Source organism: Arcticibacterium sp. (assembly GCF_055134445.1).
Window position 1 is genome coordinate 57,672 of record NZ_JBSRVI010000035.1, and the last position, 57,671, is coordinate 115,342.

Below are 57,671 nucleotides of genomic sequence, written 5' to 3' on the forward strand. Positions count from 1 at the left end.
CCTGAACATCAGTATTGTTCATTAATTCTGTAAACGAAACATTTGGGTTTTCCGTTCTAAACTTGTCAATGATTCTCCAACCAAGCCATTGGGCTATTCTGCCTGGGCAGCTAGAACCTATTTCTGGAACTATTGGTCTCTCGCTCAAATACTTTTGTTTTACCTTTTGGTTTTGCTCATGAAGCAGCCCTTTGTCTATAAAGTGGGCCCAAATGATATCCTGAGCATACCAGTTGCCGGCTAAAGAGCTGTCTGGCATACCTATAATTAGGGAATCCGGCAGTACTGGTAACATGGTTTTGGTGAATTCAAAAGATTTCCCAAAAAAGATCATGTCATTAAGCATATCTCCTTCTGACGTAGATTTAATAAAAGATTGAGACAATAAACGAACTATGGAAGGGGCGATATAAGGTTTTTGAAATCTGTTAAGAATATAAGCCGGCTGGTCTGGTCTATACATCGCTTTAGGCCCAACGAACGCTTCAAGTGATATTATTACGATAGAATCTGAAACAAAAATATCATTTTCTAAACCTGTAAAAGTCGCATATACTTTGGGTGCGACAAACGATGGATAGCTTGCTTTTATATTGTTGAAAGCAACAGATAACTCTCCTTTAAGATCCGTTAATTCACCAAAAGTGCTGTCTACTTCATTAAAAAATTGACGCGTTCCTGGATGCGAAATGATGTAATATAAATGACTGACAAAAGCGGTATCATCTGGAAAAACGCGATAAAGGTTTTTAGAATACCAAGGGTTTTTATTGAGAAAGTCTTGAAGCTCTTCTTTAGAATCCATAGACATAAGTTCTCTATCAAATCGCTCAATTTCTAACGAGCTCAAGTCTTTTTCTTCAGTAGACTGACAAGAACTCAATAAGGAAATAACACAAATCAAATATATCCAAACTGCTGTTTTCATAAATTTTATCTCTTATAAAAGGCAAAGCTAGGAAATTAATGACGCCCGCTTAAGTCTCCTTGTAAAAAAACGCTTTCGTAATAAAAATAGAATTCTCTTTGAAATATTGAACAGTGTTCATTTTATTTGTAGTGTTAATAATAAGTACATTGTTTAATGAGTATTTCAGATAGAAAGGAAAGGGATAAGGAGGAAATGAAGCTTAAGATTCTAGAAGCGGCTAAAAAGCTTTTTCTAGAGAAGGGCTTTGAGAAGACAAGCATTCGGAATATTGCAGATTTAATAGAATACAGCCCAGGAACTATCTACTTATATTTTAAAGACAAAAATGACCTTCTTTTTAACCTGCACCAAATGGCTTTCAAAGGTTTAATGGAAGCCCTTATGGATCCTAATCCAAAGGAGGATGCTATGGAAAGACTTTATGATATGGGTAAGCGATATATAAAGTTTGCTTATGAAAACCCCGAAATGTATGATCTTATGTTTGTGATGGATGCTCCAATGGAGAGCTTGGAATGTAGTGACGACGTTTGGGATGATGGAATGAAAGCTTTTGAGCTCTTAAAGTATTTGGTTTCTGATTGTCAATCCGGAGGTTATTTAAACCAATACGATCTAGAAGATGCATCCCTTATGATTTGGAGTTTTGTACATGGTTTAGTGACGCTTAAGGGTAGAAAGAGGTTACAAATGTTTGGAGATAATGAAGAGGCATCATTGCAAAGGATGATGAGATCTTTGGAAGTATTTTTAGAAACATTAAAGTTGTCAAAAAAGTAAGTCACAGATATAGGATATGAAAGAGCTTTTGAGGTTAGAAGAAATGGGTCAGTTGGCTTTGGGTATTTTCTTGTTTAACCAGCTGGATTATGCCTGGTGGTATTTTTTGGTCTTCATACTGGTGCCCGATTTAAGCATGATTGGTTATGTGGTAAATCATAAAATAGGGGCATGGACTTATAACTTTTTTCACCATAAAGCTTTAGGCGTTTTGGTGCTTATCATAGGCTTTCTCTTCCATATTAACTGGATTTGTTTGGCAGGTGTTATTCTTTTTTCACACGCTGTCATGGACAGGATTTTTGGTTATGGATTAAAATACGAATCGGGTTTCAAATACACTCATCTAGGAGTCATCGGTAAATAAGGTTTATAATGAAAAATGTAAATGTTTTTGAAGGATTAATTGGCCAAGAGGCCAAAGACACAAGTCCATCTCCCTACGGAAGATGGTTAAATGGAAAATTATTGGAAGGAAAGGAGGGCTTTCTAAAAGCTTCCTTTAAAGTGAGAGAGGAGTTTACAAATCCCGCAGGTATAATGCATGGCGGGGTATTGGCCGGAATTATGGATGAGATTATGGGAATGGCAACTCATTCGCTTGGTCAGGATGGTTTTTACGTTGCAGCAAACCTTAATGTTGATTTTTTAAGACCAGCTAATGTTGACGAAGTTTTAATCGCCACGGCTGAAGTGATAAGATCTGGTAGAACAATGGCTCACTTGGAATGTAGAATCACATCAGAAAGTACCGGGAAGCTGATTGCAAAATCTACTTCTAATTTGATCAAAACCGTCTTAAAGCAATGAAGATAAGGCTTATTACCCTATTGACCATTTTATCTTTCAAGCTACAAGCTCAAAGCCCCATTTTGAAAGCTTACGTAGAGGAGGGTTTGGAATCAAACTTTGCCTTAAAGCAGCAAAACCTTGAAATTGAAAAATCGATCAAGGCTATTGACATTGCCAGATCAAATATTTTCCCTAAGATTACTTTTAATCCAACCTATACGGTAGCCACGGGAGGTAGAAGTATTGAGTTTCCTATTGGTGATTTACTAAATCCCGTTTATGGCACTTTAAATCAACTAACGCAAGGAGAAGATTTTCCAACCTTAGAAAATCAGACGATTCTTTTCGCTCCAAATAATTTTCATGAGACAAAGTTTACGTTTGAATTACCGCTGTTCAATACCGACATAAAATACAATATCCTCTTGCAAAAGGACTTGGTTCAAACGCAAGAAGCTAAGAAAAGGGCTTTGAGTTATGAATTGAAATATAATATTGAGGCGGCGTATTTTCAATACCTGCAAAGTTTAGAAGCATTGAAGGTTTATAGGCAATCAGGACAGTTTTTGAATGAATTCCTTGAATTTAATGAGCGTCTAGTTGCAAATGGCTTAGCCCTTAAAGATGTTTTGTTTTCGGCAAAGTATGAAATTAGCAAGTTAAATGGACAAAAGGCAGAGGCAGAAAAGAACGTTAAAAAGGCGAAAGCGTATTTTAATTTTCTGCTGAATAAAGGTCATAATGAGCTGGTGGAGAAAGACACCGCCAACTTTTCTTCGGAACCCATAGTGCAAGAATTATCTCAGCTAGTGGCTTCAGCCATAATCAGCAGACCAGAATTTGATCAGTTGAGAACAGGTCTAAATGCAAATAACACGCTGCTTCTACTACAAGAAAAGAATGCTCTATTGCCAAGCGTCTATTTTGGCGGTAGCACGGGATTTCAGGGTTATGGTTATTCATTTAACAAACAGGTATTTGCCATTGGGCAGCTCGGATTAAAATGGGACTTATACCATGGTAAGGAGAAAAAATATAAGATTCAGCAAACAGAAATTCAGAGCAAGATTTTAGATTCAAAAATAGAAGAAGCGAAGCAACAGATTGAAATGCAGGTGGTCCAAGCCTACTTTGATTATGAAGCATCTTTAAAGATCTTAGAATCTTCAAGGATTGGTGAGCAAAACACAAGCTTACTTTTAGACATGGTGCAGAAAAGGTATAAAAACAATGACGCCCTATATATAGAGGTTATAAAGGCTCAAAACGACAAAATGATGGCGGAGCTTCAAGGCTCTTTGGCACAATTTAATATTTGGCTTCAAAAATCGCACTTAGACAAAGTGAGTGCACAGTAGTTTGATAAAGATTTAAAGATATAAAAATGAATAAAATTGTCTACTTATTAAGCCTAGGAGCCATTTTATGGTCTTGCGGTGGCAAAGAAGATTCTTCTAAAACGGTTGTAAAAGAAGAATTAGAATCTGTCAGCACCGTACTTCCTTTTCAAAAGACATTTCAACAGGAGATTTTGGCTAGTGGTGTTTTGTCCTCAAAAGCAGAATTGAAGTTAGCTTTTAAGACAGGGGGTATGATAAAGAAAATGTATGTCAAAGAAGGGCAATACGTTAAAGCAGGGCAATTGCTGGCGGAGTTAGATATGTCGGAAATAGACGCCTCTGTTAACCAAGCCAAACTTGGACTTCAAAAAGCGGAAAGGGATGTGTCAAGGGTGAAGAAAATGCTAGAGGATGAGGTAGCCACGACGAATAACTTAGAAGATGCCACCACAGCTTATAAATTGGCACAGGAAACAATGCAGTCTGCCAATTTCAATCAAAAGTTATCGAAAATTTATGCACCCCAAGCAGGGAATATCTTAATGAAAATTGCTGATCAAGGGGAGTTGATTACACCTTTTGCTCCTGCTTTGATTTTAGGAACGGGAGGTTCTTCATTTAACGTAAAAGTAGGTTTATCGGACAGGGATATCGTGAAAGTTAGAATAGGAGATGCCGCGGAGGTTAGGTTGGATGCTTATGTTGGAGAAGTTTTTAAAGCTAAAGTTTCAGAGATTGCCCAAATTGTAAACCCTGCAACTGGAACCTACGAAGTGGAGTTGTCTCTTAATTCTAACGGTAAAAAATTGATTTCTGGATTCGTGGCAAAAGCGAGTGTTTTTCCTAGAGGAGAAAAAAGTGCCCTTTTAATTCCAGCTATATGTCTTTTGGAAGCCGAGGGAGAAAACGCTTCTGTTTTTATATATAATGGAGCGGGAGTAGAAAAACGTAAAATAAAGATAGGCTCCATATTTCCAGACGCAGTGGAGGTTTTAAGTGGCCTCACTGTTACAGACGAAGTGGTCAGTCTTGGTGCCAATTTCTTAAGCCCTGGTCAAAAAGTTAATGTCAAAAACCTTTAAGCCAGATAAATGAAAATAGCAGAATTTTCGGTTAAAAACTATCAGTTTACTATCATCATTTTTGTGATGATAGTGGCTTTAGGTATTAGTTCTTTATTGACCATGCCCAAAGCCGAGGACCCCGTTCTTAAGGCTACATTTAACACAGTGGTGGTCATTTACCCCGGAACGAGTCCTAAAGACATGGAAAAACTGATAGTGGATCCAATAGAAGAACGTCTTAACGGATTAGATGATATTAAGAACATATTTTCAGTGGCTGGAGATGGTGTGGCAAATATCACGGTAGAGTTTATGCATCATGTAGATGGTGACGAAAAGTACGGGGAAACACTTAGAGAACTCAATGCCATAAGAAGTAAGCTCCCAGAAGATATCTATAGTCTTGATGTGTTTAAGTATACGCCAGAATCGGTGAATATTATTCAATGTGCCGTCATGTCTGAAACGGCTCCGTTCTCAGATATGAAAGGGAAGGCGGAAGAACTTAAGGAGGCTTTAGAAAAGATTAAAGATATTAAAGGGGCGGAAGTGCATGGATTCCCAAATAGGGAGGTAAATGTTTCCCTTAATACGGACAGAATGGCTCAATACCAAATACCCATAAATAGGGTTATGGGATTAATTCAGGCGGAAAATAAAGATATACCAGCAGGATCTATTGAGATTGGGAACAGAAGGTTAAATGTGAAAACCTCTGGTTCTTACCAGTCTCTTGCAGAAATTGAAAATACAGTGGTAAGTACCTCTGGAACGCAAGTAACCTATTTAAAGAACATTGCAGAAGTATCATTTGGGTATGAAGAGCAAACCTATAACACCAGATTAAATGGGAAAAGGGCGGTTTTTGTAACCGCAACTCAAAAGAGCAACACTAATATTTTTGATGTCAAGAAAGAAATGACACCGATTATTAAACAGTTTGAGGCGAGCCTTCCTTCCAATTATACTTTTGAAAAAAGCTTCGACCAAGCAGATTCTGTTTCAAAACGCTTATTGGGTTTGGCTCGTGATTTTGGAATCGCTATTTTATTGGTTTTAATCACGCTAATTCCATTAGGTTTTAGGGCGGCATTAATCGTAATGGTTTCCATTCCTTTATCCTTAGCCATTGGTTTGGCTGGATTAGATGTGATGGGTTTCGGAATAAACCAATTATCCGTCGTAGGCCTAGTGATCGCTTTGGGTTTAGTGGTAGACGATTCCATAGTGGTTGTTGAAAACATTGCACGTTTTTTAAGGGAAGGTCATAGTAGGCGTGACGCCGCCATTTTAGCGACTAAGCAGATTGGTCTGGCCGTGGTCGGTTGCACGGCCACTCTTCTGTTTGCCTTTTTACCGCTGGTGTTTTTGCCAGAATCTTCGGGTGAGTTTATAAGAAGTTTACCCATGGCTGTTATTGCCACTGTATTGGCATCGCTTTTTGTTTCTATCACGATAGTGCCGTTTTTAGCGAGTATGCTGATGCCCAAAAATAGCAGTGAAGAAGGAAACATTGTGTTGCAGTATATGAAGAAGGGTATTGAAGGTTCTTACCGAAAAATTTTGCATTGGTCACTCGGAAATCCGCTTATCACCCTTTTAATAGCAGTTTTAATTTTTGCCGGAAGCCTAGCTCTTATACCCGTTATAGGTATCAGTGTTTTTCCAAAATCTGAAAAGCCCCAATTGTTGATTGATATCAACACACCTTCCGGTACTAACCTTGCCACCACAGACGAGGTCGTAAGATTTGTAGAAAAAACGCTAGCAGAAGAACCATTAGTGAGAAACTATGCAGCTAACATTGGAAAAGACAATCCAAGAATTTATTATAATCTGCTTCCTAGAGGTGGTGCAAGCTCTGAATTTGCCCAGCTTTTCGTTCAACTTCAAGAAGAAACAGAACGTACGGTTTTGGTGAATAAATTAAGGGGAAAGTTCATCGATTATCCAGGAGCTAAAATTGTTGTGAAGGAATTCGAGCAAGGTCCGCCAATTGCTGCCCCTTTGGCTATTAGAATTTTTGGCGAAAACATAGATTCCTTGAGGAACATCTCTTTAAAAGTAGAGAAGGCTTATCAAGAAACTCAGGGTACTATTTATATCAACAATCCGTCTACTGTGGTCAATACGGATTTAAGGGTTAAGATTAATAAGGACAAAGCGGGGATGTTAGGTATTCCTACTTCAGAGATAGATAAATCAATCAGAATGGCCATTGCAGGTTTGAATATCGGACAATATAGAGATGAAGCAGGGGAGGAATATGCTATTACTGTTGGTTTGGAAAATAAAGAGAAACCAGGTTTAGAGGTTTTTGATAAAATATATGTCGCTGCCGCAAATGGAGCACAAGTTCCACTTAAAGCCTTGGCAACGTTACAGTTTGAAAGCTCTCCTAATAATATCAATCACTACGACAAAGAGCGTTATGTTTTAGTTTCTTCTTTTGTGGCAGACGGTTATTTGACACCATCTGTAAATGAGGCCTTTTTGGAGCGATTAGAAAAGATTAAAATGCCAGAGGGCTATCATTATAAAATCTCAGGAGAGGTCGAACGTCAAAATGAAACTTTTGGCGGTCTTGGCAACATAATTATCATTACGATTTTTGGAATATTGGCTATTCTGATTTTGGAGTTCAAAACATTTAAAAGCTCTTTTATTGTACTATCCGTAATTCCGTTGGGTATCATCGGAGCGGTAGGTATTCTGTTTATAACTGGTAATTCGCTTTCATTTACCGCCACTATTGGTATCATTGCTTTGGCAGGAATTGAGATAAAAAACTCCATTTTATTGGTAGACTATACCAATTATCTACGTTCTGACGAGGGCTTGAGTATAGACGAGGCGATTGAAAAAGCCGGAGAAACAAGATTTATTCCTATTGTTTTGACTACTTTAACAGCCATTGGAGGGCTTACTCCTCTAGTTTTGGAGCATTCTCCCCTGTATTCGCCACTGGCCTTGGTGATTATTGGTGGTCTTATTTCCTCGCTTATTTTAACAAGGATTGTGACGCCAGTGATGTACAAATTACTTCCGCCAAGGGTTTAGCCTTGGTGAAGGTTTCATAATTCTGGTGCCAGCCACTCTTTAAGCTTTTCATGGTAAAGCTCAAAACGGTATAAGCCTTTATGACCTCCCGGAAGTGATAGTAATATGGAATCTGAGGAAATGCCTATTTTCTCTGCCAATTTTAGACTCGATTTATATGGAATGAGTTGGTCTTCTGTCCCGTGAATGAGAAACGTCGGGCACTTTACTTTGGCTATTCTCAGGTCTGTTCTAAAAGGGTGTTTGATTAACAGATCGTAAGGGAAAAACGGAAAATGAAGTTTGCCAACATCTGCCATATTGTAATAGGGACTTTCTAGAATGAGCATTTTGGGCGAATGCTCGGCGGCTAGTTTTGTGGCCACACCTGTTCCTAACGATCTGCCATATATGACAATGCTATCTTCGCTGTATTTTAATAACATTTGTTCGTAAAGAAATTCCGAATCGTCAAATAGATTTTGTTCCGTTGGTGTACCTTTAGTTTTACCAAAACCTCTGTAATCATATAAAAATACATCGTAACCAAGACTGGTGAACTGCTTCGCAGACCAACCCCATCTTGATAAATTTCTCTGGTTTCCGTGGTTATTGAAGACTAAACCTTTACTCGTTCCTTCCGCTGGAAAGAATAAAGTATTGATTTTGATACCATCAGGACTGGTATAAAATTTTTCAGTGAAGGGTTCATCAAATTGAAATTTGTAATCCGCTGGTAAGGAGTTTGCTCTAAATATGACCCAGTCTTGAACGAGATAAAGTATGATTAGTAGGATAACATAAGTTAAAGCGAACCATTTGAAAAACTTCATGAATGCATAGGTTTTAAGTGTTAAATCCAATATCTCCTAAAATTTGTTTGTCAAACTCATCAAATTGTTCCAATAGTATATCTCTAAGAACACGATGATATTCTGGAAATGAAGGGAGGTTATTATGTCTGCCACCATAAATGGGAGCCAGATGAGTATTAAGAGGTACTACTTTAGAGAGTCTAACACTACTACTAAAAGGAATTAGTAGGTCTTTGGTGCCATGAATAATATAAATAGGACATCTGCAGTATTTGAGCCATTCGTCTGTTCTTATTTTGAAGCGGAGGATGATACTTAGTGGCAGAAATGGAAGAAAACGATTGGTTAGATTTGAAAAGCTATAATAAGGTGCGTCAAGAATCAACATTTTGGGCTTATTGCTCGAGGCTAGTTTAGCTGCGAACCCTGATCCTAAAGAGCGTCCATAAATGACTATATCACTTTCTGGAACATCATAGTCGTATTTCAAACGGTTGTAAACATGTTGGGCATCTTCTTTCATGGCTTTTTCCGATCTTTTTCCTCGGCTTTTCCCAAACCCACGGTAGTCTATCATCAAAACATCGTAGCCATGCACTGTAAAGTCTCTGGAATATTTGGCCCAACCCTTTATACTCCTAGAATTGCCATGGAAGTATAGAACAATACCTTTTCTGTCTTTTTCTTCTGTAAAAAAACGGAGACCATTGATTTTTACTTTGTCGGAAACCGTAAAATTTAATTCTTCAAAAGGATAATCATATTTGAATTCGAAGTCGTCGGAAAGCGTTTCCGGTTTGAAAATGAAGAAATCTTGAATAAAGTAGGCCAAGACACTAAGTGTGATATAGGAGCCTAGAAGCCAATAAAAAATATTCCAAGACATAAATGAGCTGTTCTTTTCTGAAATCTAATAAAAAGACGTCAGACTAAAAATAAAGCTTAATCTGGTTTATGTTACTTTTTAGTTTTAGTCAGGAATATCTAGGGCTTAAAATAGGATTGTTCTAGTTCTGAATTCTATTTTTGTCGAATGATAAGATTTGAAAACGTTTTTATAAAGAAAGGAGAGAATGTTGTATTAAACGAGGTCTCTGTTGAATTACAGGAAGGCGTTAATTACGGCATTGTAGGAGCAAATGGGAGTGGTAAAAGCACGTTTTTGGATGCTATTTCTGGAAAAATATTTCCATGGAAGGGAAAGTTAATTAAGCCACACTTTTCTGAGATTGAGCTTGTCCCTCGCGATTATGGATTTCATCGTTTGGTAGGTGCTGCTTATCAATATTACCAACAGAGGTATCATGCTCACGATTCCGAAATAGGACCTTCAGTTTGGGAAGTTATACAAAATCAAATCTTACCAGTAGGAACGGTAGACATTAAATCTGTCGATTTGCCAGAATTAAGATATTCGGAAGCGAAGGTTAAGGATGTAGCTATCAAGATGAATATTTTTCACCTTTTGGAAAGAAAGGTTACCTCCCTTTCTAATGGCGAAACTCGTCGTACACTTATTGCTTTGTCTTTGCTTAAGAGTCCTAAAGTACTTTTGCTAGACAATCCATTTGTTGGACTAGATGTCAAAAGCAAAGAAAGTCTTAAAGAGCTTTTGAATGTACTGGATGTTCAATTGATTATGGTCGCAGGTATAAAGGATATGCCCGCTTGTATAACAAAAGTCATAGATTTCAATTCAGGTTGTATTTCAGGACAATTTAATAGGCCATTTCCTGAGATGAAAAGGGAAGTTGCAAAAATTGAATTTAAAGAAGAATTGTTGGCCTATTTCACAACCAATAATGACGCTAGTAAAGGTTCCGTAATTAAGTTGGTCAACGGGAGGGTTGTTTATAGCGGGACGGCGGTTTTAGATGGCATAGATTGGGAAGTAAAAACTGGAGAAAGATGGGCTCTTTCAGGCCCAAATGGCTCAGGTAAGAGTACGCTTTTAAGTCTTTTGATAGGAGATAATCCACAGGCCTATCAAAATGAGCTTTACCTTTTTGGTAAAAGAAGAGGAACAGGGGAGAGTATCTGGGATATAAAAAAGAGAATAGGCTACTTGTCTCCTGAAATGCACATTTTCTTCCCTAAGAATATGGAAGTGTGGAAAGTGATTGCTTCTGGACTTTTTGATACGATTGGCTTGTTTAAAAAGCTCAATGATATAGAAAAGAAGGACTTGAAGAAAATTATTGAACTTTTAGACCTAAATACTATTGAAAACAGGTTGTTAAGCGAGCTTTCGACCGGTGAACAAAGGATTGTGCTTTTGGCAAGGGCATTAATCAAGAATCCAGAACTTTTACTGCTAGATGAGGCCTGTCAAAATTTGGATTATAACCATATGGTTTATATTAGAGACTTGATAAACGAACTGGTACAAAAGTTAAATAAAACCTTGGTTTATGTCACACATAATATGGAGGAGATTCCTGCCATAGTGGATAAAAAAATTCTTTTAGAAAACGGGAAGAGGCTTAAAGAAAGACCCGAATCAAATTCTGTAACTTTACATCAAACTTAAAACAAACGATATGTCGGAAATCAAGGATATTCCATTGCATGCTTTACATGTGGAGCTGGGAGGTAAAATAGTGCCATTTGCTGGATTTAATATGCCCGTTCGCTATTCATCAGATATAGAAGAGCACATGGCGGTTAGAGAGGCTGTAGGTGTATTTGATGTAAGCCATATGGGGGAGTTTTATTTGAAGGGAGCTGGAGCTTTGGAGTTAATTCAAAAGGTTTCTGCCAATGACGCTTCTTTACTTTATAATGGAAAAGCCCAATACAGTTATTTGCCGAATGAAACGGGAGGGGTGGTAGATGATCTATTGGTTTATAGAATTGATGAAGATGAATACATGTTGGTGGTCAACGCTTCAAACATAGAAAAAGATTGGAACCATATTCAGAAGTTTAAGAATGATAATGTAGAGATGGTCAACTGGTCAGACGACCTATGTCTTTTTGCAGTTCAAGGACCAAAAGCGATAGATACTTTACAGAAGTTAACACATATTCCTTTGAAAGACATTGAGTATTATAGTTTTACTAGAGGCACTTTTGGAGATGTAAAGGATGTCATTCTTTCGGCTACGGGTTATACTGGGGCAGGAGGGTTTGAACTTTATGTGCCTAAAGAAAACGCCTTGGAACTATGGAACAAGATTTTTGTGGCCGGAAAGGAATTTGATATTAAGCCTATAGGTTTGGGTGCAAGAGATACCTTGAGGTTAGAAATGGGTTATTGCCTTTACGGAAATGATTTATCGGATGACATTTCACCATTGGAAGGTGGATTGGGTTGGGTAACTAAGTTTTCAAAGGATTTTGTGAATTCTGAAAACCTATTGAAGGAGAAGGAAGCAGGTTTGAAGCGGAAGTTAGTAGGAATTGAGTTGACGGAGAAAGGTATTCCAAGAGCTCATTATGAAATCTGTAACGCAGAGAATGAGGTTGTAGGAGAAATCACTTCAGGGACCTTGTCGCCTTTGCTTAAAAAGGGTATTGCACTGGGTTATGTTGATAAAGCCTATGCTAAAAAAGATACGGAGCTTTTTATTAAAGTAAGAAACAAAATGCTCCATGCCAAAGTGGTTAGACCACCATTTGTTAAACCAGGGGTAAATTGATATGATGAGATTAGAAGACAAAGTGGCTATTATTACTGGCGGAGCCAGAGGAATAGGGAAGGCTACCGTAGAACTTTTTATTAAGGAAGGAGCTAAGGTAGTTATTTGGGATATTTTGGAGGAAGGGAAGCAAACAGCCGATTTGATGGATACATCAGGGGATATATGTTTCTTTCAAAAAGTAAATGTAAAAAACATAGAGGAGTGTCATTTGGCAGCTAAAAGTGTCTTTGAAAAATATGGTCGAATTGATATCCTTATTAATAATGCGGGTATTCTAAGAGACAAAAGTTTCTTAAAGATGAGTACGGAGGAATGGCAATCTGTCATTGACATTAACCTTACCGGGGTTTTTAACTGTACCAAGGCCGTAATTCCTTTGATGATTGAAAACCGATATGGAAGGGTTATTTGTACTTCTTCTGTAGTAGGAATAACAGGTGGTTTTGGTCAAACTAACTATGTGGCCTCTAAAGCCGCGATTATTGGTATGGTCAAAACATGGGCCAAGGAGTTTGGTAAGTATAACATTACCGCAAATGCGGTGGCTCCAGGGTTTATAAAAACGGAAATGACCGATAGCATCCCCGAGGAAATCAGAAATGGTTTTATTGCTGATATTCCTGTAAAAAGGCTTGGGGAGCCAGAGGATATAGCCAATGCTTATTTGTTTTTGGCCACGGAAGAAGCTTCTTATATAAATGGACATACACTTTCTGTAAACGGAGGAGTAGCGTAATAGACTGCGAGTTATTTATTGGTTTGAAAATAATAGTATGCTTGCATACCATTATTTAAGATCTTAAATTTGGTTCTAACTTCAAACACAGAAACCAATGCAAGGAATAAATTTCGATTTATCAGAAGAACAATTAGCGGTTAAAGAGGCTGCACGTGATTTTGCTGAGAAAGAATTACTTCATGATGCCATAGAAAGAGATACCCACTCAAAATTTCCTGTGAAGCAGGTCAAAATGATGGGAGAACTGGGTTTTCTGGGTATGATGGTAGATCCAGAGTATGGTGGAGGTGGAATGGACAGCATTAGCTATGTCTTGGCAATGGAAGAAATCGCTAAAGTGGATGCTTCTGCTGCCGTCGTTATGTCGGTAAACAATTCTTTGGTTTGCTGGGGTTTAGAAAAATACGGTACCAAAGAACAAAAGGAGAAATATTTGACGGCATTGGCCACAGGAGAGAAGCTAGGTTGTTTTTGCCTTTCGGAGCCGGAAGCTGGTTCTGATGCCACATCTCAAAGAACCACGGCCGTAGATGCTGGTGATCATTATGTGGTCAACGGAACGAAAAATTGGATAACCAATGGAGGTACATCTGATATTGCCCTTGTGATTGCTCAAACCGATGTAGATAAAGGTCATAGAGGTATCAATGCTTTAATTATAGAGAAAGGTACCGAGGGTTTTGTGGTTGGTAAAAAAGAAGACAAAATGGGCATTCGTTCTTCAGATACACATTCACTCATGTTTTCTGATGTCAAGGTGCCTAAAGAAAATCGAATAGGAGAGGATGGGCACGGGTTCAAATTTGCAATGGGAACATTGGATGGTGGAAGAATTGGAATTGCAGCACAAGCTTTAGGAATTGCTGGAGGTGCTTATGAAAGGGCTTTGAAATATTCACAAGAAAGAAAGGCTTTTGGTAAGGAGATTTCTAAACACCAAGCCATTCAATTTAAGCTGGCAGATATGCACACCAGAATAGAAGCAGCAAGGCTTTTAATTTATAAAGCTGCTTGGGAAAAGGACCAAGGGAGAAATTATTCGGAGTCTGCGGCAATGGCAAAAGTATATGCCTCTGAGGTAGCTATGTGGGTTACTACTCAGGCGGTTCAGGTTCATGGTGGATATGGTTATGTAAAGGAGTATCATGTGGAAAGAATGATGCGAGATGCCAAGATTACAGAAATTTACGAAGGTACTTCTGAGATTCAAAGACTGGTAATTGCGAGATCGATATTGCAGTAAATTAACATACTATTGTACTTTAAAGGGCTTCTTTGAAGCTCTTTTTTTATGCTCTTTTGAAAAACTTCTATGTTTTTTACCAATTATTATTAAACAAAAAAACGGCTTCAGATGCTATAAAATTATACTTTTTCGTGAAATGACTCGGTTTTCTGTGCCATTTGTATGAATAATTAAACATTAGAATTTTACAAGACTTTTGACTCTTAAGAATAAATTATTAGTTTTGTACAACATTATTATTCCTGAAGAGGAACGAATACACTGGTAATTTGTTAAGAAAAAAGAAATACTAATTATGGAAGATTATAATAAAATCATTGAATCACTCGGCGTAAAATTTGCCAAAGCCAGGCATATTAATGTGCTGCAGCCAATAGTAATTAAGAATTTTTATGATGTGGAAAACACATTATTAATTCTTTACGATGGCAATGTTAAATTAGAAGGTATTGAAGAGAAGATAGAGCCAGGGGATATGCTTTTTATCCCTGGAGGCAAGTCTTCAAACATTAACTTCGGTACTGGAGAGCCAAAAAATATCAGTTATGAAGAGTTCATGACTAGAAGAGAGCACTACTGGGATGCCATGACTATTCCTCATGAAATAGGTAAGGTACGTAACTCTTTTGGCTTAATTGCTTTTGAAGCTAAAGTTTTTGACTCTGTTAACTTTTTCACCTCTTTAGATATTCCTCCTTTCTTCATCAAGAATGATAGCAAATTGGCGGGATTGATAAAGGATATTTTGGTGGAAGACTTTACAGACGAAGCGGGTAGAGGTCGTGTGATAATGAATAAAACCGAGGAGGTTGTTATTGAAATCATTCGCTTTATCCTAAGAAACAAAATGTTTGTGGAACAGCTAGCCACAAACAGTACGTATTTCAAAGATCCTCGTTTGATTGATATCTTCGCTTATATTAAGGAAAACCTAGAAGGCGATTTGTCTAATAAGCAGTTGGCCAATGTTGCCAATGTTTCTGAAGATTATGTAGGTCAATACTTCAAAATGTTGACAGGTATCAATCCTCAGGATTATATAGAATATCAAAGAATGGAAGCTGCGGTAACGCTTCTAAGAACTTCTAAGAAAAGCATTCGTGCCATTGGTGCTGAGGTTGGTTATAAAGATACAGCATATTTTTGCCGTAGATTTAAAATGATGTTCGGAATACCAGCGGGTAAAATGAGGCGTAGAGAGAGTTTAATGATAGGTTAATACGCTGTCACTATATATTATTTTGAAGGGCAAGCAGTTTTCTGTTTGCCCTTTTTATTTGGCAATAACTTTTTCTTTTTATCAAGATTGTTTTGGTGATAACTTAGTGGTAGGCTTAATTTCATTTAAAAGTTGAATAAATAGCGGCCTATCTTTTTTATGAATATCTTTTGAATCAATTTTGGTACTACCTTTTTTAGTAATTATTTGAACGTCAGAATTACTCCATTTAATTTCTATGATTTGAGAGTTCAATATCTTCTTTTTGTAAAAGATATTTTTTCTAAATTCAATACATTCGTTTCGAAAAAGCACTCTCGGTTTAATTATCTTAAAAGCAATATCAAGGAAGAAATATAAAATGGTTAAGAGGTATAAAAAGACAAATAGATGATCTCTATCTTCCGTGACTCTTTTATATATTGGGAAAATAAATAATAGTATCCCTATAATAGAGCCGAGTAAGCTGGCAAAACTGTTTCTAAATTTATGTTCTTTCACTAGTAATATGTTTTGTAGAGCTATTCCCTTTATCTACACGGGCTTAAGTTTAGCTATTAAAGTGTTAAACAACATTAATAAATGAAAAAAACACTAGTTATTATTGTTATTGGTGTATCCTTTCTCATTTACGGCTATCAAAGGATTAAGAAGGATGTCTATGCTCATGCTAATGAAGTATCGAAGGAAGAAAAAGCATTAATTGGCTGCTTAAAAGCAAACGTTAAATTAATAGAACGTAGACTTCAATGCGAGAATGATAGTATTTTGCCATATAAAATGTCTAGTAATATTGAATTTATAAAAAACTATCAGGACAATATCCAAGACTTCGCACTTTGTGATAAAGTTTTTGAAATCGATTCAATGCTTACTACGGCTAAAGAATTTGATTCCAAAACAAAGAATCTCTTGATTGTTAATCATTGTAAAAAGGAGATTTCCACGTATAATAATTCCTTAAAAAGTTTTTTCAACTCAAGCATATGGATTCGAAATAGATTAATACGAAAAGGAGAGATTGAAGATAGAGAATACTTTGAATATTTAGAATTTAAATTGGATGCTGACAAACCGAGTAAAAAAAGAGAGAAATTAAATGCGGAATTAGACTCCTTACTGCTTGAGGGTTTAAAGAAGTAAAAAATGATTCCGTTTACCTTTTCATTCAGGCGAATAAACCCGATCAGCACTTTTCAATACCTCAGCCTTATCCAAAGTCATCTTCTTGGTCTTTTGATTTACGAACATTTCCATTTGGTCGGCATAGTGTGGATTTTTTGGATGGCTAGAAGCACCATAATTAATGACAGATTCTATTTTCGGCAATTCACCTTTTTTGAATCGAACGAGCTGTATATAAGATTCTCCTGCCACTCCCTTTCTCATTCCATTTTTATGTGCAGCCGTGTACATGGCTGCCAAAACATCTGGGAGGCCTGGTAGATTTATTTTGTTGGGCCCACGTACAAGCTTTTGAACTTGGCCTAAAGGTACATCCGTCTTTCCAAAGCCTTGAATCAATTCATTCTTGGTCTCTTCTATAAGGAGAACAGCTTCTTTTTCCGTAAGAATTGCATCCGTTTTATACTTGGTATAATAATCATTTATCTTATATATCAGTATAGCAAAAAATCCGGCTCCTGTATTTTCAATATTTGATTTCCTATTCCATTGTTGTAGCAGCTCTATTTCTTTCGCAATTTGTGTGTAATTAGATGATTTAAGATTCCTGATGATATTGATGTCAATGGGGAAATGAAAAGTAGTAGGGTACTGACCATCATATTTAATGGTTTTGAAATCTTCATAACTCGCTTTGGGATACTGCCCTATTAATTCTTCAAACCTTTTGCTCCTATTATTGTCTTTGAGTGGATATCCCATGGTCTGGTCAAGATCATCAGCATTTATATTGTCTTCCTTGCCAGTTGCATGAATTACGGTATTGTTGGTATTGTACAAATAGCCAGACTTCGGATTGAGATACTGTGGTAAAGACTCGAAGGGATGAAAATCTGTCCAAAGTGTTTCTGAAGTATTTCCTGGAAGTACGCCAGACCAATTATACTTAGGGTTCCTTATCGGAATTTTACCATTTGACACATAAAAAATTTGGTCTTCTGAATCTGCATATACGGTATTGAAGCCTGGTATGGCTACCATTTCCATGGCTTTATAAAAGTCTTCGAAGTTTTTGGACTTGTTCATTTTATACCATTGCTCTACGCCTCTGATGTCTTGGTTGGCACCCAAACGGATGGAATAAGAGCCTTCTTTAGTTTTGACAGTGGCACCATATACGCTCCAATATGCTTTTTTGCCAATAGGTATCGTAATGAGGCCTAGTTTAACTTTTAACCTGACTTTCTGTTTTTCCAATTTGAGCCATTGACCATCAAAGAGATATTTATTAGACCTTTTGCCCTTCATTTGAAGGCGATAAACATCTATTTTGTCTTGATGATTTACCGTATGAGCCCAACCAAGATTTTCATTGGTGCCAAGAAATACCACACAGCCGGCTGGAAATAAACCACCAAGGATATTCCAACCGTCTTCGCTCTGAAGATGGGCTTCGTACCATGCTACTGGACCTTCAAGAGGTTGATGAGAATTTATATTTAGGAAGGTTTCGCCAGTAGTAGTTTTAGAAGAAGCAAAAGCAAAGGCATTGGAGCCCTTTATTGCTATGCTTTTGTTGATCTTTCCACTATAAATATCCTTTAAGACTGCATCGACACCAGACAGGACCGATAAAGAAAGTATTTGGGAGGAGACATAGTCTGTCATACTAAGAGGAAACAATTTTTTCACGAGAATCTCTTCCGGATGTAGCAGGGCATAGTGATTAATTCCAGCCAAATACCCCTTTGCCAAATCTGTAAATTCTGGTGAAAGAGGATGCATGTTTTCTTCCGCAATTTGCTTGGTTCTTAATAAACCTACCACGTAATCAACAGCCGCACCTTCTTTTCCATTGAGTTTTCCAAGCATACCTTTTCCGGCCAATAGCGTCAACTGTATCGTTTTAAAGTCATCTTCGCTATGTGCCCATGCTAAGCCATAGGCTACTTCAGGGTCGGTAGGGGCAAAAATATGTGGAACGCCCCATTGGTCACGGGCAATTTTAATATTTTCAGTGTTGATTTGAGTATTGGCAGAGGTCACAGCCAAAATAAAGAGTAGTACTTGTTTCATAAAGGGATGAAGTCTTATCCCAATATACGCCAAAAATCAAACATCTATATAAAAAGAGAAGTGAAGAACTTTTGACAGAACTCCACTTCTAATTTACAGGCAGTGTTTGATTTTTTCTTAAGCGTTCTTTTTTTGAAAGTATTTGCTAAATAGTAAGAAAAGCACACCACAGGAAATCCAAGCAGGAAGTGTTAAGAAGGAAAGGAAAATTCCATTTGTCTTAGCGTAGAAATAGAATCCACAAACACTTACAGCCCAAGCCAAAAGCACCGCCCAGTTTAGGTTTAACTTTTTCTTTTCAGCGTAGTCCGATGTAATGTCTAACTTAGAAGAGAAGAATTGGTCAAAGACAATAATAGCTCCTACCGGAGCTAAAATAAACCCGTAAACCGCTACGAAATCTAATAATTGCATAGCGAATGCAGGAAATATGCCTGCAGCAGTAGCCAAAGTACCCGCTATGATGGTGGCACCACTGGATTTCATTTTAGGGAATAGCGTTTGAAAGGCTAAACCTGCCCTGTAAATGGTTGGGTTTGCGGTGGTCCAACCGGCAAGAATTACCACCAAAACACCAAATGCACCAATGGCATTATATGCCAGAGGACCTGGAGCCACAGATGGGGCTTCTCCATTTGCTAAGAAATTTAAGGCTTCTGGTGATTTTAAATAAACGGCATAAAGCAACGCAGCAGCTATCCATGCCATGTAATGACCTACATACATTCCTGCGGCTGTAGTCCATCCTGATTTAGCGGATTTAGCATATCTGAAAACAGAAAGGTCAGACATACCTACGTGCATAGCAGCGTTTGCAAACCATGACCAAATAGCAACATGCCAAAAGGTGTATTTGATTTGTCCAGGAAAAGGCTCTCTACCTTCTCCCCAAATATTCCAGAAATCGCTAAAGCTTTTTATTTCCAACTGGTTTAGTGCTACAATTCCAGCTGCAAGAAATCCGATGATAATAATGGGTGACATCCAATTGGCGGCTTTAGATACCATGCTGTAACCTTTGGCGGCTACATAGGTGGTAATGGCTCCAAGCATAACCACAATAATAATCCAAGTAGATCCATTTGGCATGACGTCTGTAAGCTTAGGCATATCCATATTAAAAGGGATGCCTACAGCTGTAGCAGAAACGGTTAACATAGAGCCTGCCAAAAAGCAAAAAAGAACGCCGTTGGCAATATTATAAAACTTTACGAGGCTTTTTCCGCATATCTTTTCCAGTTGGAAATAAAGTGTAAACCTGTTTTTGACAGCAATTTCGGCGGTTAGATATCTCCAAGACAATACGGCCATCAGATTACCAACCAGAAGACCCATTAATAAGTCAAATGCACTGACACCAGTGGTAAGGAAAAGTGGACCAATAACAAACTCAGTACCTGCTGCATGTTCTCCAGCATACATGCCCAAAAAGCTTTTCCATCCTTTGAGTTCTTTTTTGGGAATAGGTTCTCTTTCGTATTCCTCAACAACGACAACTTCTTTGCTCATTTTTTATTTTGGTAGGGTTTAGTGGAGCAAATTAGTATAATAGCTTGATATACCGATAGGTTGTGTTCCCCCGAATAGTTTACTAAAAATTTAAAAAGCCTATTAGGGCATATGATTCTATGCTAGTTTGAAGCATTATTTGTGATTAAGCATATCTTGATAAATCACTTGTATATAATAAGTTATAGGCAACTCGGGGATCCGAACTTTATATGAAATAATGTGTTTCACTGTAAAATGCTTAACAAAAAATGAAGTGCTATGGTATAGACAGTATAGGATTGTGAGTTGCACCGATTCATAGATTCTCTACTTGAAAATATTTGTTATTAAGAGTGACTTTCATGTAATATTTCAAAATTATAAGCTCCTAAAAATGGCTATGCAGGGTTTGTTATTTCATTATAGTGATCTTTTGTACGTCCTTTTTCTTTGAAACGAGAGCTATGCATAGATCAAAATAGTTACCTACTTTAAAATTCGCCTAAATCAATTGATGTAGTGTTTCTTATATCTGCGACTATTTCGCCCAAACTATTATATATTTTAATATCAAAACTTACACCTTGTTCTTAACTTAAATAAAGGTATCTAGAAGTTCGGTTAGGGTATAATATTAGAGATGTGTTGTTTTCTTCTGATGATAGTAAGACCATGCTTATTCGTCACAGTTGTCATCAATGTTTTATTTGGGATTTCTTCATCAGTAGCTATCCCCCAACTTTTGTTCTGGGTTCGAATGCTGTTGCATTGCCTTCGTCTGAGCTCTGTAGCCTTATAAGAAAAAAGCACCTAATCTTTCGACTAAGTGCTTTGTTTTCGTGGGAGTTGAGGGATTCGAACCCCCGACCCTCTGCTTGTAAGGCAGCATAAATACTGGTTTCATATGTATCAATATGTATTTAAAGTGCTTAATATGAGGTATATATATATTTATCCTATTTCATAATAAAGCATAAAATACCTATATTTGTTGGAGAATTGTTGGAGAATTTCAATTCGTCAAAACAAACAGGTCTATGAGTTTAACTTCAAAAATATTCGTGGATGGCCGCTACACCAAAAATGATGGTACGCAGGCAATCAAAATCAGGCTTACAATTGACCGCGAAACATTAGAAATCCCCACGGGATACACCGTCAATCCTGACTATTGGAATGATCGTAAAATGGAGATCAAGCCAGGGTGTCCCAGCTTTAAAAATGTTACACGGCTTAATAATATGCTTAAAAAGCAGAGAATTGAATTTGAAGACAAAATCATTGAGCTTCAAAATTCAGGCACCCTGCCCTCGATGAGCATGAAAAATTTAAAAATGGCGTTAATCGGCAAAGCCAATAATGACGGGATATTGGCCTTTTCTCTAAAAATTATAGCCGAAATGGAGGAGGCAAAACGATTTGGTAATGCCCGTGTTTATAGAACACTTTACCGGAGCATCAAAAATTTTCAGAATGATAAAGAACTGGCTATAAAATCACTTAACTTTCAATGGCTCAAAGCCTATGAGGCTTGGTATCTAGGAAAGGGCAATACAGCAAATGGCTTGAGTGTTCATATGAGAACACTAAGGGCGTTGTTAAACCGTGCTATCTCTGAAGGGTTATTAAGCAAAGATGTATATCCGTTCGAGAATTATTCGATCAAAACCGAAAAAACCAAAAAAAGAGCCATTTCCGAAGAGGATATTCAGAAAATTAAGGATTATGTTCCCGATTCAGACCAGAGGCACAGGGCTAAGGACTTCTTCTTTATGAGCTACTATCTCATGGGGGCTTCCTTCGTGGATCTGGCCTATATGAAGATAAATCAAATTCAAAATGGACGGATAGAATATAAGCGGAAAAAGACCGGCCAACTCTACAACATTAAAATAACCCCTCCTCTGCAAGTTATTCTGGATAAGTACACTTTCGGGAAATCACAAAATGAATTCCTGTTAAATGTTATAACTACGCGGGACGAGAAGAAAATGTACGATCAGGTAAGAGACGAGCTCCGGCGATATAACAAAAGAATTAAAGAAATTGCATTATCCTGCGGAGTGCAGGCCTCAATAACAAGTTACGTGGCACGGCATAGTTTTGCGACAATTGCCAAGTTAAAAGGCATTCCAGTACCGGTTATTTCTCAAGCCTTGGGTCACGAGGATTCCAAAACGACGGAGATTTATCTGGCACAGTTCGATCATGAAACGATGGATGCGTTTAACGAGCAGATTATTGGTAAGTGAAAATCAGGCAGCTTAATATTTTATTATACCATAATTGTCGAAATTACACCTTTTGTAAGAACCATTGAAGATTTTAACTCCAATTTATAATGCTTAATCATTACTCAAACCATCATTTGCTAAATCAAGATTATTTTTCTGGATATACATTTGTCTCAGAGCCATAAAAACTTTTTTGTGATTATCAACCACTTCTGGCAATGAGACATTCCCATTTGACAAATCACCGCGATAGCTCTCACCACCAACATAAAAGGCCATATGAAAATATTTGCCCTCTCGTGGATTATCTTGTTTTACAAATTTCACGGGCAAACCATAATGGTCAAAATATTGTTTCAATACGGCAATTAGCTCTTCTGGGCTTTTGGGATAATCTTTATCCACTACCATATAAACGCCCACATATTGACCATTTGGACGAGATGAAACGTTTAAAGCGGTCAGAGCATCCCCTTCTAAAATCATCGGCGCTTTGTTTTCCGGCTCTTTCTCATCTTTAATAGATGCGTTATTTGCCTCTGTGGCAATCTTAGGAATTTCTTTGTTGTTATTAGGGTTTGTCTGAGCTGCCGACACAAAATGAAGTGCAAGCAATGGCAGGCACAAGGCCAATTTTGACCTTGTATTTCCATTGCTTCCTAAAATGTGTTTCAAACTTTTCATGTAATAATTATTCTATGCTATCAATTACTGATTTTTAATCCTAATGACCAAATTTAAATAACATAAAGCATAATGACAGTCAAATTTTACTTGGTCATAAGAGAAATAGTATTGTATTTAACTAGTATTATTGTATTAATTATGATTATATTGTGTTATAATTACGCTAATGATGTTATTTATTACTCCAAATGAAATTGTCAATATGCTCCCTGCTCTGCTTCGAGAAAAGCGGGTTAAGGCGGGTATGACACAGGCTGATCTTGCCCATAAATCGAATGTAAACATTGCTGCACTTCGGAAGTTTGAACAAACAGGACACATCTCTTTGGAATCGTTTATCAAACTGGCCTATGTACTAGACCTTACGGATTCTATTCTAACAGCTATAAAAAGTGATCTTTCCTCCAGTAGCAGTATTGATGATATTATCAAAAAAACTGCACAGGAAAAAACAAAATCTGGTATCAGAAAAAGAGTTCGTAAATGAAACATAACGCCGTCAATTTATTACATGTTGGGCTCGATTTTGGAAACCATCCTGCTCTACCCGTCGGTCGACTGGCTTTAAATGAACATAGGGTTTATTTTGAGTATGATACAGAATTTCTGTCTTCTGATTTACAAATATCGCCCTATAAACTCGCCTTAAAATCAGGTACATATTCTTTTGAGCGGCATTTATTTGAAGGGTTGCCTGGGGTTTTTAATGATAGTCTTCCAGATGGATGGGGCAGACTTTTACTGGATCGCTCATTACGCTCTAAGGGCATATTGCCGGAAACTGTCAATGTTCTTGACCGTTTGGCACATGTTGGACACTCAGGCATGGGAGCTTTGGTTTACGAGCCTGATTATGCCCCCTCCTCCACATATGAACCTATTAATCTGGATGAGCTAAACCAGCAAACAGCTCTTGTATTAACCGGTCAGGCTTCCGATGTTCTAGAGGAACTCATTACGCTCAATGGCTCGTCTGCCGGTGCAAGGCCAAAAGCTTTGATAGGATTTAATCATCAAACCAACGCCATAATACAGGGCAGTGATGATATTCCTGCCGGATATGAACACTGGATCGTTAAATTCGGTAATTCTACCGATGGAACGGATTCCGGTGCTATTGAGTATGTTTATAACCAAATGGCAATTAAAGCTGGTCTGGCTCTTCCTGAAGCCCATCTGTTTAAAGGGCGGGACAATGCCGGTTATTTTGCTTCTAAACGCTTTGACAGGCTTCCAGAGGGTAAAAAACTACATATGCACACTGCATGTGGATTGCTACACTCGGATTTTAGAGCCCCGTCTCTGGATTATGAAGATTTAATCAAGGCCACCTTATGGCTGACAAAAGATATTAGGGAAGCTCAAAAGATATTCCGGTATGCTGCATTCAATGTTTTGGCTCACAATCGAGATGATCACTCGAAGAATTTTTCTTTTCTCATGAATGAAAGTGGACATTGGCAGGTATCACCGGCCTATGATCTGACATTCTCTTCAGGTCCGGCAGGACATCAAAGTATGATGGTTGCCGGTGAAGGCCAAAATCCAGGTGTTAAGGATTTAATGAAATTGGCCGGACATGCTGATTTATCACAAAAAGAAGCCAAAGGCATAATTGAGCAAGTTCAGGATTCAGTAACCGGATGGAGCGCATTGGCCAAAGATTTCTGTATTATGCCGGATAATGTAAATCTTATAGCGGGCAAAATTAATTAGAGGCATTTTTCGTTAGGCTATACAACCCCATGAATACTCAAATCCTTAATTGGCTTGTGTTTTGCCTATTCTATCCAGATAATATCTCGTATGCCTTAGTTTACCTTCCCGTTTTAATGCACCCATTTCTACAAGCTCTTGTAAATCACGCGTTGCCGTTGCTCTGGAAGTCTGTGTAATTCTGATATAGTTTTCTGCACTCAGGCCGCCTTGAAAACCATCCAGACCGGCACGGAATATCCGTAGTATGACCTTCTTCTGGCGTTCATTCAGCTTTGAATCAAACTGTTGCAGGAATTTTGCCTTGGCAATAACGAAATTAATTAATTCCTGAACATGCTTTTGGGCTTCCAGTACTTTTGCCCCAAAATACTCAAGCCACTCGTTTATATTTAGAGAGCCATTCGCCTTTTCCAAGGCCTGATAATAAGCCTTTTTATCCAGTTCAATAACTCTGGATAAAGATGTCACCAAAGGCTGCTTTGCTGCCAAGGCTAACGATTTTTCAGCAATTGCACGCCCTATCCTGCCATTTCCATCTTCAAACGGGTGAATAAGTTCAAAATACAGATGGGCAATGGCGGCATGAATAATTGTCGGCAGCCCCTCCTCCGTTGATTGATTGTACCAAGCAATAAAGGATTTCATTTCTTCTGGAATGCGGGAAGACGGCGGAGCTTCATAAAACACCTTAGGCCTATCTAACCGACCAGAGACTATTTGCATAGGGTCTGAATGGGTGCGATATCCACCTATCACATCCAGATCGGCTCGCCCATTTACAATCATGGCATGCCAGTTAAATAACTTTTCTTGTGTTAAAGGTTCGGAGTAGGTTTTGTAGATATCGACCAACATTCGGGAAATGCCCGCCTCTTGGGGATTTGCCCGCCTTCCGTCGGTTTGTAAGCCCAGATTCTTACGAATAGAGGATTGAACAGAATCCCTATCGAGGATTTCACCCTCAATTCTGGATGTATCAATTGCCTCATTACTCAGAATTGCGACCCTGAGATCATCAATCTCATCCGTAGTAATACCAGACAATGAGCCAATAATGAGACCCACATTTCTATGAAATTTTATTTCAAATTTTGAAAAACGGTCTTGATCAAAAGTAAAATTCGGCCAGTCTTTATGTTCCCAAATCCATTTCATGAGGTATAGCTCCTGATTCTATACCTCAATATTAGCATAAAAAATGAGTTATAGAAAGACATTCTATAACTCATAATTGTGCCAACCGAAAAAATATAAGTCTATATGTCAGCTCTACGATAAATTTTAGAGCAAATTTTTTCCCGTCTTCGCCTTACATTGGCTCCGGCGCGGGGAATGAGCCATCCGGCCTATCATATGTTTCATTAGAAGCCGTCAAGTTCAGCACCTCGTGAGGTAGTTTGCCAAATACCTCCGCTAATACTTTGTAGTGACTAACCGGAAAACGGGCATGAAATTTATTATTCGGTATCACCGCCCTGCCCTGCTCGTGGTTTATAAAAAGATCATAAAGCCAGATGCAGGTCATTTCCGGTTCATTGTCTTCTGAAACTACCAAGCCAAATGCTACGTCCGGCTGGTCGGTAAATACATGGGTCAAAAGCCAAACATTCGGCGTGCCGGGAATATGGAGCATAACCACTGGATGCGGGTCATCCACTGCATTCAGGCCATTTTTAATTAATTTCTGGTGCTGGTCGGGGGTGATGAAGTCCATGAACCAAGCATAATTCATGATAGTAAGGAAAGTAAAGTTAGCAAGCCATTAAAATCAAGAGCCAAACAATTTAGCAAAGAACCCCCTGCTCTGCTCGGCTTCCAATTTTTGCTGTTCTCTTCTTTGCTTTATTCGCTCCAATCGTTCTTCTTGTCGCAGCTTATCGGCATCAAGAAGCTCCTGAAGTTTTTTCTCGAGGTCTTCATTGGTTTTTTTAAGTTTTTCGATTTCGGCACTATTCTTATCGGATGAATGATCTTCCAATAAGCGTACATATGTATCTTTGTCTTTGCGTGTCTCTTCCAATGTCTTGCGAAATAATTCAATTTGTTCTTGCATGGCATGACGCTCCCGCTCATGCGAATTCTGTATTTCCTGACGGATTGCAGCGAGTTCCTTTTCCCAACTTGACGACTTTACTGTCAAGTTACTGTCAGATTTTACAGTCTCTGACTTCTTGGTCATTTCGTCAGGTTGCTTAATTAGGTCAAATACACGCTCCAGTTCTGACACGTCAATGACTTTATGCCCCCTGCCGTTCTTCTCGAAACTTAGCGTGCCGTCTTTGGTGGCGTCATTAATAGTCTGGCGGCTTTTACCGGTTAATTCTGCGGCTTCACGCACGGTTAGCTTACTCATGAATTTCTCCTTACGCTTTACTGTAAAAAGACTACCCAATTAAAATCCATCTGACAAGCCCAAAAAGCCCCCTGTCCCGCTTATCCTCAGTTCTGATTACACCTTACAGTCAGGTTACTGTCAGATCTGACAGGTCTTTACAGTCAGATTACACCCTATTTTCTGACACAGCTTACTGTAAGGTTTTGTAAGATCTTACTGTCAGTTTTACTGCCAACCTTACAGGCTGCATTCTATGTTATTGGTTTTATTGGTTTTTCTATCTGACAGCATTACAGGCGTTGTAGTAATCTGACAGTTATGATACTGTAAGGAACGATTCCTCGAGAATCGCCCTGCCCTTCTCTCTTTTCATGAGAGTGAAGATCAAAGTCCAACCAACCTTCAAGGAGGCATCTCTTAGCTTTATAGAATGATCACAAAATACAAAAGCCCCAGTCTGCAAACCAGGGCTTTTATCTTAGATACAAATCTGTACCTCTTAACTCGTACTTAAAAGTGTAAAGGTTTGGCGAATCAAATGCAAGTGGCTAATCTACTTGTAAAGGATTTTTGTGACTTTTTTAGGGCAGGGGTGTATAAGCACATGCACTATCCAAAACTCACATCACCCAAATCAAACGGGTTTAATGTACTGCGGGATTTACCAACAATTAAAGCCTTTGATCCCTATACAGACAAACCGGAAATCAGCTTTAGCCAGCCGAACCGAAAATCACTCCTTTGTCCTGATGATAACGGGACATTCATAAAACCCTTAAAACAGAGCTTTATCCGCAATCCCAGATTAATGCCAATGACCCGTATGATGCTTTCACTGCTGGCTGGCTGGAACGGAGCAGGGCAGGGGGCTATTAGAACCACCACCGGCATAATTGCCAAGAACCTAAGCCGCTCAAATCGTATGGTGTTTAACTACCTACAAGACGCCATGGAGGAGGGGTATCTGACCTATAGCCGCATCAAGGATCGTATGGGCTATTACATCGGCATTAAGATTACCCTGAATTTCGGGGCTATCAGGAAGATTTATAAGCCAAAACATCCACAAGAGGTGCAAAAAAACCAAGAAACACGGGTTCGGAAATTTACTTCCGAGATAAAACACAATTTAATTAATACTAATGATTTAGATGAGCAGATGATGCAGACATTGGCACGGTTTGCCCTAAAAGCAGGGTACTTGGATAATACAGTGCCCAAAATATCGCCAAGTTGATGTAAATTAGGATGCTCACTGAAAGAATAAAAAGGCAGGGCGAGGGAAAGACCTCCCTGATATAAACCAATGAACTGTAAACAAGCCAACGATTCAATTGCTCTGACAGACCTCATGGAAAAACTGGGCTATGAGGTTAAAAAGAAAGAGCGAGGCGGCAGTGAATGGCGATACCTAAGTCCATTTCGCTCGGAAGCCGAACCAAGCTTTTATATCAATGTCAGGGATAATTGCTGGTTCGATCATGGAGAGGCAGAAGGCTCTCGCTCGGTCGTTGACTTTGCCATGAAGTATTTGCAAACCAATGGCAAGGCCTCTGGCGTATCAAATGCCCTTTCTTTTTTGGAAGATCTGGGCTTCGGCGGCATTCCCACCAAATCTTTATTTCCTTCAGTTAGTACATTCGAGCAGATTCAAGAAGAGCTTCCCCGTGATCTGGAATTCATCAGGGCAAAACCTGTGGAGCACCCGGCTATATTCCAATACCTGAAAAGCAGAGGCATACCGGAATATCTGGTTGGCCAATACCTGAGCGAGGTTCAATATCGTAACCTGAAAAAAGATAAAGTCTTCTTTGCCTTTGGTATAAAGAACAGGGCAGGGGGCTATGAAATACGTTCGGCTTCCGATACGCCCGTATTCAAATCTGCCTTGATCAAAAGAGATATTACCATCATCAAAGGAAACGAGACGGGCAGTTCCGTTAATGTATTTGAAGGCACGGTAGATTATCTTTCCCTTTTGGTGCTTTATAATGGCACTAAATTAAATGGTGATACGGTTATAATGCACTCCCTGTCTTCGTTTCAGGATACTTTGGAATATATCCAAAACGGCGCGTATCAGAATATAAATCTATGGCTCGACAATGATAAAAGCGGCAAGAAGATGGCAGGTAAATTTGTAGAGCAGGGGTTAGATCAAGTTGTAGATCAATCCGGTCTGTATGCCGGATTTAATGATATCAATGATCTTTTGAAAACTAAAATTTACGGCCAAGATATCCCGCCGGATAAACACAGCGTGTTTGGTTTGTGAATACCCTGTACCCGTCACAATTTTAAAAGGGTGCTTTTAATTTGAAAGTAGCTCGGAAACATCCACCTCAAAAACAAGGGCCAATTGGCAAAGTACTTTCAAAGAAACATTGTGTTTAGAGTTTTCCAGATATCCTATATAGGTGCGATCCACATCGGATTCTATGGCAAGTCTGGCTTGTGACATATTATTCTCCTTCCGCAGCCGCTTTACATTGCGGGCGATATTGTCGAGCAGTATGTCATAGTTGTTATTCAATCCTTTACCCCCAGAAATAAATACTAGGTGCAATCTCCGCATTGATTCGGAGAAATATTGCCGCATATATGCGGAGATTTAATAATTATTGCTTATTTTGCCGCATATATACATCAAAGTAACATAATAATCGTTTAGAGTCCGCCTGTTGCGGGGTTGCAACATGTCAAGAGGATATGTGTGATTGTTTCTTGCTTTTTGGACTCCAATAATGATATAAATATACCGGTAGAAAGATTATGGTATGAAAAACCTTAAAAACATATTCGATACTTTTAGTAATGCACCCGCAAAAGCCAAGGCTTTGGGGGCAGGGTTACTATTCGGGGCGGTGTCTTTATTGCCGTTTGATAAAGCCAATGGTCAGACTTTACTGGCGTCTGCCAACACCTACAAAGAAACACCGACCGCGATTAAAGCGAATAAGGCTTCTGTTACGAATGAGAAGGATCCTGAAAACAACGCACCGATGATTTTAGAAGGAACGGCAGGAACGGCACAAGATGCCTCTTATAAGCCCAATGCACATTACATTGCAGCTTATATGGTGGTGGATAAAGATTATCCCAAAAGTTCAGAGGAACTGATTGCCGGATTAAAAACCTATTTTGATTATTATGGTTTGCCAGTGAAGTTTGTTAAACAACCGACAGCAGATGAAGGCAAATACTTCTCCATGAGGTTCTATGTTGGTGGTCATTCCTATGATGGGGATTTATCCAATGGCAATGTTTCTATGCCGGAGGTGGTCGACAACCATGCAAAAGTATTCTCAGGGCTTAAAGAAATGTACACAAAATATAATCCTGGATATGTACCTAACCAAGCTTTAGGCATGAATTAAGGACTTGGTGTGCTGCTTGTGGCTATACCAAAGCCAAAAGATTTATTTTCATTAAAAGCCATTTTTTCTTGATTATGAGGTTCAGCAACTGTGGCATTTTTACTTATTTGGGTAAATCGTTCATCCAGAGTCGTTTGAATTTTATTGTCTTGTGTATTTAAGCGTGTTTCTTCAGCTTTTTGGGATTTTTGCTTTGCATCAAAATTTTCTAAAGCTTTGGCTTTTTCCTCAGGATCTTTAATTTCCTGAATTTGTTCCCATTCCGTTTTATTAGCTTTTTGTTGTTGCTCAGCACCTTTGGCACGGTTGATCCATCTGTCATGAAGGTTTGTTGATTTATCAGATATCCGCTCCAATTCGGGAAGTATATGATCATTAACGTATAGAGATTGTAATTTAATAATCTCCAAAACGTCATCCATAGTCTTGGGTTTAGCAGCATTTGGATTTCGTTTTTGGTAATCTTCCAGATATTTATTCACGCCTGACTTATTGGTTGTGCCGTCACTATTAAGCTCAAAATCCTTTTGCTTGATCTCTTCGGCAACTTTTGCTTGATACCGTTTATATTCTTTCAGCAGTTGATCCGCCTGCTCGAATGTATTCAGAGCCGCATTTGCGCCTTCATACATTTCATTAATTAGCTTTGCAATTGCCTTGAAATTGGCATCGATACGCTCATTAACCTGACGCAGGATTTCTTGCCATGTTGCGCGTTCTTTCTTTTCTTTCTTATTGGCTTCCAAGACACTCAATTTTTGTTGTTCGGTAAAGGCTGTACTGTCGCCTGCTGCGATTTTTGAGGGATCACCCATTAACTGACCCTGCAATGCATTCGGATCAAAATCGGGATCGTTCGGTCGCAGATGTGCCGCTTTATCGGGGGTTTGATTCCCTGTTGCGGCGGCGTTGAAATCGGTAATGAAATTATACGCGTTCATGATTTTTTTTACCCTGTCCTTTTACCCTTTTAGTCCCTGTTTGTTTAAAGTGTTCCCACTCTTTGCCCATTAATTGGACGTGCCAGTTGTTCCGGCTTATTTAGTAGTATAGAGCAGGGTGGTTATTATGTTTTTAATTTATCAATGCATTTATCTTAAATTTTAAGTATTTGATCAAACATGGTATCATTTGGATTAAGTGTCTTAAGGGAGGCTGGCTGTGGATGTCGATAGGTTAAGAGAAGAAATCGAGCGTACTGGTGTTAGCATTTATGCCGTCTTAAAAGGCCAACGCTTCACCAAACCCACAGGGTTGAGCTCCATCAAAGTAAGTGCTTGGCTTGATGGAGCGAATGCCAATCCAAAAAAAGAGCAACTCTTATATGTTCTTTCTTTATATGAAGCGCTACCGGACAATCCATGGATAGAACTCAATGACGACCTCAGAGCCCGATTATTAAAGAAGAGACAAGAAATAAAGGGCAAATTTCCGAAATATTACAGGCAAAACCCTCCGCCAACGGATGTCAGTTTAGGCGGGTTGTCCCAGATGTTTCATGGTAAAATGAAAAGGATAAGAAAACTTCATTTGGATTATTTGCTGAATATTAACATTTGACATAAGTTATGCTTCCTGTTACGCTCATTAAAATCAAAATGAGAGAAGGAGGTGTTTGATGCAACCTATTAATGTTCAAATGTTTGGCTTGGTAGACGACAATTTAATCAAAGCGATTAACTTTCACCTTATTGGAAAAAATGGTCATATGGAAGCGTTTGATCGTCAGTATGTTCTTAGGACTGGCACTCAGGATTTCTTCAGAATATATTGGCTGTAATTAATCTCATTTTGTTTGTCCACATGGTCATAGAAATCAGTATCCATAACAGTAAAGGCCTTTGTCGCAGCCCTCTCGTAGAGGTCATCAAGATATTCACATGCTTGCTCAACTGTCTCAAAATGCTTCCAAATGTGCTTTCGAATAGGCTTTTCTACATATGAGAGTTCTTCCTCTGCATATTTTAATGTTAACTCCTCCATTTTCTTACCTGCCTTGTTGTATCTCTCGGCGGCTTTTTCAGGATCAAAGTCAAAAGCGTGAAGAATCTGCATAATAAAATTTGAACTATAAGATGCTCTATTGATTTGGCCTGTTAGTTCCAGGTATGTGTTTATCTTACACTGCATTGCTTGATTGACATATAAAACCTCTTCGTGAACATTTTCATCCTGAGGCTCTTCTAACATTTCTTCGTCAATACTACTTAGTGTAATAGGTTTTTCACTAAATTCATCTGTACTCATTTTTTTTCCTCCAGAATGCTAACTAATTTTATCAGACTTTAATTCTTAAAGTCAATTAAATATGAAAAAGGAAGAATTTAATATCCTAAAACAGGGGTATAAAGAAGATTTAAGAAATAACCTCAAAAAGCCTTTAGAAAAGATAGATAAGTTTTATGAAGATAAGAGGTATATTGGAACTCCCGAGATGATTCAGGAAGCGAGTAAAACTGATTCCAAAAATAAACAAAATGAGATAAGGGCAGAAATAAAAGAAAGGTCTCTTGTAGTGGGAAAATTTCATTTTAATGGACTTACAAAAGCCGAAGCAGGACGAATTGTCAAAGAAGAAGGTAGGGCAAAAACAGGTTTTAACAAATCAGCTTCTACTCATCCAGAAAGCTTTGAATACAAACGAAATCTCAAGAGCCTTGAGCTAAATAAAAACATGAAAGACTTTCCAAAGAACAAAACCAAAAACCGTGAGAAGGGTATGGATCCCCCAGAACGTTAAAATATCCTTCACCTCCAATTTAATCGCTATGAATTCCCCCATTGAAGATTTAAATACACCAATACTATTCTTTAAAGATAGAGGTACTGACAACTGGACACTCAGAGAAGCCACTCAGGGCGTTCAGATTTTTGGCTCGATAGGATCAGGAAAAAGTTCCGGTAGCGGCCAATTTCTGGCAAGAGTTTTTCTAAGAAAGGGCTTTGGAGGCATAGTTCTCACCGGAAAAGTCGGGGAGCGTCAAGAGTGGGAAAAATATGCTGAATTAGAAGGTAGAAGCGAAGATCTCGTCATTTTTTCCGAAAGCCAACCATATACTTTTAATCCCCTGCACTACGAGATGATAAGAAAGGGAGAAGGAGCAAAGAAAAGCGAAAATATTGTCCAGCTTTTCATGTCTCTGGTCAAAATTGGGGATCGAATTGGAGGAAATACACCGTCAGGGAGTAGTGACCCTTTCTGGGATTTAGCATTGAAAAGATGCATTAAATCTGCAATCGATCTTTTGATCATATCTGATACTGAAGTGACCATCTCTAATATGGTGCGAGTAATTCGTGAATGCCCTGAGCCGTTTTCCGAAACGCTGACTAGAAAAGATCAGTTCTGGTTTTTGATAGAAGAGGGCAAAAAGAAAGAGCTCCAAGATTGGGCAGAAGAAAGTAAAACTATCGAGTGCCTATATTTCGCAGCAGATAAGAACCTGACAGAGGAAGAAAGAAGGCTGTTTTTTATGGTCAGGGATTATTTTCTAAGTGATCTGTCTGAAATGCCCGAAAAAACGAAAATGTCAATTCTAGAGATGGTTTATGCCTACTCTGATCCTTTTATTTCAGGCATGTTGCGAAAATATTTCTCTACAGAAATCAGTGAGGAGTTGATGCCAGAAAACACCTTTGAAGGCAAAATAATTATTCTTGATTTTCCAGTGAAGGAATATCTCCATTTGGGAATTTATGCCCAAATGATCTACAAAAAAATATGGCAACAGGCCGTTGAACGCCGTGAGGTTACTTCCACATCCGGCAGGCCGGTATTTATGTGGATTGACGAGGCTCAATATTTTATCAATGAAGATGATATGTTGTTCCAGACCACCGCCAGAAGCTCCAAAGCCTGTACCGTCCTCATAACACAGAATATCTCTAACTATTATGCTGCCCTGGGAGGAAGCAATGCAGTGCAAAGGGTGAACTCGCTCCTTGGTAATCTGGTAACCAAGATATTTCATGCCAATAACGATTATGTAACCAACGAGTGGGCAAGCAATACCATTGGGCAGACCCACGTTACACGGGAAAATCTTGCGACTGCTGCCGGAGGCTCATTTTCAACATCTACGACGATTGAATATCAGGTGCTACCCTACGAATTTACAACACTTAGGACAGGAGGAGAGGTTAATGAATTGAAAGTTGGTGCAGTGATAGTTTCCATCGGCCGAGTCTGGAGTACTGGCAAGAATTATTTGAAAACCTTTTTCAAGCAATGAATCAGAGAATGAAGTTTTTTAGATTTCTTGTCGGTATTAGCACGTTACCTATTCTTTTACTCATCAGAGTTAACATGGGATATAATCTGATTGGCCCTTGGCATAATAAACCTTTCGGCGTAGGAGCAGGGAAGTATTCAACCACTTGGTACGGCAGAATATGGTTCATGCTCCTTACAACACTCTGGATTTTAGGGTTTGCAATTCTGGGATTTTTTGAGGCTTCTTTTGAAAAACCGGATTTTGTTATTGGTGATCCTGATCTGTTCTTTAATCATGGAACAAAGTTGCTATTAATGGGAAATATTGCTGGTTTCTTCCAATTCGCTATTTCCTTTCTTGGTGAAACGGCCATAACTTATTTTGCCTCTTTCTTGTTTCTTTACGGATTAATGTTTCCCATACTTTGTATTGCCTATATCCTTTCAATAGATAGAGCTCATTATAACAACGAGAGATTAAATCCGACCTCTCTGGGTGATAGTTTACTTTTTGGTTGGTTCATAGGGGATAATCCTGATGCTAAACATGCACTGATGTCGGTAATTGAACCACTCTTTTTCATGGCCATTGCCGCAGTATTTATTTTGAATCAGTCACTCATTCCTTTTTTATTTTTTGGATTGGCTGGACTTGGTCTTTTTGTGCAAGGGCAGCAAAAACGAATGAATTACAGAAGAGCTTTGGATGAGATTAATGCCAATTTGGATAAGGGTAAGGCGATTATCAATAAAGAACATAGTATTAAGCAATCAGGCAATCCTACTGGCACAATCCAAGGGAAACAGAGTCCTGAATCTGGGGCTCAACCGTTATAATTGAGGTCACTCGTGAAATTTTTCACCTTCTCACAGTGCTGAAAATATTCTATTAACCTTTGATAGCCCCATTCCTCATTGCTGATATAATTATTAATCATAGAGCATATTTCTTCATTTTCATCCGAATCCTTGTAAAGTTGATCCAAGTAAAAGGAAATTAATTCATTTTCCTTGTAGGTAATATTTCTGGTCAACTCTCCAGACTCACTGAAGCCTATCAATCGCTCAATAAATTGATCTAAATGGCCTTCAATACGGGGTTCAGTAAAGTTGAATCCATTCTTTTTGAATCTATTTTTAATAGAAGTTAGCTGATCCGCGGCATGCCAGAGCATTTCACGCTCTTCTTTCGCAAAATCTACAGTATTTCCCGTTCTTGCTAGCAAGAATTTGAATCCAAGTAGGGCACCTTCACCTGCCACTTTTTCCTCCTGAGTCTGTGATTACTGTAAGAATTTTACCATATTCACATGTTAAAATCAAATTTACAAATGCTTAACTTTCTCAATACGGCAAATCAAGGACAAGAGAATAAAATGCTTTCGCAATGCGGCTTGCTAACTTACGCCTTTGCCTTTTATAAAATTCTGGACTCAGGCATGAGACGAAAAGGGGTAGATCCTGAAATACAGACAGCTTATTGGGGGCTGAATTTTAAAGAAGCCAGCCGAATCTTTTACAACACGGCTCTTTTACACGCTAAGACAGTCGCACTAAGAGATGATTACGCTCAAATGCAGATTGAGGAAACACTCAAACTGGATATATACCCCAAAATGAAAAAGGCCATTGAAGAGATGGATTCTAACAATCCTGACCTTAACCGCCTCATGATGTGCCATTTCTTGTTTCTTAAATGGTTAGATAAGATTAAATCGATAGGACAGGCCGGTTTTCAGAAAATTCTTAGTGAGACTAATGGAGAAGCAATCCTTATGTCCAAGAGACTTTTATCGGAAGTTTCCCCACCATGGGATTCAGTAATGGCCAGAAGTGATGAACATGACTACGAAAAATATTCAGTTTTTATCGAGCGGTATTTCAAACTTTGGATTTCAGATGGTTTTATGGAGGAACCAACTGATAGTAAGGTAGAAGAAAAATCAAATCAGCCATTGGAATCTATTCTTTCTCAATACCTTCAAAAGAATGCAAGTGAAATAGAGAATCTTTCAGATTCTAACAGTGATGTAGAAGAAAATTTCCCTGGAATTTTATAAATTGTAACATGTATCTGATTACAGTCTTTTTCTTTGTTCTAATTATAAGGATTTTGCTCCAATTTGGTGTTTTTGGCAGTACCTTAAATCTCAAAAATTCCGTTAAAACGAAAGTTGCCGACATCCAGAATGATATTCAAGGTAAAAAGGAAAGGGATATGGCCGAGCGTAAAAAACTTGATGAGCTCGGTCGGCCTAAAGTCCCGAAATCAGTTGGAAATACTATAAAGGACATTTTTAACGATTAATTCTACCTCAACCATGTTTGGATTCTCTGATAGTCTTGAAAAAATACACAAAAAAATACATGAGCAATGCTACTACCTTATTATGGCACAAAGCTTTTATGAAATTCTTGATTCCGAACTTAACCGGTTTCAGGTCTCCAAGAATCAGCGGATTTTGAAAATAGGTATCGACCCTGCTATGGGACGTGACTATGCTGGCCTAGGCATCAAAATTATGGCCTTATCTAAAAACGCCTTGGAAAGTTTGGCTGATATATATATAGCAGAATTAAAAGAAAATGTAACAAACCAGTTCCAACAGATTTACTCAAGTAATGACAAGAAAGGGCAATCTGATTTGGCATGGAGATTTGCACCAATGTTTAATGGATGGATAGCCAAAATATCAAAAATGAGTGCAGAACATCTGGGTCAATTATCCCAAAATGCCTATGCCGCTATTAACTATAAAGAAGCCGCCAAGATTGTTTATAAGGCATTCGAGCCAAATGCAGGCTTTAAGGAAAAAGGAAGTGAAGAAGCTGCTCAGCTCATCCATGAATGTTTTGTAAGTTGGTCAGCCAATGGATGGTTTGAGGAAGATACAAGTTCCCAGGAGGCACAGATTGAAGAGCAGACAACACAGACACAGCCCCTTAAAGAAAATTCAAGTTATTTTGACGAATTAGCTGCAAATTCAAGGGTATCTGAAGGACTGTTGAAAATGATTATTAACATCCATCAGACGCTTGCCCATTTAACAAGCTTATATGTCTCTGATGATGCAGGTTCGATGAAACAGTCTTTGGAAACTCCCATTCAAACACTTGTCGCAATGGATGAGATGATATGCTCAATGGCTGGAATTCCTATAGCGAGTAACCAGAACAAAACCACATACATGTGCAATTACCTTTCCCAAGTTGTTAATGGCTCGAATGATTTGTTGACTTACCATATCAATAAATCTCATGCTTGGTATCTTGAGAATATTCAGAAATTTTCTGTAGAGGTCGTGATGGAGTTTGAAACAAAGACTGACCGAGATAATAAAAAAATTTTAGAGTTGGTTGTTGATTATTTTCAAACACCGGAATTCGCCTTATCCAAAACTTCGAATAAAATAATCAAATCTCCACAGGATTCTAACCTCCAAACGTTCAAAAATGCTATTCTGAATTATCTTCAAATGAATAATATTCAACCTATCCCTCAACCAAACAGCATACAAGAATCCGGAACAGATGAAACCAAATGTACTCGTAATCATGCCGGAAAGGGAATTTCAGATGATGGAGCAGGATTCCTTTAACTTTGATGTCTAACTACATTAGCATTAATCTGATCTGAGGAGGATCGAATGACCAGAAACAAAGTAGAAGAGTTAATAAATCATATCGAAAGAACCGGGGTAGGGGCTAATGCCATACTCAAAAACAGGCGTCATGAAATGCCAAGTGGTCTGAATTCCCAGCTTATTAGGGAATGGGTCAGGGGTAATATTAAAACCTTTAAACAGGATTATATGGACTACCTCCTGAATCTATACAATCAACTCCCTGATAATCCATGGGTCGAGCTGGATAATGATCTTAGAGAAAAGCTCGAGAGAAAAAGGCAAATCCTGACTGGCCAGCTCAGTATAATTTATAAGAAACATCCACCAGTTCATGATGTAAGTTATCCGGTACTTCTAAATATCTTGAAAGGGTGTGTCGATAAAGCCCGCAAACTCAACATTGAGTACTTGCTAGGTCTTTAAGACGTCCAGAAATCTGCTAATGACTCTGCCTGAGATAAAACTGTATCGGTAGCCAGTTTTTGTAAATCAGGCGGATAGCCGTATTGCCGAAGCGTTCTTTTTACAATGACTTTTAGTTTCTTTTTTACGGATTCCTTAAGTGTCCAGTCTATCGAAGCATTTTGCTTTACCCTTTCCACCAAAACACGGGCAAGTTTTAATAATACCTCATCACCCAACAAATCCTTTGCACTTTGGTTATTGGCTACTGCGTCATAAAACGCCAGCTCGTCACGGCTTAAATCCAGATCTTCACCACGCCTATCCGCTTTTTTTATCTCTTTGGCCAAATCAATCATTTCCTGAATAATCTCTGCGGCAGTAATCAGATTATTCTGGTAACGCTTGATCGAGGATTCAAGCATTTCCATGAGCGATTTACTCTGAACCAGATTATGTTTGGAGCGGATTTTGATTTCATCATTTAAGAGCTTTTTGAGCACTTCCAAAGCAAGGTTCTTATGTTTCATTTCTCTCATTTCTTCGAGAAACTCGTCATCCAGAACCGATAATTCCGGTTTTTTAATACCTGCGGCATCAAAAATATCTATGATTTGTTCAGATACGATTGCCTGATCTATGACCTGCTTTATAGCGGTTTCGATCTCGTAATCACTCTTGCCACCGTTTCTGGGCTCAAACTTGACCAGACGGGCTTTAACGGCCTGAAAAAACGCTATCTCGTCTTTGGCATCCATGGCCTCATCATGGGGCAGGGCAATCGCAAATGCTTTTGAAAGAGCCATTACCTCTCTTAAATAACGCGATTTACCATCTTCAAGACTTAGAATATGCTCCGTACCTTCTAAAATAAGCGTTAGCTTACCCCGAACATCAGTATCAAAATATTGCTCATAGGCTACGCCTGCACCTGAATTGCGTTCTTTTTTTTCAGGAAGCTCCCCGAACATCTGTGAAACAACTTCCAGTTTTTCCTGCATAAGCCGCACTGCCATTTCCTGAGCCTCGGCAGGATCACCCTTACCGCCGCTTTCCGAATAAAATGACAATGCTTTTTTAAGATCAGAAGCAATCCCGAAATAATCGACAACCAGGCCCCCCGGCTTATCCTTGTAAACCCTGTTTACCCGTGCAATTGCCTGCATCAGGTTATGACCCTTCATCGGCTTATCAATATACAGCGTATGCATACTCGGCGCATCAAACCCTGTAAGCCACATATCACGGACGATCACCAGTTTTAGCGGGTCGGTATCATCACGCATACGTTCTGCCAAAGACCGTCGTTGATCCTTGGTGGTATGATGTTTGTTCATCTCTGCGCCGTCTGATGAGGCCGCAGTCATTACAACCTTGATAACCCCCTTGCTTAGGTCATCATCATGCCATTCAGGGCGAAGCTTTATAATCTCGTTATATAAATCAACCGCAATCCGCCTGCTCATAGATACAATCATGGCCTTACCCTCCAAGCCACTATTGCTGCGTTCCTCATAATGAAAAACAATATCTTCTGCCACTTTCTTAAGTCTGGCCTTACTACCAATAATCGCCTCGACTTTTGTCCACTTGGCTTTGGCCTTTTGCGTATTACTTAAATCCTCTTCCTCAAGATCGTGCTCGAGCTCCTTGATAAGCTCCCGCCCTTCCTCACTTAAATTGATCTTTACCAGTCTGCTTTCGTAGTAAATTGGTACAGTAGCCCCGTCTTCTACAGCCTGAGCAATGTCATAGATATCAACATAATTACCAAAAACAGCCGGTGTGTTTATATCGGTAGATTCAACCGGCGTACCCGTGAAGCCGAGATATGTGGCATTCGGCAAGGCATCACGCATGTATTTGGCAAAGCCGTAAACCAGTTTTTGACCAATAACATGGCCTTGATCGTCTTTTACCTCAATTGATTTAGGCTTAAAGCCATATTGCGTTCTATGTGCCTCATCGGCCACAACAACAATATTGGTTCTATCCGAAAGCTCTTCATAGATATTTGTGCCATCTTCCGGTTGGAATTTCTGGATCGTGGCAAAAACAATACCCCCAGAGCCAACTTTGAGTAATTCTTTAAGATGTTCACGATTCTCGGCCTGAACCGGAGTTTGCCTTAAGAGCTGTTTGGAAGAGGCGAACGTGTCGAATAACTGATCATCCAGATCATTTCTATCTGTTATAACCAGAATGGTGGGGTTATTAAGCTGAAGCACCAACTTGCCGCTAAAAAACACCATTGAAAGTGATTTGCCAGACCCTTGCGTATGCCAAACCACACCGCCTTTTCTATCACCGTGAGAGCTAGTTGCTTCCTTCACGGATTCTATGGCTTTATTTACCGCATAATATTGATGGTACGCCGCAACTTTTTTAACTGTTTGTATAGTGGCAATACCGTTTTCATCAATATGTTTACTTTCCTCGAAAACGATAAAATGACGAATGAAATCCAGAAGTGTAACCGGATTCATTAAGCCATGTATCAATACTTCCAATTGGTTGGTAACCACCGAGGCCTCCTTTTGGCCATCCTTGGTTTTCCATGCCAAATAGCGGGTTAATCCGGCTGATAGAGAACCGGCCTTGGCTTCGGCGCCATCCGAAATCACACATACCGCATTAAAAGTAAAAAGGCTTGGAATTACTGATTTATAAGTTTGAATTTGCTGATAAGCAGACCGCAGTGTTGCATTCTCATCAACGGCGTTTTTAAGCTCAAACAATACCAAGGGAAGCCCATTAACAAATAAAATCAGATCAGGCCGTTTGTTGGTATTGTTCTCGACAATGGTGAACTGGTTTACAGCCAAAAAATCATTGGAGGAGAGGTCTTCATAATTTAGAAGCATAACCCGATCACCCCTTTGAATACCGTCTTTACGATACTCCACTGGCACGCCTTCGGTCAAATACTCGTGAAACTCACGGTTATTGACCATAAGCTCGGGTGAGGCAATCCTCCCAATGATTTTTAAAGCTTCGATTTGAGCTTCAACCGGAATATGAGGGTTATTTCTGGCAATAGCCTCCTGAAGGCGGCCTTTTAAAATGACATCTCTGAAACTAGAGCGTTCAGGCTCATCTCCGTCAGGGGCAATCACCGTGCCATTAATATAAGTCCAGCCGAGAGATTCCAGCTCCTCGATTGCCCATTGTTCAATGTCGTTTTCGGTGATTTTGGTCATATTACCTTTGGTTTTCAAAGAGTTTAATCAAAAGATCAACAGTTGTTGGTTTATAAATTGAAGGTGTACCATTTGGCACAAAATTTTCCTTTTTATATTTTTCTTCTTGCTCAATATTCCTAAAAACATAACAACTGTACTCTAAGTTGTCCTTAATTTTATTCTCATTCATTAATTCGTAGACCTTGGGCTGTTTAATTTCTGGACTACGTTTTTTAATCTCGTTAAGAAGTTGTGTTGCTGAAAATGGATATTCTTTCAACTTATTTTCTTTTACTTTTCTAATAACCTCTATTTGATCAATGGGTTGAACCTGACCAATTAATTTAAGAGTTTTTGCTCCAGACTTTTCTTTAAATTCACCTTCTCTAATCCATTGAATATTTTTTACTAATTCTTCATCGATAACTAAGATTTGGTGATCATTTTTTTCGATTATACCTTTTTCAGTATCAAGTATAGCTGCATTTTGAGGACCAGATTTCCCAATTTTCTGAACAAGATCAATCCAGTGCCTATTGTTGTTTTCTACTCTTAGATTTATTATATTCTCGAGTTCACCGAACTGTATTCTTTGGGTGCGACCTCCATATCTATAATAAATATCTCCATTCCTTAATATTTGATCTTTTCCTTCGTCTGTTTTAGTAATTATGGGTTTAATACTTGCCTCTGACACATAAAAAACGCCAAAAATCATGTTTTCGATTTCAAATATTTCGTGTGCCCATTCAATATTTGGAGAGAAGCATCTCAATAAAGATCCAGAGATCGTTTCCGGATCTAGTTTGTCGAATTGATCTTTGGATTTTGGCGAAATACCCACTAATTCCCGTTTTGGCCTATCTTTAACACCAAAAATTAAATATCCTCCTTTATTGTTGGCAAAAGCTGCAAAATCTCTAAAATATTCTGCTAAACCCGCAAAATTGAAGGATTCTTTAAATTCAAGGGTGGTACTTTCTCTATGATAGAGGTTCCCATCCTCCTTTAGACGAAGTAGATTTTGAATAATTTTTATATTTAAAAATTGATCCATTTTATGCTTCACTTAATTTATCCTCTGTATTCATTAATCTCGATATTAAAGTATCCGTTATTTGTATTAGAGATTATATTGCTTTTTAATTTTCAAATATTTTCAATTATGTATATTGAAAATATTCACTATATTTTTCCGGTAATTTATATTTCTGTAACAATTACTGCTAACTCAATAAAGTCTTTTTTCGAAATGGAACCAAACCTTGATCCCTCGTTTTAGAATGCAGAAAATGTTTTTGTAAACTTTTTTTATCAATACCATACGACTTTAGTTGAGACCTAACAGCACGAAGCCCACGGTCAATGCAATAAAGAATTCTAAGCTGATGGCAGCCCAAGTTTATCAAAGAAGGCTCTATTTCTTTCTTTGGCCATATTTACCAAGCGATCAAATGAAATAACTTCAATATAGGCATTATAGGTTTTGTGATATCCAAAGTAACCAAGTTTATCCGCCGTAATCCGTAAGTCGAGTAACTGACAACGGTCTATTATTGAGCTTGTTATATCAGCTACTATATAACAGAATCCAGGTATGTCCTGTGAATTAGGTATTTGCCGACCAGAGGCTGTTTTGACATTCCCAGCCCTAACTCTTTTTAAATAGCCAAGTGCCTGTTCAATAGGATCTTTTTCCTCTCCCGCTTTAGCATCATTTCTCATTGGTCTCTTAATCTCGACTACGGTTATTGAAGCCAGAGGCAAACTTTGTCCGTCATTTACTAACAAAGCGTTGTCATAGACATTCAAACCAATAATATCAGGTTCTTTGGTAGAATCAGAATCGGTAATAGGAATTGACTTTAGCGTTTTGTCTGAAGCCAAATAATTATGAAATGCAAGCCTTTCATCAATTAGCCATAAATTACTGTCTTCAAAATGAATGTCGTTACTTTCAACCCTCATGGGCATGATTAATTTATGAATAACATCTTCTTTGGAATAGGTTCCGTTGTCGATTTCTAGTGCTTTGCTCAAAAGATCAAGTATTACCTTTCTATGGGTAACATAGCTTGCCAAATCGGACTTTTTAATATCACTAGCCTTTGCCAAATAGGACTCTACTTTTCGAGTATACTCTTCCAAGTTCTCCACTCCGGAGGGTTTCATTAATTCATGTCCCTCCCTTAGGAGTTCTGATTCCAGATTCATAAGGTGATTATGAAGCTTAAGTTCCAGTTCCTTATCACTTATAGCCGGGTCTACAATCCGTTCTTCCTCTGGAATTCTATTTATAATTGGGCGATATCTCGGAGCTTTTTGAGCAACAAAATTATCTACTTTTTGCAAGCCAAGCTTTCTATTTTCTTGAAGAAAATCAGTAAGATATGTAGCAATTTTCTTGGTTACATTTTCCCGTATTACCTTAAAAGTAATATCAGAATCTGAAAAGATACCCATTTGGGAATCGTTTACTTCGGCAATATTAAAACCAATCCTTTCGGGAGTAACTTTATCGGTAAGAAACTTCGAAGTGACAAAGCATAGGTATGAAAACTTATTTTCACCATCGTATAACACACCAAATAATCCTGGTATTTTCCCAGTTAAACTTTCCTCCTTCACAACCCTATCGGCAGCACTATAAATAACGCTGTGCTTGTTTTGTGAAGTTGATTTTAATTTGACATGAGTAATTTCAAATACTTCTCCATCAATCTCGAAAGAATCTGGTTCAGAAGCATTCAACATATATTCCTCGTACTCCTGATTTAAAGAAATCCGATCCTCGGTATCTTCTAAAATGATATTAGGGGCACCGCCTTCTCGGATGAAATACCAAAGACAATGCTCTAATAATGAATGAGCAATTGTTCCTGCTGTTTTAGGGATGTAATCATTATAGTTTTTACTGATATCTTGTAGTGAAATTGTGGTCTCCACAGCACCTGAATCAATTTCTGACAGCTCTTCGTTATGAATATCCTTGGGAATGTTGAAGTCAAATTTTCTACGCATAAGAGCGTTACCTAATTGGAAAACACTTTGAACCTTGACTTGTTTATATGCCTTGAGCCAAAGAAGACGCCCAACGCCTCTACAACCAATGTCCATTTTATATTCTGAATCAAGTGTCTTGAATGATTCATAATTGTCTTCTGTGAAACCAATTCCGTTATCTGAAATACTAAATCCTATTATTTCTGGTTTTGTATTTTCAAACAATGGTTGGATTTCTGATCTATTTATAGAAATATGTATACGTCCATTGATCCTATCAAATGTGTTATCTTTTTTTTCGCGTTCTTCTATTGAGTGAATGGAATTCACTACCCCTTCGAATAAAGGGTAGAGAGCATTAGATTTAGGCAAATTTGTATTTCTTAGTCGGCCTCTTAAACTGGTACTTAGGCTCATAATGCTGTCCTTTAATTGTTGATTTTTATTTCACCACTCATTAATTTAGGCAAAAGGGTATCCCTTAATTGAGTAAGAGATTGTATTGTTTTTTCGTTTTCAAATATTTTCATATCGGAATCTAGATAAAGTTCATTATATTTTTGAGCAATTTGTTTTTCTGGGACAATTACTTCCAACTCAATAAAATCTTTTTTTGAAATTGACCCAAAGACAGTTCCTTCACTTTCGAATACAGCAAATGCTTTATTTAAACTCTTAATTTTATTGAAACAATATGACTTTAATTGAGACCTAACGGCTCCAAGCCCACGACCTATACAACAATCTTCACTAGCCATATTTACATCCCCTACGGGTGCTCTAACACTCACAAGCACATCATACTTATTAGCAATTCTATTTGGTTCTGTGGTGTATAATCGGTTTGTTGGAAACCTAAAGCCAAAATCAGTTTTACCTTGATAGAATACTTTTCCAAGTTTATTTTCATTGAATGATGATCCAGATGGCGATTGTCCCATTATGATGTCGAACTCATCACCAAGCATTCCAACTCTCCACCCCTCCGGTATCTCCCCAAGCTCACTATCAACCATTTTGCCGCCAGAGCTTTTATAAGGATTCCCGTTCTCATCTGGAAATTCAAAATCAACAAACCATCGTTTGAAAAGTGTTTGGGCAACCTCTTCAAGAGTGGAATTATTCTTTCGAAGTAAAATTATCTTTCTATCAAGGTTTTCTAGAATTGAAGCAATACCCTTCTGGACTTTCAAATCGGGAATTGGTAGCTCAAATTCCGGTATATCTGCACATTTTAAACTTTCAAATACTGCACCTACATTGAGAAATTTAGATACTTGTTCCCACCAGCTGCTACTTTGAACCAGCCACTTGAGAAAGGGAGGATGTAAATTAATTCCGTCTGAACGCAAGAGTACTAAATTCTGTCCAAGTGCGAATTCAAATTCGTTAGTTACTATGGCCGTAACTCCTGGATTACATCTCCTGCTTAAAACAATATCCCATTCTTTGGGTTGGGCTTTCTTTGTCCATTGAATAAAGTCTTTTCGTGAAATGAGTCTAGCCCCTTCGGTTTCAATCCTTCCTCCCTTCATCTGAGGAATTCCTACATAGTAGTAACCTGAAGTTTGAGCTTTAGGCGTTTTATGATCGCAGTCAATTAATTCAACTCCAATTTCTCGGAGTTTTTTTATTTTCATCATAATTCAATCCCTATTTTAGCAAGTTGAATTTTGATTTCCTGATCCAGTCTTTGGCTTTCGGCCATTTGCTCTTTGAGTTTGGAGGTGATGGCCTCGATCTTGTGCTCAAAAGGAATGCCGTCATCTTCCTCATCAGGTATGCCAACATACCGACCAGGGGTTAAAACAAATTTGTGTTTCTGAATATCTGCTAATGTGGCAGATTTACAAAAGCCCTTAACATCCTGATATACTTCATTTTTTTTCAGCCAGTTATGATAGGTATCGGCAACTTCGGCCACATCCTCTTCAGCAAAAGCCCTGTTTTTCCGGTCAATCATATAGCCGAGTTCTGATGCATCTATAAACAGGACTTCGCCCTGTCTTTTCGTTTTGCCTCTTCTTAAAAACCATAAACATGCCGGTATGCCTGTATTGAAAAACAAAGCTTTGGGTAGCATGACAATGCATTCTACCAAGTCTTCTTCAATTAGTTTTTGCCTGATTTCACCTTCTCCGGAAGTGTTGGTGCTTAAAGAGCCGTTGGAGAGTACAAACCCTGCTAAACCGCCATTCGGATTGAGGTGATATAAGAAATGCTGCACCCATGCAAAGTTGGCATTACCACTAGGCGGCGTTCCATATTGCCAACGGGCATCATCTCTAAGAAGCTCACCGCTCCAATCACTCACATTAAACGGCGGATTGGCAATGATATAATCTGCCTTTAGGTCTTTATGGGCATTGTTCAGGAAAGAGCCTTCCGTATTCCATTTTATGTTCGAGCCATCAATGCCGCGAATAGCAAGGTTCATACGGCATAGCCTATATGTAGTTTGGTTGCTTTCTTGTCCATATACTGAAATATCATCGAGCCGCCCTTGGTGGCTCTGTATAAATTTCTCGGATTGAACAAACATACCGCCACTTCCACAGCAGGGATCATAGACACGGCCTTCATAGGGCTCTAGCATTTCAACCAAAAGCTTTACAATACTCTCCGGCGTATAAAACTGGCCGCCTTTTTGTCCTTCGGCCAAGGCAAATTGCCCTAGAAAATATTCATAGACACGGCCTAATACATCCTGAGATTTGGCCTTTTCATCTCCAAGGGCAATCGTGCCAATTGTATCAATCAAGCCGCCAAGTGTTTGAGCATCAAGATTCTGACGGCCATATACTTTAGGTAGTATCCCTTTGAGCGTGGCGTTATCTGCCTCAATGGCATCCATCGCATCATCAATGAGTTTACCTATGTTAGGCTGTTTTGCCTGTGCCTGAATGTAATTCCATCGTGCGGTTTCTGGAACAAAAAAAACATTTTCTGCGCCGTATTCATCTTTATCTTCCGGATCGGCACCTGCATATTCACCTTCACCGGAATTTAGCTTTTCGTAAAGCTCCTCAAATGCATCGGAGATATATTTTAAGAAGATAAGGCCAAGGGCAACATGTTTGTATTCAGCGGCATCTATATTCTTGCGGAGTTTATCTGCGGTCTTCCAGAGTTTCTTTTCTAGTGGTTCTGATTGTGCTTCTTTTTTGGCCATTATTACAAACCTTCAAATTGTTTTTTCTCAATGATTTAAATGCATTTATTCATCTCTTCAATATCATAGCCATTCCATAGACGCTGTGCAAACAAGGAATACTGCATACTATTATATGATTATAAATATAGTAGATTTAATTTGATTGAAATCACTTACGTTATTCTGACTTATTATATGGCTTTAATAAAAGTTAATAAGCCTTTGTTTATCATTGATTTTTTGGCCTATTTTTTATCACTGGTTTTGAAACATACTCCCGTTTGACAAACACATAAAACCACCTTTTGTGCATATCTCGCAATTGGTCTCTTTAACTTTTAAGTTCAATTTGAAAAACTAATATAAGACTGGTTTTAGGATATGCGGGCAGAGTTTGCTATCCCTGGCTTACGCCTTCCGTTCCGGACTTCAAACTATTAATTTCTCTCCGGCTTATGGCCGTTCACTCGCTCATACAAATTAATAGTTTTCGGGGAAGCAAACACAGCCCCTGCATATCCCTATGAGGTTCACCAGCTTAGTTATTCTAATAAAACTGAAAAGGAGACCAAAATGAGTGATACAGCAAAAACAAAAAAGCCTGATTTTAACGTGTATGTCAAAGTACCAGTCGGTGTTGAATCAAGAGTAGGATCTCAAATCGGCGTCGCATTCAAACATGGTGATGGCAAAGGTATGAATCTGATTTTAGATGCTCAGCCCATCCCGTATGACGGCAGAATAGAGTTAATCGCTTTCGAAGTCCAAAACAAATCTTAAGTACACAACGGTACGCCTCGGGCTTTATGTCCGAGGTTACCTGCCAAAGGAAGGGCTCTGAAATGGCAAAAACGTATGAAATTTATAAATCACAATGGGAAAATATCCCCTTCGAAGTGCATTTTTGTGAAATCTGGTCAAGGGCAGTATCTGAGAATTACGGTGAAAACTTTTCCCATCTGGAAGTACATCAGGCAGATAAGCTCAAATTGCCAATCACTGTTAGTGGATACATCTCGCATTTTGTCTTTGCCTCCAGAGTATATCAAGAAGGCTCTCCAGTGGAATATGTCCATAAGTGGCTCGAACACGAGGCAAAGTCCAGAGAATGGAAGGAATATGTTGCCCAATCCAAACAACTTAACCTGTTTTAGAAAGGAAATAACCATGTCTAACAATGATGTCTACCAACACGTCACTGATAAAATCATAGAGCTACTGGAAAAACACCAAACCGAAGAATTCGCCATACCGTGGATCAGGCTGGATGCCGATAATAAACCGGCCAGAAACGCCATTTCAGGGCAAAATTATCGCGGTGTCAATCAATTACTCCTGTCGATTGTATCAATGCTTCAAGGCATTCCGGCCAATCAGTGGCTAACATTTAATCAGGCTAAAACTGCTGGTGGCCATATACGAAAAGGCGAGAAATCATTGCCTATCATTTATTATAAAACCGCCTATATCGATAAAAATAAAAAATACTATAAGCCTGAAACGGTAAAACAAATGAATGGAGCTCAAATTGAAGCGAAGGGCATACAAAGCGTTCCAATCATGAAGCTCTATCATGTTTTTAATCTGGCACAAACCGAAGGTCTTGATCACCTGAAAGAAAAAGTTGAAGAAAAGATAATCCTAAATACTGAATTTGAACGCCATGCCAAGGCAGAGGATATCATGAATGCTACTGGAGCCGATGTTCGAATTCGGGAAAGTAATAGAGCCTATTATTCCCCGCACGGTGATTATGTAGTATTGCCCCTAAGAGAGCAATTTCACACTGTTTCAGATTTCTATGCGACAGCTTTTCATGAATTATCTCACTGGTCCGGCAATGAAAAACGCCTCAATAGAACATTCGGCAAGGCCTTTGGAGATAAAGAATATGCTATGGAAGAGCTGGTAGCGGATATTTCAAGTGCCTTTGTTATGGCTTCACTTGGCGAAACTAAGCGTATTTCTCAAAACGCCTCCTATATACAATCATGGCTTGGAGTGATGAAGCAAAACAATAAAGCAGTCATGCAAGCCGCCCAACAAGCCCAGAAAGCCGCAGATTATATTCTATCTTTTGATCGGGAATAATTCCTTTTTCTTCAGAAAGTAGGTGCATTATGACTCACATACTTAAAATTTTAGTATTTTGAAACTTTGTTGATTTACGATAACTCTGCATACACTTGAATGTTGGTTGTGATGGGTAATATTCTGCTGTGTCGTACTCATAGTGCTGCTTTTCATTTTCTTTCAGCCAGCAAAGCGGCTTTCAACAATGCACCTGTTTGGATCATTGTGGATGGTTCATAGTCAGTCAATTGCGTTGCAAATGATTACTTCGTAAATTTGTAAAAGGACGGAGTAGCAAGATATGTTTTTGTATCACAAAAACTTTACTTGCAAAGGAGGGTGACCTCCGTTTGATCCTCCATCTTTCAGGTGCATTCGCACGTCTTTCAGATTCAGAAATCTAAAACATTTACTGATGGCTAGACCTAAGAAAAAAGAAACAGAAATTCTCAGCAAGCACCTCCCTGCGGTGAGATGTTCCGAGAGCGAATATGAGCTTATCAAGCGGAAATCCAATGAACTTGATATGACGATTTCCGAATTTGTCCGATCTCTTGCGATCAATGGCGAAATTAAAATTACCAATCGAAAATCTGTATTTGATCCGCAAATTGTAATTCAGCTTCGAAAGATCGGTACAAATCTCAATCAGCAAACAAAAAAGCTCAATATATTCGGTCATTTAGATCGAGATCATAAAAGGGTCTGGTTGAAACTAGAAACCCTTCTCGATCAAATTATTGAGGCCTATTAGATAATCAAGCATATGGTACCTTGGATCGCAAATAGAGGAAATTCATTTAAAGGGGCAGGGATGTACTACCTGCATGATAAACAGGCCGAAACCAGTGAACGGGTTGCATGGACACATACGCAAAATTTACCCACGGATGACCCTCACAAGGCGATTAAATGGATGAGCGCAACGGCCATGCAAGCTCAAAGCCTGAAAAAGGAGGCCGGTGTTAAGCCGACTGGCCGTAAATCAACCAAAGGTGTTGTTTATGCCTATGCCTTGGCCTGGCATCCGGATGAGAAACCCGAACCCGAGCACATGAAGCAAAAGGCTCTGGAAACCTTAGAGCTTTTGGGATTATCAGAGCATCAAGCGGTTTTAGTAGCACATCAGGAAACAGACCATGATCATGTCCACTGCGTTGTAAATCTCATTCATCCTGAAACAGGTAAAACAGCAATAATTTATAAAGATCACCTAAAACTTTCCGAATGGGCTCTTAACTACGAGCAAGAACATGGTCAGGTTTATTGTAAAGAAAGAGAGAAGAATAATGAGCTGCGTAAAGATAAAGCCAATCAGAACAAGATAATCAAGCACAAGGAGGAGAAATTGGAACGAGCAGCTTTAATACAAAATCTTTATGAAAGATCGGATAATGGAAAGTCATTCAATGCCGCTCTAGAAGAGCAGGGATATTCAATCGCAAAGGGCGATAAAAGAGGGTTTGTCTTGGTGGATCACAACGGCGAAATATATAGCCTTTCCCGCCAATTGAAAGGACAACGAGCCTCTGATTTAAAAGACAGATTGTCAGATTTGGATCACAATATTTTGCCAGATGCCAAAGTGCTCTCGGAGGGGAGAAAACACTTTTACAGGGACGACTATGAGGCACAATGGCAATCAGATCTTATCGATAATGCTGACAAAAAAGAGGGTTTGGATAAACCATCAGGTAATAGGCCAATACCATCTTCCACGCCTCAAACAACAAAGGCCATTCAATCAAAACCTCTAAAGGATGACCCTATCAAAAAAGCCTTGAAACGAAATTCTTTTGATAATGCCAAATTTGATAAAAAATTGGAATTCGGAAGAAAACAAAACACTGAATTCAATAAGAAAGATCGATTGTTAAGAGAATACTACGGTATAGAAAAGAATGACAACGAATTAAAGGAACTCCAAGATAAACTGTCTCAAACAAAAGGCATTTTTAGCTCAAAGAAGAAGAGTAAACTGGAGGATAAAATTCTACAATTAAAGCTCAGCAATGAAAATGCAAAACAGCGTTATGATGAAAATTTGGGGCAATTCAGGAAGAATCAATTCATTCAAAATGACGCTTTTCTGCAAAAACTAGAAAATGAACAATCCAAAGATCTTGATACGACTTCTCCTGCAAAAGATATTGAACAGCATTCAAAAGCAGATTTAAATAGGAAGAATCACGAAAGGGGAAAAGATTTTGACCTATAAACCCTAGGAAAGTGTATAGGTGTACTCTTCTAGCCTATGATGAAAAACTTCACTATAAATGGCTCTACGAATAGAGGCCGCCTTGAAGAGTATCTTTTTCATAGAGTATGGGAGAGAATCTATATCTGATTGACCAAGAAAGTTTTCTAGTTCCTGCACACTAAAACTATCCTTAGTGAATAGAACATCTTGATATTTTCGTGCCGCCTCATCAGCCATTTCACAGGCGAGCTGAAAATATCTGATCAACATTAAATAATCATTCTCATAGGCTCTGACACAAAATGCCGCGTAAATTTTGCGATGATCATCATCCATAATACCTGCTTTTAGAATAATTTGGTTCATATTCTCTTTATGAAACCTATCTCCCATTTCGATTTCAGCCTCGGAAAAATCCTTCCTAGCTTCTAATAGTATTAGCTCCATGAATGTGCTCATAGCCTCTTCTCCTAATTTTCTAAATCATTTTTATTATCTTACTTTAAATTTCAAACTATTGCAAAAAATATGGAAATTGATAAATATGGTTTTAAGATTCTTGATAAAGGATACCGGGAAGATATTAAACGGAATGAGAAATTAATTCGAGCTGAAATAGATAAAGACCCTCGTTTTAATGACATTAAAACTGAGGAGAATAATTTACAGAAAAGAATTCATGCAGGCCAAACTCCGAGAGGAATGGAATATACTAAAGAAAAAGTCATCCTCGACACCGAAAAAAGTATCCTGAATGAAACACATCGTTTTCAATCTGAAAAAGAGAAGTTTTTCAGAGAAAGAATGGGTGAAAGGACAAAAGAACTAGAAACTCAAATCTTCGGAAGCCAAGGTAAAAGAGAGCAGATACGCCAAGCCATTGAGAAAATGGATCATATGAGGTCTGAAGAGGCCAGAAAAAAAGCAGAAAATGTTAAAGTCCAATTTGAGAAGGCCAACACTTTTAAAGAAAATTTAGAAGAAAAGGCCATAAATAGCTTTAAAAATAACCTTGTAGAAAGAAATAACATGGAAAAAATAACTGCGGCTTACAAAAATGTTGCAGAAGGGAAATCGATTTCACCAATTAATTTTGAGAAGAAACACGTAGGGAAATCAATGGATGGTCTGTAAATACGGTGTGATAATGTATCTTATGTAAAATAGAATGTCGTTTCTAATAACCATATCCTTTATCCTTATTTGTTTTCTTTTCTCTTGAGTTTTGGGCTACTTCATGATCCTTGGCCTTTTCCAATTCATATTGTCTAGCACCAGCCTTAAAATACTGCATTGCTTCTGGTGAACGAGTATTGATGGTTCCGGAGAGTTCTCGGGCTTTTAAAGGGTCTAGTTTTGACAAGTTGTAGCCCTGATTAAATGCTTTGATACTTTTTTCATACATAATTATTACCGTGAGGCATGTTTTTCAATATATTCAATTACGGAGTCCCGATCGTAGAGAATTATTTTATGTAATGGTTGAGAAAATCTAAGTTCCCCTTCATCTCTCAATCTTTGCAAAGTTGTTTTTGACTTAATCTTAAGAATCCGCATCACCTCCTCATCTCCCACCCATTTATCCTCAAGTGCCCCTTTGTTCACCTGAAGCCTTTGTATGGTTTGCTCAACAAGCCTAAAAAAAGCCTCCTCCTCAAGACAAATGACATTCATATTCAAATATAACCATCAGATTTGTAGATTCTAAGAGAAAAAGCTTTTAATTGAAGGTTAAAGGCGATTTGATTTTTTAATATCCCAAATTGTTGGAGGATAGTTGGAAAATAAAAAAGCGTTAGTGAAAATAATTCACTAACGCTTTGATTTTCAGTGTGGGAGTTGAGGGATTCGAACCCCCGACCCTCTGCTTGTAAGGCAGATGCTCTGAACCAACTGAGCTAAACTCCCCTTTCGTTTGGGATTGCAAAGATGTAGGATTGATTTATAATTTCCAAATACTTTTAGAAAAAAACTTGATTTTTTTTCAAGCCTATTTTTAGGCTTGAGAAAACATTAAAATTGTATTAATTCTTTATTAATTTGCACTATCTGGTCATGAAAGTATTAGAAGTTGTCAATATTGTACAGGCTGATATGCATATTCAGACCTATGTTTGCCAAACATTTATTCAACCATTCCTTTTTAAAAGAAAGTGTTGGTGGCGTACTAAAGGGAATATCTCTTTTTTTCGTTGCCAGCACTTTTTCCTTTTAAATTCCTTATGAATTTATAGCAGAATATGGATTGACTTCATTAAAGCCCTCAAATGATTGTCTATAAATTAGCTTACGAGATATTTTAAATTTCCGAGTGTCTTGCAAATAAAAAAGTACCTCCGGTCCTTTACGACTAGAGGCACTTCAAATAAAAAGGAAACAATACCTAATTAAGCATAAACATTTAAAGCGGAGACTACTCCCTTAACGCCAATCATGGTCATATTGGATAGGTGAGTAGCTACAGCATCTTCGAATCCATTAAGGGTTGTTAAGTCCATTCCCCAAAATTCAGAATTGCTTAGAGCCTTTTTCGTTAACTCCCTTGGATCATTATTCTTCCAAGCTTCATGATACCAGGCGGCTTGGTCGTCGTTGATTGGATAAAATGTCCCATTTAATTCTCCAAAGTATTTTTGGTCTTCTACTTTTACAGATTTCATGAATAGCATGTAGGCCGCAATACCTCTAGCGAAATAATGAGGGGCTGTTCCAAAAACTTCATAGTATCTTAAAAGAAGAGGAATTGTCCTCATCTTTATTTTCATGGTGTATTGGAAAGTGATGCTGATCCACTTATGATCTAAGTATGGATTTCTAAATCTGTCAATAATTTCTCTACCATAACGTTGAACTACTTTTGGGTCAATTTTGGCTGGAAGAGAAGGTGCAAGTTCAGAAAGCATTAAGTTAGAAATGAATTTCTCCATAATGTCATTTTCTAAGGCCTCTTTTACCGTTTCAAAACCAGCTAGAAAACATAAGGCACACATGAGCGTATGCGGAGCATTAAGCATTCTTAATTTTAGCTCACGATATTGTGTAATGTTGGGTTCCACCACCACTCTATCATCTGCTTTTTCAAAAGAAAGTCTCTTTTTAACGTCTTCATTTCCTTCAATGGCCCATAACGAATAAACTTCTGCTTTGGTTAATAGATCGTCTTGATAGCCGATAGTTTCGCATAGTTCTTTATGCTCTTCTTTAGAGGGCATTCCAGGGACAATTCTATCTACAAGAGAATTGCAGAAGTGGTTTTGATTTAAAGCCCATTCTTTAAAATCCTTGCCCAAGTTTTGATCATCAATTTGCTTTAGTACCAGATCTTTTAAGATAGAACCATTATCCACAACCAATTCCGTTGGAATGATGATGACACCCGGTAACCCAGCTTCGAATCTTCTTACTAGCCATGCCGTTAATTTTCCTGGAAAGGAGTTTGGTGTGCCTTCTCCATCTTCTTTATGATACTGAAGGCCAACCTCAGTGGTGTTACTTATAATAACGTCGATGTTTTTGTCTTCCGCTGTTTTCAGGATTTCTTCCCACTGGGTGCTGGCCGCCAATACCCTGCTGATGGGTTCGCAAATAACGTTTTCCGAAATGTTTTTGTTGTCTTTTATACCTCTAACACAGACCGTATAAAGGTTGTCTTGCTTATTGAAAATATCGATGCCGCCAGGCATAGATTTTACGACCACAATGCTTCCATTGAAAATGTCCTCTTTATTGGCTTTGTCAATAAGGAAATCACAAAGGCCTCGGAGTAATACTCCTGTACCAAATTGTAGAATTCTCTCTGGATGTGTTGTTTGTCTTGGGTGAGATTCTTCTGAAAGATTCATTGCCTTTATGGGTTGTTTCTGATTAAAAGAAACAAATAAGGCAAATTTGGTTATTAGAACCAATTAATTTTAGCTTAATCAAGCATTAATTGGAGGCTTTTTCTCTAAATCATCAGCAAACTCTCTTGTTATGAAGAGGCTAGAGCGATACATTGAAACAGAATTTGAGGTTAATAAAACCCCTAAAAGCGGGTTAAAAATTGTTAAAACAGGTAATGAAGAAGTTGTATACCGTAGTTTTGTTAGAATTTAAGGTAATCAGGAAACGCTCTGAATGAATAATTTTAGATACATTATAGTTTTAATGCTGTTGGCATTGGTTGGTCTTGTGGGCTTCCAGTGGTATTGGATTGAAAATGCATTAGCCGTAAAGCGGGAACAGTTTGACCGTAAAGTGGTGGAGTCTATGAATCAAGCCGTGAATAGGGTGGAGAAGCAGGAAGTTCTTTTTCTGGCTAGTAGAAAGATGAAAGAACAAGAGCAGCTTACTTTAGCAAGTCTTTCAGAAACTAAGAAACCACAAAAAAAACTGAAAAGGATTTTGAAACGGAAGACAGTGAAACCTGTTGAGACTAAACAAGCAGTGCCTGTTTCCGTTAAAAAGGACTTGGCTCATTCGAGCACTAAACAAAATGCCAATGGCTTATTAAGGTCGCCAAATTCTAAAAAACAAAACTTCCCAATGGATTCTGTTTTTCTAGGGTTTGATCAATCCTCTGAGATTCCTAGTATTGAAGAGTTTACTATTAATATTCAGCTATCGGATGTAAATTTTGACGAAAGAAATCTACTACCTGAAAACAGGTTGGCTTTTGTGAAAAAGGTGATGAGAGAGCAGAACCTTTTGATGCAACAGCTTGAACAGAGAGCAGGAGACTTCTCAAATAGAAACAGAGGGATAAATCAGATTTTTAATATTATTGATCAGGAATTTAACCAGTTAATAATGGCCAACGAGGCTTTGGTTGCAAATAGAAGCCAAGCAGGTATCGGTCATCCTCCGATGCCACAGAATTATCGATATGCATTCGAAAACAATCCTAGTTCGTCAACTTCTCACGACAGTTTGAAAGTTTCTGGGATTAAAAAAGGTAACCCTTCTGGAAATTTAAAACCTAAAAAAGTGCTTTCTTCAAATGCAATTGCGACAAAAAAGAATACGGAGCCGGAATATGAATGGATAGAGGTAGAAGAAGAACCGAAAGTTTTGGAGAAATCTATCAACAAGGCAAACTTGGTTAAGGATGTCTTCGCAGATTTTATGCAAGGCAAAAAGGATATTTACGACAGGGTAAACCAAGAAATGCTGGATACGCTATTGAG

General features: G+C 38.4%; 56 protein-coding genes and 1 tRNA gene (2 of these 57 cut by a window edge). 33 read left to right on the forward strand and 24 right to left on the reverse strand.

Going from position 1 to position 57,671, the window contains the following annotated elements:
• Positions 1–928 carry the 5' portion of a gliding motility protein GldB-related protein gene (locus tag ACTBZY_RS04585; protein ID WP_463045161.1) on the reverse strand. It extends 44 nt beyond the left edge of the window, so 928 of the gene's 972 nt are visible here — the first part of the coding sequence; the start codon lies at positions 926–928; its stop codon lies off the left edge, out of view.
• Between the two features lie 156 nt (positions 929–1,084).
• On the opposite strand from ACTBZY_RS04585, the gene ACTBZY_RS04590 reads away from it, so the two are divergent.
• Genes ACTBZY_RS04590 through ACTBZY_RS04615 form a run of 6 tightly spaced genes read left to right on the forward strand, consistent with a single transcriptional unit; the run spans position 1,085 to position 7,967 of the window.
• Positions 1,085–1,711: a TetR/AcrR family transcriptional regulator gene (locus tag ACTBZY_RS04590; protein WP_463045162.1), complete on the forward strand. Its 627-nt coding sequence runs from the start codon at positions 1,085–1,087 to the stop codon at positions 1,709–1,711.
• A 16-nt stretch (positions 1,712–1,727) separates the two neighbouring features.
• Positions 1,728–2,078: a DUF4260 domain-containing protein gene (locus tag ACTBZY_RS04595; RefSeq protein WP_463045163.1), complete on the forward strand. Its 351-nt coding sequence runs from the start codon at positions 1,728–1,730 to the stop codon at positions 2,076–2,078.
• Between the two features lie 8 nt (positions 2,079–2,086).
• The gene (locus ACTBZY_RS04600; protein ID WP_463045164.1) at positions 2,087–2,521 is read left to right on the forward strand and encodes a PaaI family thioesterase; all 435 of its coding nucleotides are present in this window, start codon (positions 2,087–2,089) and stop codon (positions 2,519–2,521) included.
• Positions 2,518–3,861 (forward strand): TolC family protein, encoded by a 1,344-nt coding sequence (locus ACTBZY_RS04605; protein WP_463045165.1) that lies wholly within the window; start codon positions 2,518–2,520, stop codon positions 3,859–3,861. The genes ACTBZY_RS04600 and ACTBZY_RS04605 overlap by 4 nt, the downstream gene beginning before the upstream one ends.
• Positions 3,862–3,887: 26 nt before the next feature.
• On the forward strand, positions 3,888–4,925 hold the full coding sequence (locus ACTBZY_RS04610; RefSeq protein WP_463045166.1) for an efflux RND transporter periplasmic adaptor subunit: 1,038 nt from the start codon (positions 3,888–3,890) through the stop codon (positions 4,923–4,925).
• Positions 4,926–4,934: 9 nt separating this feature from the next.
• Positions 4,935–7,967, forward strand: coding sequence for an efflux RND transporter permease subunit (locus ACTBZY_RS04615; protein ID WP_463045167.1), 3,033 nt, complete (start codon positions 4,935–4,937; stop codon positions 7,965–7,967).
• 14 nt (positions 7,968–7,981) lie between these two features.
• Here the strand turns inward: ACTBZY_RS04615 and ACTBZY_RS04620 are convergent, their stop codons facing one another.
• On the reverse strand, positions 7,982–8,779 hold the full coding sequence (locus ACTBZY_RS04620; protein ID WP_463045168.1) for an alpha/beta hydrolase: 798 nt from the start codon (positions 8,777–8,779) through the stop codon (positions 7,982–7,984).
• A 13-nt stretch (positions 8,780–8,792) separates the two neighbouring features.
• Positions 8,793–9,647, reverse strand: a complete 855-nt coding sequence (locus ACTBZY_RS04625) for an alpha/beta hydrolase (RefSeq protein WP_463045169.1) — start codon at positions 9,645–9,647, stop codon at positions 8,793–8,795.
• 147 nt (positions 9,648–9,794) lie between these two features.
• Here ACTBZY_RS04625 and ACTBZY_RS04630 point away from each other — a divergent pair, with 147 nt between their 5' ends.
• From ACTBZY_RS04630 to ACTBZY_RS04650, 5 genes are all read left to right on the forward strand, one after another.
• Positions 9,795–11,291, forward strand: coding sequence for an ATP-binding cassette domain-containing protein (locus ACTBZY_RS04630; protein WP_463045170.1), 1,497 nt, complete (start codon positions 9,795–9,797; stop codon positions 11,289–11,291).
• A gap of 10 nt (positions 11,292–11,301) precedes the next feature.
• Complete coding sequence (gene gcvT, locus ACTBZY_RS04635; protein WP_463045171.1) at positions 11,302–12,402, forward strand: glycine cleavage system aminomethyltransferase GcvT; 1,101 nt, start codon at positions 11,302–11,304, stop codon at positions 12,400–12,402.
• A 4-nt stretch (positions 12,403–12,406) separates the two neighbouring features.
• The gene (locus tag ACTBZY_RS04640; RefSeq protein ID WP_463045347.1) at positions 12,407–13,141 is read left to right on the forward strand and encodes a beta-ketoacyl-ACP reductase; all 735 of its coding nucleotides are present in this window, start codon (positions 12,407–12,409) and stop codon (positions 13,139–13,141) included.
• 106 nt (positions 13,142–13,247) lie between these two features.
• On the forward strand, positions 13,248–14,387 hold the full coding sequence (locus ACTBZY_RS04645) for an acyl-CoA dehydrogenase (RefSeq protein ID WP_463045348.1): 1,140 nt from the start codon (positions 13,248–13,250) through the stop codon (positions 14,385–14,387).
• 298 nt (positions 14,388–14,685) lie between these two features.
• Positions 14,686–15,609, forward strand: coding sequence for a helix-turn-helix domain-containing protein (locus ACTBZY_RS04650; protein WP_463045172.1), 924 nt, complete (start codon positions 14,686–14,688; stop codon positions 15,607–15,609).
• Between the two features lie 81 nt (positions 15,610–15,690).
• On the opposite strand, the gene ACTBZY_RS04655 is transcribed toward ACTBZY_RS04650, so the two are convergent.
• Positions 15,691–16,110, reverse strand: a complete 420-nt coding sequence (locus tag ACTBZY_RS04655) for a hypothetical protein (protein ID WP_463045173.1) — start codon at positions 16,108–16,110, stop codon at positions 15,691–15,693.
• An 81-nt stretch (positions 16,111–16,191) separates the two neighbouring features.
• Between ACTBZY_RS04655 and ACTBZY_RS04660 the strand changes: the two genes are divergently transcribed.
• Positions 16,192–16,752, forward strand: coding sequence for a hypothetical protein (locus ACTBZY_RS04660; RefSeq protein WP_463045174.1), 561 nt, complete (start codon positions 16,192–16,194; stop codon positions 16,750–16,752).
• 21 nt (positions 16,753–16,773) lie between these two features.
• On the opposite strand, the gene ACTBZY_RS04665 is transcribed toward ACTBZY_RS04660, so the two are convergent.
• The gene (locus ACTBZY_RS04665; protein ID WP_463045175.1) at positions 16,774–18,810 is read right to left on the reverse strand and encodes a penicillin acylase family protein; all 2,037 of its coding nucleotides are present in this window, start codon (positions 18,808–18,810) and stop codon (positions 16,774–16,776) included.
• A 117-nt stretch (positions 18,811–18,927) separates the two neighbouring features.
• The gene (locus ACTBZY_RS04670; protein WP_463045176.1) at positions 18,928–20,319 is read right to left on the reverse strand and encodes a purine-cytosine permease family protein; all 1,392 of its coding nucleotides are present in this window, start codon (positions 20,317–20,319) and stop codon (positions 18,928–18,930) included.
• A gap of 1,019 nt (positions 20,320–21,338) precedes the next feature.
• On the opposite strand from ACTBZY_RS04670, the gene ACTBZY_RS04675 reads away from it, so the two are divergent.
• Positions 21,339–22,553: a phage integrase SAM-like domain-containing protein gene (locus ACTBZY_RS04675; RefSeq protein ID WP_463045177.1), complete on the forward strand. Its 1,215-nt coding sequence runs from the start codon at positions 21,339–21,341 to the stop codon at positions 22,551–22,553.
• 93 nt (positions 22,554–22,646) lie between these two features.
• On the opposite strand, the gene ACTBZY_RS04680 is transcribed toward ACTBZY_RS04675, so the two are convergent.
• Positions 22,647–23,219: a hypothetical protein gene (locus ACTBZY_RS04680; RefSeq protein ID WP_463045178.1), complete on the reverse strand. Its 573-nt coding sequence runs from the start codon at positions 23,217–23,219 to the stop codon at positions 22,647–22,649.
• 169 nt (positions 23,220–23,388) lie between these two features.
• Here ACTBZY_RS04680 and ACTBZY_RS04685 point away from each other — a divergent pair, with 169 nt between their 5' ends.
• Positions 23,389–23,709 carry a helix-turn-helix domain-containing protein gene (locus tag ACTBZY_RS04685; protein ID WP_463045179.1) on the forward strand — a complete coding sequence of 107 codons (321 nt, stop codon included), beginning with the start codon at positions 23,389–23,391 and terminating at the stop codon, positions 23,707–23,709.
• A complete protein-coding gene (locus ACTBZY_RS04690; RefSeq protein ID WP_463045180.1) occupies positions 23,706–24,938 on the forward strand; it encodes a type II toxin-antitoxin system HipA family toxin in 1,233 nt (410 codons plus the stop codon). Before ACTBZY_RS04685 ends, ACTBZY_RS04690 begins: the two co-directional genes overlap by 4 nt.
• Before the next feature lie 45 nt (positions 24,939–24,983).
• Here the strand turns inward: ACTBZY_RS04690 and ACTBZY_RS04695 are convergent, their stop codons facing one another.
• The 3 genes from ACTBZY_RS04695 to ACTBZY_RS04705 form a co-directional block, all read right to left on the reverse strand.
• The gene (locus ACTBZY_RS04695) at positions 24,984–26,096 is read right to left on the reverse strand and encodes a Fic family protein (RefSeq protein ID WP_463045181.1); all 1,113 of its coding nucleotides are present in this window, start codon (positions 26,094–26,096) and stop codon (positions 24,984–24,986) included.
• 154 nt (positions 26,097–26,250) lie between these two features.
• A complete protein-coding gene (locus ACTBZY_RS04700; protein WP_463045182.1) occupies positions 26,251–26,673 on the reverse strand; it encodes a DUF2958 domain-containing protein in 423 nt (140 codons plus the stop codon).
• 36 nt (positions 26,674–26,709) lie between these two features.
• Positions 26,710–27,294: a helix-turn-helix domain-containing protein gene (locus ACTBZY_RS04705; RefSeq protein WP_463045183.1), complete on the reverse strand. Its 585-nt coding sequence runs from the start codon at positions 27,292–27,294 to the stop codon at positions 26,710–26,712.
• Between the two features lie 508 nt (positions 27,295–27,802).
• Between ACTBZY_RS04705 and ACTBZY_RS04710 the strand changes: the two genes are divergently transcribed.
• On the forward strand, positions 27,803–28,513 hold the full coding sequence (locus ACTBZY_RS04710; protein ID WP_463045184.1) for a hypothetical protein: 711 nt from the start codon (positions 27,803–27,805) through the stop codon (positions 28,511–28,513).
• 69 nt (positions 28,514–28,582) lie between these two features.
• Positions 28,583–29,551, forward strand: a complete 969-nt coding sequence (locus ACTBZY_RS04715) for a toprim domain-containing protein (protein WP_463045185.1) — start codon at positions 28,583–28,585, stop codon at positions 29,549–29,551.
• 36 nt (positions 29,552–29,587) lie between these two features.
• On the opposite strand, the gene ACTBZY_RS04720 is transcribed toward ACTBZY_RS04715, so the two are convergent.
• Entirely contained in the window at positions 29,588–29,842 is a 255-nt protein-coding gene (locus ACTBZY_RS04720) for a helix-turn-helix domain-containing protein (protein WP_463045186.1), read from the reverse strand.
• A 211-nt stretch (positions 29,843–30,053) separates the two neighbouring features.
• On the opposite strand from ACTBZY_RS04720, the gene ACTBZY_RS04725 reads away from it, so the two are divergent.
• The gene (locus tag ACTBZY_RS04725; protein WP_463045187.1) at positions 30,054–30,653 is read left to right on the forward strand and encodes a hypothetical protein; all 600 of its coding nucleotides are present in this window, start codon (positions 30,054–30,056) and stop codon (positions 30,651–30,653) included.
• Here ACTBZY_RS04725 and ACTBZY_RS04730 read toward each other — a convergent pair.
• Positions 30,650–31,594: a hypothetical protein gene (locus ACTBZY_RS04730; protein ID WP_463045188.1), complete on the reverse strand. Its 945-nt coding sequence runs from the start codon at positions 31,592–31,594 to the stop codon at positions 30,650–30,652. The two genes, ACTBZY_RS04725 and ACTBZY_RS04730, sit on opposite strands and share 4 nt — an antisense overlap.
• Positions 31,595–31,814: 220 nt before the next feature.
• Here ACTBZY_RS04730 and ACTBZY_RS04735 point away from each other — a divergent pair, with 220 nt between their 5' ends.
• A complete protein-coding gene (locus tag ACTBZY_RS04735; protein WP_463045189.1) occupies positions 31,815–32,213 on the forward strand; it encodes a hypothetical protein in 399 nt (132 codons plus the stop codon).
• A 189-nt stretch (positions 32,214–32,402) separates the two neighbouring features.
• On the opposite strand, the gene ACTBZY_RS04740 is transcribed toward ACTBZY_RS04735, so the two are convergent.
• The gene (locus ACTBZY_RS04740; RefSeq protein ID WP_463045190.1) at positions 32,403–32,900 is read right to left on the reverse strand and encodes a hypothetical protein; all 498 of its coding nucleotides are present in this window, start codon (positions 32,898–32,900) and stop codon (positions 32,403–32,405) included.
• Between the two features lie 61 nt (positions 32,901–32,961).
• On the opposite strand from ACTBZY_RS04740, the gene ACTBZY_RS04745 reads away from it, so the two are divergent.
• From ACTBZY_RS04745 to ACTBZY_RS04755, 3 genes are read left to right on the forward strand one after another with little or no spacing between them, the layout of a single operon-like run.
• The gene (locus ACTBZY_RS04745; RefSeq protein WP_463045191.1) at positions 32,962–33,393 is read left to right on the forward strand and encodes a hypothetical protein; all 432 of its coding nucleotides are present in this window, start codon (positions 32,962–32,964) and stop codon (positions 33,391–33,393) included.
• A gap of 28 nt (positions 33,394–33,421) precedes the next feature.
• Positions 33,422–34,885: a type IV secretory system conjugative DNA transfer family protein gene (locus ACTBZY_RS04750; RefSeq protein ID WP_463045192.1), complete on the forward strand. Its 1,464-nt coding sequence runs from the start codon at positions 33,422–33,424 to the stop codon at positions 34,883–34,885.
• Complete coding sequence (locus tag ACTBZY_RS04755) at positions 34,882–35,703, forward strand: hypothetical protein (RefSeq protein WP_463045193.1); 822 nt, start codon at positions 34,882–34,884, stop codon at positions 35,701–35,703. Before ACTBZY_RS04750 ends, ACTBZY_RS04755 begins: the two co-directional genes overlap by 4 nt.
• On the opposite strand, the gene ACTBZY_RS04760 is transcribed toward ACTBZY_RS04755, so the two are convergent.
• Positions 35,691–36,128, reverse strand: coding sequence for a hypothetical protein (locus ACTBZY_RS04760; protein ID WP_463045194.1), 438 nt, complete (start codon positions 36,126–36,128; stop codon positions 35,691–35,693). The two genes, ACTBZY_RS04755 and ACTBZY_RS04760, sit on opposite strands and share 13 nt — an antisense overlap.
• Before the next feature lie 69 nt (positions 36,129–36,197).
• Between ACTBZY_RS04760 and ACTBZY_RS04765 the strand changes: the two genes are divergently transcribed.
• The 4 genes from ACTBZY_RS04765 to ACTBZY_RS04780 are packed head-to-tail and all read left to right on the forward strand — an operon-like array spanning position 36,198 to position 38,915.
• Positions 36,198–36,926, forward strand: a complete 729-nt coding sequence (locus ACTBZY_RS04765; RefSeq protein WP_463045195.1) for a hypothetical protein — start codon at positions 36,198–36,200, stop codon at positions 36,924–36,926.
• An 8-nt stretch (positions 36,927–36,934) separates the two neighbouring features.
• Positions 36,935–37,174: a hypothetical protein gene (locus ACTBZY_RS04770; RefSeq protein ID WP_463045196.1), complete on the forward strand. Its 240-nt coding sequence runs from the start codon at positions 36,935–36,937 to the stop codon at positions 37,172–37,174.
• Between the two features lie 13 nt (positions 37,175–37,187).
• Positions 37,188–38,465, forward strand: coding sequence for a hypothetical protein (locus tag ACTBZY_RS04775; protein ID WP_463045197.1), 1,278 nt, complete (start codon positions 37,188–37,190; stop codon positions 38,463–38,465).
• Positions 38,466–38,513: 48 nt separating this feature from the next.
• Positions 38,514–38,915: a hypothetical protein gene (locus tag ACTBZY_RS04780; protein WP_463045198.1), complete on the forward strand. Its 402-nt coding sequence runs from the start codon at positions 38,514–38,516 to the stop codon at positions 38,913–38,915.
• Here the strand turns inward: ACTBZY_RS04780 and ACTBZY_RS04785 are convergent.
• The 5 genes from ACTBZY_RS04785 to ACTBZY_RS04805 form a co-directional block, all read right to left on the reverse strand.
• The gene (locus tag ACTBZY_RS04785) at positions 38,912–42,094 is read right to left on the reverse strand and encodes an HsdR family type I site-specific deoxyribonuclease (RefSeq protein ID WP_463045199.1); all 3,183 of its coding nucleotides are present in this window, start codon (positions 42,092–42,094) and stop codon (positions 38,912–38,914) included. The two genes, ACTBZY_RS04780 and ACTBZY_RS04785, sit on opposite strands and share 4 nt — an antisense overlap.
• 1 nt (position 42,095) lies before the next feature.
• Positions 42,096–43,133, reverse strand: coding sequence for an ATP-binding protein (locus tag ACTBZY_RS04790; protein WP_463045200.1), 1,038 nt, complete (start codon positions 43,131–43,133; stop codon positions 42,096–42,098).
• A 323-nt stretch (positions 43,134–43,456) separates the two neighbouring features.
• Positions 43,457–45,451: a hypothetical protein gene (locus ACTBZY_RS04795; protein WP_463045201.1), complete on the reverse strand. Its 1,995-nt coding sequence runs from the start codon at positions 45,449–45,451 to the stop codon at positions 43,457–43,459.
• A gap of 56 nt (positions 45,452–45,507) precedes the next feature.
• The gene (locus tag ACTBZY_RS04800) at positions 45,508–46,722 is read right to left on the reverse strand and encodes a restriction endonuclease subunit S (RefSeq protein ID WP_463045202.1); all 1,215 of its coding nucleotides are present in this window, start codon (positions 46,720–46,722) and stop codon (positions 45,508–45,510) included.
• Entirely contained in the window at positions 46,719–48,251 is a 1,533-nt protein-coding gene (locus ACTBZY_RS04805; protein ID WP_463045203.1) for a class I SAM-dependent DNA methyltransferase, read from the reverse strand. The genes ACTBZY_RS04800 and ACTBZY_RS04805 overlap by 4 nt, the downstream gene beginning before the upstream one ends.
• A 555-nt stretch (positions 48,252–48,806) precedes the next feature.
• Here ACTBZY_RS04805 and ACTBZY_RS04810 point away from each other — a divergent pair.
• The 5 genes from ACTBZY_RS04810 to ACTBZY_RS04830 all read left to right on the forward strand — a co-directional run bounded on the left by ACTBZY_RS04810 (position 48,807) and on the right by ACTBZY_RS04830 (position 52,524).
• Positions 48,807–49,013, forward strand: coding sequence for a hypothetical protein (locus ACTBZY_RS04810; RefSeq protein ID WP_463045204.1), 207 nt, complete (start codon positions 48,807–48,809; stop codon positions 49,011–49,013).
• Between the two features lie 62 nt (positions 49,014–49,075).
• Positions 49,076–49,387 carry a hypothetical protein gene (locus ACTBZY_RS04815; RefSeq protein ID WP_463045205.1) on the forward strand — a complete coding sequence of 104 codons (312 nt, stop codon included), beginning with the start codon at positions 49,076–49,078 and terminating at the stop codon, positions 49,385–49,387.
• 13 nt (positions 49,388–49,400) lie between these two features.
• Positions 49,401–50,324 (forward strand): ArdC family protein, encoded by a 924-nt coding sequence (locus ACTBZY_RS04820; RefSeq protein ID WP_463045206.1) that lies wholly within the window; start codon positions 49,401–49,403, stop codon positions 50,322–50,324.
• Positions 50,325–50,721: 397 nt separating this feature from the next.
• Positions 50,722–51,060 carry a plasmid mobilization protein gene (locus ACTBZY_RS04825; protein WP_463045207.1) on the forward strand — a complete coding sequence of 113 codons (339 nt, stop codon included), beginning with the start codon at positions 50,722–50,724 and terminating at the stop codon, positions 51,058–51,060.
• Positions 51,061–51,072: 12 nt separating this feature from the next.
• On the forward strand, positions 51,073–52,524 hold the full coding sequence (locus ACTBZY_RS04830; protein WP_463045208.1) for a relaxase/mobilization nuclease domain-containing protein: 1,452 nt from the start codon (positions 51,073–51,075) through the stop codon (positions 52,522–52,524).
• Between the two features lie 3 nt (positions 52,525–52,527).
• Here ACTBZY_RS04830 and ACTBZY_RS04835 read toward each other — a convergent pair whose 3' ends face one another.
• A complete protein-coding gene (locus tag ACTBZY_RS04835; protein WP_463045209.1) occupies positions 52,528–52,965 on the reverse strand; it encodes a hypothetical protein in 438 nt (145 codons plus the stop codon).
• A gap of 69 nt (positions 52,966–53,034) precedes the next feature.
• Between ACTBZY_RS04835 and ACTBZY_RS04840 the strand changes: the two genes are divergently transcribed.
• Positions 53,035–53,640 (forward strand): hypothetical protein, encoded by a 606-nt coding sequence (locus ACTBZY_RS04840; protein ID WP_463045210.1) that lies wholly within the window; start codon positions 53,035–53,037, stop codon positions 53,638–53,640.
• A 43-nt stretch (positions 53,641–53,683) separates the two neighbouring features.
• On the opposite strand, the gene ACTBZY_RS04845 is transcribed toward ACTBZY_RS04840, so the two are convergent.
• The 4 genes from ACTBZY_RS04845 to ACTBZY_RS04860 all read right to left on the reverse strand — a co-directional run bounded on the left by ACTBZY_RS04845 (position 53,684) and on the right by ACTBZY_RS04860 (position 56,348).
• Entirely contained in the window at positions 53,684–53,911 is a 228-nt protein-coding gene (locus ACTBZY_RS04845) for a hypothetical protein (RefSeq protein ID WP_463045211.1), read from the reverse strand.
• Positions 53,912–53,916: 5 nt separating this feature from the next.
• Complete coding sequence (locus ACTBZY_RS04850) at positions 53,917–54,180, reverse strand: helix-turn-helix domain-containing protein (RefSeq protein WP_463045212.1); 264 nt, start codon at positions 54,178–54,180, stop codon at positions 53,917–53,919.
• Positions 54,181–54,339: 159 nt separating this feature from the next.
• A tRNA-Val gene (locus ACTBZY_RS04855) sits at positions 54,340–54,414 on the reverse strand.
• Positions 54,415–54,893: 479 nt separating this feature from the next.
• Positions 54,894–56,348 carry a tagaturonate reductase gene (locus ACTBZY_RS04860; RefSeq protein WP_463045213.1) on the reverse strand — a complete coding sequence of 485 codons (1,455 nt, stop codon included), beginning with the start codon at positions 56,346–56,348 and terminating at the stop codon, positions 54,894–54,896.
• 274 nt (positions 56,349–56,622) lie between these two features.
• On the opposite strand from ACTBZY_RS04860, the gene ACTBZY_RS04865 reads away from it, so the two are divergent.
• Positions 56,623–57,671, forward strand: the 5' portion of a protein-coding gene (locus ACTBZY_RS04865; protein ID WP_463045214.1) for a sensor histidine kinase. The gene runs 994 nt beyond the window's last position; only the first 1,049 of its 2,043 coding nucleotides appear in the window; its start codon is at positions 56,623–56,625; the stop codon falls past the right edge of the window.

Bases quoted from the DNA above. Each gene is read 5' to 3' on its own strand.
- ACTBZY_RS04755 (WP_463045193.1), top strand. From the start codon at position 34,882: ATGAATCAGAGAATGAAGTTTTTTAGATTTCTTGTCGGTATTAGCACG.
- ACTBZY_RS04665 (WP_463045175.1), bottom strand. From the start codon at position 18,810: ATGAAACAAGTACTACTCTTTATTTTGGCTGTGACCTCTGCCAATACT.
- ACTBZY_RS04725 (WP_463045187.1), top strand. From the start codon at position 30,054: ATGAAAAACCTTAAAAACATATTCGATACTTTTAGTAATGCACCCGCA.
- ACTBZY_RS04800 (WP_463045202.1), bottom strand. From the start codon at position 46,722: ATGATGAAAATAAAAAAACTCCGAGAAATTGGAGTTGAATTAATTGAC.
- ACTBZY_RS04785 (WP_463045199.1), bottom strand. From the start codon at position 42,094: ATGACCAAAATCACCGAAAACGACATTGAACAATGGGCAATCGAGGAG.
- ACTBZY_RS04605 (WP_463045165.1), top strand. From the start codon at position 2,518: ATGAAGATAAGGCTTATTACCCTATTGACCATTTTATCTTTCAAGCTA.
- ACTBZY_RS04695 (WP_463045181.1), bottom strand. From the start codon at position 26,096: ATGAAATGGATTTGGGAACATAAAGACTGGCCGAATTTTACTTTTGAT.
- ACTBZY_RS04680 (WP_463045178.1), bottom strand. From the start codon at position 23,219: ATGAAAAGTTTGAAACACATTTTAGGAAGCAATGGAAATACAAGGTCA.
- ACTBZY_RS04640 (WP_463045347.1), top strand. From the start codon at position 12,407: ATGAGATTAGAAGACAAAGTGGCTATTATTACTGGCGGAGCCAGAGGA.
- ACTBZY_RS04595 (WP_463045163.1), top strand. From the start codon at position 1,728: ATGAAAGAGCTTTTGAGGTTAGAAGAAATGGGTCAGTTGGCTTTGGGT.
- ACTBZY_RS04730 (WP_463045188.1), bottom strand. From the start codon at position 31,594: ATGAACGCGTATAATTTCATTACCGATTTCAACGCCGCCGCAACAGGG.
- ACTBZY_RS04690 (WP_463045180.1), top strand. From the start codon at position 23,706: ATGAAACATAACGCCGTCAATTTATTACATGTTGGGCTCGATTTTGGA.
- ACTBZY_RS04750 (WP_463045192.1), top strand. From the start codon at position 33,422: ATGAATTCCCCCATTGAAGATTTAAATACACCAATACTATTCTTTAAA.
- ACTBZY_RS04625 (WP_463045169.1), bottom strand. From the start codon at position 9,647: ATGTCTTGGAATATTTTTTATTGGCTTCTAGGCTCCTATATCACACTT.
- ACTBZY_RS04845 (WP_463045211.1), bottom strand. From the start codon at position 53,911: ATGTATGAAAAAAGTATCAAAGCATTTAATCAGGGCTACAACTTGTCA.
- ACTBZY_RS04820 (WP_463045206.1), top strand. From the start codon at position 49,401: ATGTCTAACAATGATGTCTACCAACACGTCACTGATAAAATCATAGAG.
- ACTBZY_RS04685 (WP_463045179.1), top strand. From the start codon at position 23,389: ATGATGTTATTTATTACTCCAAATGAAATTGTCAATATGCTCCCTGCT.
- ACTBZY_RS04840 (WP_463045210.1), top strand. From the start codon at position 53,035: ATGGAAATTGATAAATATGGTTTTAAGATTCTTGATAAAGGATACCGG.
- ACTBZY_RS04810 (WP_463045204.1), top strand. From the start codon at position 48,807: ATGAGTGATACAGCAAAAACAAAAAAGCCTGATTTTAACGTGTATGTC.
- ACTBZY_RS04780 (WP_463045198.1), top strand. From the start codon at position 38,514: ATGACCAGAAACAAAGTAGAAGAGTTAATAAATCATATCGAAAGAACC.
- ACTBZY_RS04630 (WP_463045170.1), top strand. From the start codon at position 9,795: ATGATAAGATTTGAAAACGTTTTTATAAAGAAAGGAGAGAATGTTGTA.
- ACTBZY_RS04670 (WP_463045176.1), bottom strand. From the start codon at position 20,319: ATGAGCAAAGAAGTTGTCGTTGTTGAGGAATACGAAAGAGAACCTATT.
- ACTBZY_RS04600 (WP_463045164.1), top strand. From the start codon at position 2,087: ATGAAAAATGTAAATGTTTTTGAAGGATTAATTGGCCAAGAGGCCAAA.
- ACTBZY_RS04615 (WP_463045167.1), top strand. From the start codon at position 4,935: ATGAAAATAGCAGAATTTTCGGTTAAAAACTATCAGTTTACTATCATC.
- ACTBZY_RS04765 (WP_463045195.1), top strand. From the start codon at position 36,198: ATGCTTAACTTTCTCAATACGGCAAATCAAGGACAAGAGAATAAAATG.
- ACTBZY_RS04740 (WP_463045190.1), bottom strand. From the start codon at position 32,900: ATGAGTACAGATGAATTTAGTGAAAAACCTATTACACTAAGTAGTATT.
- ACTBZY_RS04830 (WP_463045208.1), top strand. From the start codon at position 51,073: ATGGTACCTTGGATCGCAAATAGAGGAAATTCATTTAAAGGGGCAGGG.
- ACTBZY_RS04620 (WP_463045168.1), bottom strand. From the start codon at position 8,779: ATGAAGTTTTTCAAATGGTTCGCTTTAACTTATGTTATCCTACTAATC.
- ACTBZY_RS04770 (WP_463045196.1), top strand. From the start codon at position 36,935: ATGTATCTGATTACAGTCTTTTTCTTTGTTCTAATTATAAGGATTTTG.
- ACTBZY_RS04835 (WP_463045209.1), bottom strand. From the start codon at position 52,965: ATGAGCACATTCATGGAGCTAATACTATTAGAAGCTAGGAAGGATTTT.
- ACTBZY_RS04815 (WP_463045205.1), top strand. From the start codon at position 49,076: ATGGCAAAAACGTATGAAATTTATAAATCACAATGGGAAAATATCCCC.
- ACTBZY_RS04675 (WP_463045177.1), top strand. From the start codon at position 21,339: ATGAGTTTAACTTCAAAAATATTCGTGGATGGCCGCTACACCAAAAAT.
- ACTBZY_RS04775 (WP_463045197.1), top strand. From the start codon at position 37,188: ATGTTTGGATTCTCTGATAGTCTTGAAAAAATACACAAAAAAATACAT.
- ACTBZY_RS04660 (WP_463045174.1), top strand. From the start codon at position 16,192: ATGAAAAAAACACTAGTTATTATTGTTATTGGTGTATCCTTTCTCATT.
- gcvT (WP_463045171.1), top strand. From the start codon at position 11,302: ATGTCGGAAATCAAGGATATTCCATTGCATGCTTTACATGTGGAGCTG.
- ACTBZY_RS04590 (WP_463045162.1), top strand. From the start codon at position 1,085: ATGAGTATTTCAGATAGAAAGGAAAGGGATAAGGAGGAAATGAAGCTT.
- ACTBZY_RS04805 (WP_463045203.1), bottom strand. From the start codon at position 48,251: ATGGCCAAAAAAGAAGCACAATCAGAACCACTAGAAAAGAAACTCTGG.
- ACTBZY_RS04825 (WP_463045207.1), top strand. From the start codon at position 50,722: ATGGCTAGACCTAAGAAAAAAGAAACAGAAATTCTCAGCAAGCACCTC.
- ACTBZY_RS04610 (WP_463045166.1), top strand. From the start codon at position 3,888: ATGAATAAAATTGTCTACTTATTAAGCCTAGGAGCCATTTTATGGTCT.
- ACTBZY_RS04715 (WP_463045185.1), top strand. From the start codon at position 28,583: ATGAACTGTAAACAAGCCAACGATTCAATTGCTCTGACAGACCTCATG.
- ACTBZY_RS04705 (WP_463045183.1), bottom strand. From the start codon at position 27,294: ATGAGTAAGCTAACCGTGCGTGAAGCCGCAGAATTAACCGGTAAAAGC.
- ACTBZY_RS04860 (WP_463045213.1), bottom strand. From the start codon at position 56,348: ATGAATCTTTCAGAAGAATCTCACCCAAGACAAACAACACATCCAGAG.
- ACTBZY_RS04790 (WP_463045200.1), bottom strand. From the start codon at position 43,133: ATGGATCAATTTTTAAATATAAAAATTATTCAAAATCTACTTCGTCTA.
- ACTBZY_RS04745 (WP_463045191.1), top strand. From the start codon at position 32,962: ATGAAAAAGGAAGAATTTAATATCCTAAAACAGGGGTATAAAGAAGAT.
- ACTBZY_RS04650 (WP_463045172.1), top strand. From the start codon at position 14,686: ATGGAAGATTATAATAAAATCATTGAATCACTCGGCGTAAAATTTGCC.
- ACTBZY_RS04850 (WP_463045212.1), bottom strand. From the start codon at position 54,180: ATGAATGTCATTTGTCTTGAGGAGGAGGCTTTTTTTAGGCTTGTTGAG.
- ACTBZY_RS04700 (WP_463045182.1), bottom strand. From the start codon at position 26,673: ATGAATTATGCTTGGTTCATGGACTTCATCACCCCCGACCAGCACCAG.